General features: G+C 45.7%; 43 protein-coding genes (1 of these 43 running past the window's edge). 23 read left to right on the top strand and 20 right to left on the bottom strand.

Going from position 1 to position 57,671, the window contains the following annotated elements; translation table 11 throughout:
- From QUA24_RS09930 to QUA24_RS09915, 4 genes are all read right to left on the bottom strand, one after another.
- Window positions 1-381, bottom strand: the beginning of a protein-coding gene (locus QUA24_RS09930; RefSeq protein ID WP_333229245.1) for a glycosyltransferase family 2 protein. The gene continues 630 nt to the left of window position 1, outside the view; only the first 381 of its 1,011 coding nucleotides appear in the window; it begins with the start codon at window positions 379-381; the stop codon falls past the left edge of the window.
- Between the two features lie 214 nt (window positions 382-595).
- Complete coding sequence (locus QUA24_RS09925) at window positions 596-1,642, bottom strand: glycosyltransferase (protein ID WP_333229243.1); 1,047 nt, start codon at window positions 1,640-1,642, stop codon at window positions 596-598.
- Between the two features lie 86 nt (window positions 1,643-1,728).
- A complete protein-coding gene (locus QUA24_RS09920) occupies window positions 1,729-1,950 on the bottom strand; it encodes a hypothetical protein (RefSeq protein WP_333209832.1) in 222 nt (73 codons plus the stop codon).
- 174 nt (window positions 1,951-2,124) lie between these two features.
- Window positions 2,125-3,042: a histone deacetylase gene (locus QUA24_RS09915; protein ID WP_333229241.1), complete on the bottom strand. Its 918-nt coding sequence runs from the start codon at window positions 3,040-3,042 to the stop codon at window positions 2,125-2,127.
- 77 nt (window positions 3,043-3,119) lie between these two features.
- On the opposite strand from QUA24_RS09915, the gene QUA24_RS09910 reads away from it, so the two are divergent.
- From QUA24_RS09910 to QUA24_RS09895, 4 genes are all read left to right on the top strand, one after another.
- Window positions 3,120-3,629 carry a hypothetical protein gene (locus QUA24_RS09910; RefSeq protein ID WP_333229239.1) on the top strand — a complete coding sequence of 170 codons (510 nt, stop codon included), beginning with the start codon at window positions 3,120-3,122 and terminating at the stop codon, window positions 3,627-3,629.
- 673 nt (window positions 3,630-4,302) lie between these two features.
- The gene (locus QUA24_RS09905) at window positions 4,303-9,003 is read left to right on the top strand and encodes a response regulator (protein WP_333229237.1); all 4,701 of its coding nucleotides are present in this window, start codon (window positions 4,303-4,305) and stop codon (window positions 9,001-9,003) included.
- A complete protein-coding gene (locus QUA24_RS09900; protein ID WP_333229235.1) occupies window positions 8,969-10,996 on the top strand; it encodes an adenylate/guanylate cyclase domain-containing protein in 2,028 nt (675 codons plus the stop codon). The genes QUA24_RS09905 and QUA24_RS09900 overlap by 35 nt, the downstream gene beginning before the upstream one ends.
- Window positions 10,997-11,267: 271 nt before the next feature.
- On the top strand, window positions 11,268-12,158 hold the full coding sequence (locus QUA24_RS09895) for an alpha/beta fold hydrolase (RefSeq protein WP_333229233.1): 891 nt from the start codon (window positions 11,268-11,270) through the stop codon (window positions 12,156-12,158).
- 562 nt (window positions 12,159-12,720) lie between these two features.
- On the opposite strand, the gene QUA24_RS09890 is transcribed toward QUA24_RS09895, so the two are convergent.
- Window positions 12,721-13,602, bottom strand: coding sequence for a Cof-type HAD-IIB family hydrolase (locus QUA24_RS09890; RefSeq protein ID WP_333229231.1), 882 nt, complete (start codon window positions 13,600-13,602; stop codon window positions 12,721-12,723).
- Window positions 13,603-13,975: 373 nt separating this feature from the next.
- Between QUA24_RS09890 and QUA24_RS09885 the strand changes: the two genes are divergently transcribed.
- From QUA24_RS09885 to QUA24_RS09865, 5 genes are all read left to right on the top strand, one after another.
- Window positions 13,976-19,504, top strand: coding sequence for an ATP-binding sensor histidine kinase (locus tag QUA24_RS09885; protein ID WP_333229229.1), 5,529 nt, complete (start codon window positions 13,976-13,978; stop codon window positions 19,502-19,504).
- Window positions 19,505-19,552: 48 nt separating this feature from the next.
- Window positions 19,553-20,965: an adenylate/guanylate cyclase domain-containing protein gene (locus QUA24_RS09880; RefSeq protein ID WP_333229227.1), complete on the top strand. Its 1,413-nt coding sequence runs from the start codon at window positions 19,553-19,555 to the stop codon at window positions 20,963-20,965.
- Window positions 20,966-21,047: 82 nt separating this feature from the next.
- A complete protein-coding gene (locus tag QUA24_RS09875) occupies window positions 21,048-22,268 on the top strand; it encodes a heparan-alpha-glucosaminide N-acetyltransferase domain-containing protein (RefSeq protein WP_333229225.1) in 1,221 nt (406 codons plus the stop codon).
- Between the two features lie 338 nt (window positions 22,269-22,606).
- Window positions 22,607-23,449: a hypothetical protein gene (locus QUA24_RS09870; RefSeq protein WP_333229223.1), complete on the top strand. Its 843-nt coding sequence runs from the start codon at window positions 22,607-22,609 to the stop codon at window positions 23,447-23,449.
- Complete coding sequence (locus tag QUA24_RS09865; RefSeq protein ID WP_333229221.1) at window positions 23,439-23,663, top strand: DUF433 domain-containing protein; 225 nt, start codon at window positions 23,439-23,441, stop codon at window positions 23,661-23,663. The genes QUA24_RS09870 and QUA24_RS09865 overlap by 11 nt, the downstream gene beginning before the upstream one ends.
- Window positions 23,664-23,665: 2 nt before the next feature.
- Here the strand turns inward: QUA24_RS09865 and QUA24_RS09860 are convergent, their stop codons facing one another.
- A complete protein-coding gene (locus tag QUA24_RS09860) occupies window positions 23,666-23,860 on the bottom strand; it encodes a hypothetical protein (RefSeq protein WP_333229219.1) in 195 nt (64 codons plus the stop codon).
- A gap of 71 nt (window positions 23,861-23,931) precedes the next feature.
- On the opposite strand from QUA24_RS09860, the gene clpP reads away from it, so the two are divergent.
- Entirely contained in the window at window positions 23,932-24,540 is a 609-nt protein-coding gene (clpP, locus tag QUA24_RS09855; protein WP_006635758.1) for an ATP-dependent Clp endopeptidase proteolytic subunit ClpP, read from the top strand.
- A 212-nt stretch (window positions 24,541-24,752) separates the two neighbouring features.
- Here the strand turns inward: clpP and QUA24_RS09850 are convergent, their stop codons facing one another.
- Window positions 24,753-25,769, bottom strand: coding sequence for a hypothetical protein (locus QUA24_RS09850; RefSeq protein ID WP_333229217.1), 1,017 nt, complete (start codon window positions 25,767-25,769; stop codon window positions 24,753-24,755).
- Between the two features lie 876 nt (window positions 25,770-26,645).
- On the opposite strand from QUA24_RS09850, the gene QUA24_RS09845 reads away from it, so the two are divergent.
- The 5 genes from QUA24_RS09845 (at window position 26,646) to QUA24_RS09825 (ending at window position 32,558) form a co-directional block, all read left to right on the top strand.
- The gene (locus QUA24_RS09845; protein WP_333229215.1) at window positions 26,646-29,012 is read left to right on the top strand and encodes a ribonuclease R family protein; all 2,367 of its coding nucleotides are present in this window, start codon (window positions 26,646-26,648) and stop codon (window positions 29,010-29,012) included.
- Between the two features lie 409 nt (window positions 29,013-29,421).
- Window positions 29,422-30,045 (top strand): flavin prenyltransferase UbiX, encoded by a 624-nt coding sequence (locus QUA24_RS09840; RefSeq protein WP_333167368.1) that lies wholly within the window; start codon window positions 29,422-29,424, stop codon window positions 30,043-30,045.
- Between the two features lie 101 nt (window positions 30,046-30,146).
- On the top strand, window positions 30,147-31,031 hold the full coding sequence (locus QUA24_RS09835) for a LapA family protein (RefSeq protein WP_333229213.1): 885 nt from the start codon (window positions 30,147-30,149) through the stop codon (window positions 31,029-31,031).
- 22 nt (window positions 31,032-31,053) lie between these two features.
- Window positions 31,054-31,605 carry a shikimate kinase gene (locus QUA24_RS09830; protein WP_333229211.1) on the top strand — a complete coding sequence of 184 codons (552 nt, stop codon included), beginning with the start codon at window positions 31,054-31,056 and terminating at the stop codon, window positions 31,603-31,605.
- 719 nt (window positions 31,606-32,324) lie between these two features.
- Window positions 32,325-32,558 carry a hypothetical protein gene (locus QUA24_RS09825; RefSeq protein WP_333229209.1) on the top strand — a complete coding sequence of 78 codons (234 nt, stop codon included), beginning with the start codon at window positions 32,325-32,327 and terminating at the stop codon, window positions 32,556-32,558.
- Here QUA24_RS09825 and QUA24_RS09820 read toward each other — a convergent pair.
- Both QUA24_RS09820 and QUA24_RS09815 read right to left on the bottom strand, forming a co-directional pair.
- Complete coding sequence (locus QUA24_RS09820) at window positions 32,555-32,998, bottom strand: hypothetical protein (RefSeq protein WP_333229207.1); 444 nt, start codon at window positions 32,996-32,998, stop codon at window positions 32,555-32,557. The genes QUA24_RS09825 and QUA24_RS09820 overlap by 4 nt on opposite strands.
- A 63-nt stretch (window positions 32,999-33,061) precedes the next feature.
- Window positions 33,062-33,466, bottom strand: coding sequence for an NIL domain-containing protein (locus QUA24_RS09815; RefSeq protein WP_006635751.1), 405 nt, complete (start codon window positions 33,464-33,466; stop codon window positions 33,062-33,064).
- Between the two features lie 178 nt (window positions 33,467-33,644).
- Here QUA24_RS09815 and QUA24_RS09810 point away from each other — a divergent pair, with 178 nt between their 5' ends.
- The 3 genes from QUA24_RS09810 (at window position 33,645) to QUA24_RS09800 (ending at window position 39,528) form a co-directional block, all read left to right on the top strand.
- Window positions 33,645-34,247, top strand: a complete 603-nt coding sequence (locus tag QUA24_RS09810; RefSeq protein WP_333229205.1) for a thioredoxin family protein — start codon at window positions 33,645-33,647, stop codon at window positions 34,245-34,247.
- A gap of 465 nt (window positions 34,248-34,712) precedes the next feature.
- Window positions 34,713-37,937 carry an efflux RND transporter permease subunit gene (locus QUA24_RS09805; RefSeq protein WP_333229203.1) on the top strand — a complete coding sequence of 1,075 codons (3,225 nt, stop codon included), beginning with the start codon at window positions 34,713-34,715 and terminating at the stop codon, window positions 37,935-37,937.
- 493 nt (window positions 37,938-38,430) lie between these two features.
- Entirely contained in the window at window positions 38,431-39,528 is a 1,098-nt protein-coding gene (locus tag QUA24_RS09800) for an RtcB family protein (RefSeq protein ID WP_445242594.1), read from the top strand.
- A gap of 120 nt (window positions 39,529-39,648) precedes the next feature.
- Here the strand turns inward: QUA24_RS09800 and QUA24_RS09795 are convergent, their stop codons facing one another.
- Together QUA24_RS09795 and QUA24_RS09790 are read right to left on the bottom strand one after the other, a co-directional pair.
- Window positions 39,649-40,014 (bottom strand): DUF4278 domain-containing protein, encoded by a 366-nt coding sequence (locus tag QUA24_RS09795; RefSeq protein WP_333229199.1) that lies wholly within the window; start codon window positions 40,012-40,014, stop codon window positions 39,649-39,651.
- A 242-nt stretch (window positions 40,015-40,256) separates the two neighbouring features.
- A complete protein-coding gene (locus tag QUA24_RS09790; protein ID WP_333209786.1) occupies window positions 40,257-40,601 on the bottom strand; it encodes a BON domain-containing protein in 345 nt (114 codons plus the stop codon).
- Window positions 40,602-40,782: 181 nt separating this feature from the next.
- On the opposite strand from QUA24_RS09790, the gene QUA24_RS09785 reads away from it, so the two are divergent.
- Window positions 40,783-40,983 (top strand): chemotaxis protein CheW, encoded by a 201-nt coding sequence (locus tag QUA24_RS09785; protein ID WP_333209784.1) that lies wholly within the window; start codon window positions 40,783-40,785, stop codon window positions 40,981-40,983.
- Here QUA24_RS09785 and QUA24_RS09780 read toward each other — a convergent pair.
- The 9 genes from QUA24_RS09780 to purC form a co-directional block, all read right to left on the bottom strand.
- Window positions 40,980-42,242: a DNA cytosine methyltransferase gene (locus tag QUA24_RS09780; protein WP_333229197.1), complete on the bottom strand. Its 1,263-nt coding sequence runs from the start codon at window positions 42,240-42,242 to the stop codon at window positions 40,980-40,982. The genes QUA24_RS09785 and QUA24_RS09780 overlap by 4 nt on opposite strands.
- A 136-nt stretch (window positions 42,243-42,378) precedes the next feature.
- The gene (gene lpxB, locus QUA24_RS09775; protein ID WP_333209781.1) at window positions 42,379-43,551 is read right to left on the bottom strand and encodes a lipid-A-disaccharide synthase; all 1,173 of its coding nucleotides are present in this window, start codon (window positions 43,549-43,551) and stop codon (window positions 42,379-42,381) included.
- Window positions 43,552-43,560: 9 nt separating this feature from the next.
- Window positions 43,561-44,163, bottom strand: a complete 603-nt coding sequence (locus QUA24_RS09770; protein ID WP_333209780.1) for a Uma2 family endonuclease — start codon at window positions 44,161-44,163, stop codon at window positions 43,561-43,563.
- 41 nt (window positions 44,164-44,204) lie between these two features.
- A complete protein-coding gene (lpxA, locus tag QUA24_RS09765) occupies window positions 44,205-44,999 on the bottom strand; it encodes an acyl-ACP--UDP-N-acetylglucosamine O-acyltransferase (protein WP_333229195.1) in 795 nt (264 codons plus the stop codon).
- Window positions 45,000-45,113: 114 nt separating this feature from the next.
- Complete coding sequence (fabZ, locus tag QUA24_RS09760) at window positions 45,114-45,635, bottom strand: 3-hydroxyacyl-ACP dehydratase FabZ (protein WP_333163518.1); 522 nt, start codon at window positions 45,633-45,635, stop codon at window positions 45,114-45,116.
- Window positions 45,636-45,721: 86 nt separating this feature from the next.
- The gene (gene lpxC / locus QUA24_RS09755; protein ID WP_333229193.1) at window positions 45,722-46,576 is read right to left on the bottom strand and encodes a UDP-3-O-acyl-N-acetylglucosamine deacetylase; all 855 of its coding nucleotides are present in this window, start codon (window positions 46,574-46,576) and stop codon (window positions 45,722-45,724) included.
- Window positions 46,577-46,622: 46 nt separating this feature from the next.
- The gene (locus QUA24_RS09750) at window positions 46,623-46,919 is read right to left on the bottom strand and encodes a hypothetical protein (RefSeq protein ID WP_333229191.1); all 297 of its coding nucleotides are present in this window, start codon (window positions 46,917-46,919) and stop codon (window positions 46,623-46,625) included.
- A gap of 200 nt (window positions 46,920-47,119) precedes the next feature.
- A complete protein-coding gene (locus tag QUA24_RS09745) occupies window positions 47,120-49,501 on the bottom strand; it encodes a BamA/TamA family outer membrane protein (RefSeq protein WP_333229189.1) in 2,382 nt (793 codons plus the stop codon).
- Window positions 49,502-49,686: 185 nt separating this feature from the next.
- On the bottom strand, window positions 49,687-50,415 hold the full coding sequence (purC, locus tag QUA24_RS09740; RefSeq protein WP_333229187.1) for a phosphoribosylaminoimidazolesuccinocarboxamide synthase: 729 nt from the start codon (window positions 50,413-50,415) through the stop codon (window positions 49,687-49,689).
- A 400-nt stretch (window positions 50,416-50,815) separates the two neighbouring features.
- Here purC and QUA24_RS09735 point away from each other — a divergent pair, with 400 nt between their 5' ends.
- The 4 genes from QUA24_RS09735 (at window position 50,816) to QUA24_RS09720 (ending at window position 57,605) form a co-directional block, all read left to right on the top strand.
- Window positions 50,816-51,247: a response regulator gene (locus QUA24_RS09735; protein WP_015177949.1), complete on the top strand. Its 432-nt coding sequence runs from the start codon at window positions 50,816-50,818 to the stop codon at window positions 51,245-51,247.
- A 119-nt stretch (window positions 51,248-51,366) separates the two neighbouring features.
- Window positions 51,367-54,783, top strand: coding sequence for a response regulator (locus QUA24_RS09730; RefSeq protein ID WP_333229185.1), 3,417 nt, complete (start codon window positions 51,367-51,369; stop codon window positions 54,781-54,783).
- 207 nt (window positions 54,784-54,990) lie between these two features.
- Window positions 54,991-57,303 carry a DNA phosphorothioation-associated putative methyltransferase gene (locus QUA24_RS09725; protein WP_333229183.1) on the top strand — a complete coding sequence of 771 codons (2,313 nt, stop codon included), beginning with the start codon at window positions 54,991-54,993 and terminating at the stop codon, window positions 57,301-57,303.
- A gap of 53 nt (window positions 57,304-57,356) precedes the next feature.
- Complete coding sequence (locus QUA24_RS09720) at window positions 57,357-57,605, top strand: transglutaminase family protein (RefSeq protein WP_333229181.1); 249 nt, start codon at window positions 57,357-57,359, stop codon at window positions 57,603-57,605.
- Window positions 57,606-57,671: the final 66 nt, after the last annotated feature.

Here is a 57,671-nt window from a genome sequence, read left to right as displayed (position 1 = left end):
TTCCATGAAATCGACGAGGGCTTTTAAGGCACCGGGGCGAACTATGGTGTCTGGGTTGAGCAGCAGGAAGTAAGGAGGAGGATTGGTGGATTGGAGGGCGGGACGGATCAGGGCGTTGTTGCCGAAGGCAAATCCGCCGTTGCGGTTTAGGGGAAGGAAGGATGCCCATTCATTCCAGCCTTCTGAGGCGATCGCACTACTAATTTCTTCGACGGAGCGATCGCCTGAAGCATTGTCGCCAACTACAACTCGCATACCGGGCAGCGATTGAACTTCGCTAACTAGAGAGCGCAAGCAGTCTATTGTCAAACTAGAGGTTCGGTAGTTAACAATGACAACCAGCAGTGGATAGGGGTGATTGGACTCGCTGGCCTTCGACATAAGTACCGTTGTTGGTTTAACAACTTTTTAGCTCAAGTTGTATCCATCTGGCAAGCTGGAGCGATCGCCCGGAGTGCAGGTATCGCCTAAGTACATGAGTGGGAAAATACACAAGTAGTCAAAAGCGAGGGTCACTCCGTGAAACGAAGCAATCCCAAAGGTTCTGGCAGCTTTACATTCGGTTACACAGCCCGGTTTATTTGCGCCTACCTACTTACTTTTTTGATTGCTCCAACATAATTGACAAAAGCTGCCACCGCTGCCGGTGTATTTCTTCGTGAGTCAGGCGGTGAGCATATTTCAGACCTGCCATGCCCATATTTTGAAGTAGGTTCAAGTTTTCTCCCGACTGTTTGAGCAAGTTTGCTAAATCAACTGGGTCATTGCAATTACCGATCAAGCCTGTGATAACGTTTTCGATACAGTCGCGGAGTCCGGCGGTGTTGTTTGCCAGTACCGATACGGCCTGGGAATAAGCATCGTATGCTATTCTGGGCTGTTCGTCTGAGGTACTGGGAACCACAACAGCATGATATTGTTGCAGCCGGCCGAAGAATTCTCTGCCGTAAGGAATAGTTCCCAAAATTTCTATCTGTACCGATTTTTGCATTGCCTTGCTGGCTGCTTGGCAGTTGCTTAACAGTTCGCCTTCACCTAGTATGTCCAGCTTGACGGGAATGTTTTCCTCCTCCAAGACTTTCATTGCTTCTAGGAGAACTAACAGGCCTTTCTCTGGAACCAATCTGCCCGCAAATAGAATTTTTAGTTGTTTGGGCGAGGCTGACAGTTTTTCCTGCCATATTTTAGTCGCCTCTGCTTCCGAAATGATATTTTCTTCATCTATCCACGAAGCGTGAATTATGTGACTTTTGTTGTGTCGTTTTTTTAATAAACTTTGCTGATATTCTCCCTGTGTAAAGATTGTCAAGTCGGCGCTGTTTATGCACCAGCGATTCAATGTTTCGTATATGTAAGCTTGAATTTTGGCTTTAATGCTGGCAGGGGTTCCCGGCAGCAGCAGCCACGGTGCGGACTCAACTATGAGCAGGTATGGTTTCCGCTGTATCAGGACTATTGGCGTCACTAACCATGCCATCGGAATCGGCCAGCCTGCTACGGCACTATGTACGATATCTGAAGATGCGATCGCGCCCCAAAGCTGGGCAACCGTTGCCGGCAGCAGCAATATTGCTTTGGCAAAGCTATTTGGGGAGGGAAGGTCAATAAATTTAGCATCAGCAAATGATGTTTCCGAATCCACCTTTATTGTATTTTCGGGGGGGTTCTCGCACGCACGGAGATGCTAGCGTGAAGTTTTTCAAATACTTGAAGTGTTGGGTTATGTCTTTAGCCCACACACATTAAATCGAGATACCTGCTGCCTTTGAAATCGCAGAACAATGGGATGTTGAGGACTAGCAGGTAGCGCTTGTCTATGGGCATCAAAGTTGGTTCTTTGTCTCCATCTTCTGTGATATTTAACGAGTTGGAGTTCATAAAATACACTACAATTAAATGCGATATATCTATTTTAATACCACTTTCAGCTAATCCGCATTTAAATTGCATAGTAAAATAAATTTTTCCCCTTTTGGGGAGTAGGGTTGGGCCCGAAAGCCCGCCCTCAAAATACAAATTAAATGCACAACAGCTTAGCCAGTTTTTAGTATTAATTGACACCCTAAACACGGAATCATATCGCCAAACAATACTGAAGTCAATTTTAAATCTCGCCCCTCTGGATCAAAGTCGATACTGCCTATAGGCTTGACTGGCAGCTCGGTGCAGCAGCGAATGCCGATAAACTAACCCCTTAGCGTCATCGCAATAGCCCCCGCCAATCACGCAGGCAACGGGATAGCCACCAGCCAAACACGCCATCAAAACTTGCATTTCCCGGCGAAATAAGCCCGTATCAGTTAAAGCTAATTTTCCCAGTTTGTCACCGTGATGAGGGTCTACTCCAGCATCGTACAAAACTAAATCTGGCTTGACATTTGACAGCAAATCTGGTAGGAATTTATCCAAGGTTTGTAAATATTCGTCGTCCTCCATACCTACAGGCAAAGGTACATCTAAATCGCCCTTTTGTTTGATGCCGGGAAAATTGACTTCGCAGTGCATCGAGAAAGTAAAAACGCTACTGTCATCTTGGAAAATTACAGCGGTTCCGTCTCCTTGGTGGACATCTAAATCGACAATTAAAACTTTGCGAACTAAACCATTTTTTTGTAAGACGCGAGAGGCGATCGCCAAATCATTAAAAATACAAAAACCAGACCCAAAAGCAGGGAAGGCGTGATGAGTTCCGCCCGCAGTATTGCAAGCCAAACCGTAGTCTAAAGCGAGCTTGGCAGTTAGTACAGTTCCTGCAACCGCAGTGTAAGTGCGATTAGCAAGAGCCCGACTCCAAGGCAGACCAATTCGCCGAGTCGCTTTGTTATCGAGCGTCCCGTTGCAGTAAGCTTGAACATAGGAGTGGTCGTGGACTAATTCAATCCATTCTTGAGGGGGAAGTTCGGGAGCGTGAAATTGCGATTTATCTGCTACCCCGTCCGCGAGCAGCATCTCGTAAAGCATCCGAAACTTTGCCATCGGGAAGCGGTGAGCCGATGGCAGAGGTGCAACGTAATCTTCGTGGTAAATAATTGGTAAGTCCATTAAAATTATTGTATAACGAATGAATCTCCAATTGAACACCTGCAATCTCAAATTAAAATTCGCTGGAGAACCTGTATATGCAACAACTAAAAACAGTCTGGCAGTCCGGCAGCACCGACCCCGAAAATGTTGACAATCTCGATAATATTAGTCAGTGGTGGGCAAACCTGAACGGGAAAGAAATTAGCTGGGTAGAGCGACTGATTCCGCAAATCGGCGGTCTGAGCGAAATTCACTGGCATCCCCAGCGTTTTGACGAAACATTTGTGATAGTCAATCCTGAAATTCGGGAGGAAACTCTATATTGGTACATACCCGATTCTCCTGTCCAACGTAACAACACTGTTGACAAATTAGAACTTGACAACTTGCAACAGCAATTGTACATCTATCCTCAGTTGGAAGCGGAACTGGTAATTCGCGTAGGAATTCCCGAAGTTAAATATCAAACACTTGAATTAAACAATCCCGAAATCGCCTTGGGCGAAGATAATCTGCTGCTGCTGTGGGAATCCGACCAAGAACTAGAAATTAAAATTTACTTAAGCAATGAAAATATTGCTAAGCTTAAGGAATTGCTGGCATAGAAAAGACAGAGAAAATAGTTTATATGGTAGGCTGTGGGGGCCAATGGATGGATCGCATCTATACTCTTATTTACCTATAAATATCTTAAGACTGATGAGCGGGTGGGTCAAAACCGAGGTTTTTCAGAGCCATACTTTGTTGCAGCGACAAGAGTAAAAAAAACGGTTTCTTCGCCTCGTGGTATGTCCAGGTGTGTATCTCGGCTAAAACCCTTTGAATGTGGCAGCAGAATGTCCAGAAACTTGCGTTATCCTCCTGGGAGTTTTAATCCTAAAGTCAAGCAAAAAACAGTCATGGGCGCATCAACCGGGTTATACCAAAATACTTTGTCGCAGCCATTGAACAAAGTTAAAACACCCGGTTGCTTTGGTCTGGAGTGCCTAAGCAATTATGGTTTTTTGGCAGACTTAATTTGTACAGCAAATAAGGCGATTTTTGGGAACAATAAAATGTGGTTAAGTAAGGTTAGTTTGAGTGGCAAACTTAAGACAAGCAACCAATAAGTTTAAAAAATAGAAGGTGCGTTAGTTGATGGCTACTATCTAAAGTTAATCCTCTATTTGCTGAGTTTGAAAAGGTTTAATAAATAATTAGGATCGGAAGGAATCGCTAAATTTATTAAATCATCAATCTGCTGCTATTACTAAAAAAATCACCATAACCCGACAAAAAATGATATTTGACAAAGAAAGTATTCACATTTTAATTATTGATGATCAGCCCCACAATCTGCGGTTTATATCAAACATATTGACGAAAGAAGGGTATAAAGTTCAGCGGGCGATTTCGGGAGAAATGGCGGTCAATGCTAATTTAACCGTTCTCCCAGACTTGATTTTGCTAGATATTGCTATGCCAAAAATGAACGGATATGAAGTATGTGCTCGACTTAAATCCAACGAAAAAACGAGAGAAATTCCGGTTATCTTTTTGAGTGTTTTTGAGGAAATTTTTCACAAAGTTAAAGCTTTTGAAGTCGGCGGTGTTGACTACATTACTAAGCCTTTTCAAGTGGAAGAAGTTTTAGTGCGGATCGAGAGTCAATTGACTATACAACAGCTATCAAAACAATTAAAACAGCAGAATGCCCAACTGCAACAAGAGGTAGAATTCCGCAAGCGAACAGAACAATCACTCCGGGAAAGCAAAGCGCGGTTGCAGAAATTGGCGGTCAATATACCGGGAGTTCTTTATCAATTTATCAAGAAGCCCGATGGAAGTTTTAAGTTTGAATATATTAGTTATGCTTGTCGGGAGATTTACGAATTAGAAAGTGAAGAAATATTAAAAAATCCCGACTTTTGCTTCGATCAAAATCATCCAGATGACCAAGAATATCTGGTGAAACAAATTGCTACTAGCGCCCAAACTTTAGAACCTTTTGCCTGTGAATGGCGGATTGTTACACCGTCGGGCAAACTCAAATGGCTGGAATCTAATTCTCGGCCAGAAATGCGCGATAATGGCGATATTGTTTGGTATGGCGTACTTTTTGATATCAGCGAGCGCAAGCACGCAGAAATAGAAATGGCTGGAGCTAAAGCTGCTTTAGAACGGCAAGTGCAGCGAGAATTGCTGATCGCAAAAATAACTCAAGAAATTCGCTCCAGCTTGCAGCCAGAACAAATATTTCAAATAGCTGCTACTCAAATCGGTCTGGCATTCTGCGTCAATCGGTGTTTGATTCATACTTACGTTACTAGCCCTCAAGTTGATATTCCTCTGGCGGCAGAGTATCTCGAACCCGATTGCGAATCTATTCGGAACGTACCTGTTCCAATTTGGGGCAATCCTCACGTCATACAAATGATGATACAAGATCTGGCGATCGCCTCCAACAATGTTTATTCAGACCCTCTGTTGCAAGCTGTTCAACCGATTTGCCAGAAGGTTGGGTTAAAATCGATGCTGGCAATTCGCACTTCTTACCAAGGCAGGGCAAACGGTGCTATCTGTTTGCACCAGTGCGATCGCTACCGGGAATGGACTTCCGAGGAAATCGACTTATTAGAAGCTGTGGCGGCTCAAGTAGGACTCGCTATCGCTCAAACTAAACTGATCGAACGAGAAAAAAACCGAATTCAGCAGCTCGATCGGCAAAATAAAGTGCTGCAAGCAGAAATTCGCACCCGTGTCCGCGCCGAGCAAGCTCTGCAAGAATCGGAAACAGAATTGCGGGCGATTTTTGCCGCGATGACTGACACAGTTTTAGTGAGAAATGCAGAAGGGCGCTGCATCAAAATTGCCCCGACAGCATCAACAAATTTGGTGAAACCTCCCAGCGAAATGATTAACAAAACCGCTCACGAAGTCTTGCCTAAACCTGTAGCAGATTTAGTGTTAAAGGCCATCCAACAAGCTCTAAAAACTAAGCAAAGCATTAATGTTGAATATAGCTTTAAAGTCGGAGAGCGCGACGTTTGCCTCGACGCTAAAGTTTCGCCGCTGACTGCAGATTCAGTGATTATCGTGGCGCGAGATATTAGCGTTCGCAAACAAACAGAATCCGCACTCAGAGAGAGCCAACACTTCATTCAAGCGATCGCCGATTCCAATCCCAACCTATTGTACGTTTACGATGTAATTGAACAGCGGAATGTTTATACCAACCGACAAATTTCGACGCTGCTCGGCTACACTGCCCAAGAAATACAAGATATGGGTACAGCAATGATGCCAATTCTGATCCACTCCGACGATTTGCCAAACTTTTTTGAAAGCATCCAAAAAGTAGATAAAGCCAAAGACGGTGATGTCATTGAATGTCAATACCGAATGAAACACAAAAACGGTGAATGGCGGTGGATGCACAGTTGGGATACAGTATTTCTCAGAACAGTCGATGATAAACCCAAACAAATTCTCGGAACTGCTAATGACATAACAGACCGCAAATTAGCCCAAGAAAAACTGCTAGCATCCCAGCAAAGAATCTCATTTTTATTGCAGCAAACGCCGATCGCAATTATCGAGTTAAACCTCAATTTAGAAATTATCACTTGGAATCCCGCAGCCGTGGCTATTTTTGGCTACAGTGAGCAAGAAGCGATTGGTCGAGTCGCCTCCGATTTGATCGTACCTGAAAGCTACCACCCGCAATTATCTGAGATTTTCAATCATGACTTGAATGCCAAATCCAGCGGCACTACCGAAAATCTGACCAAAGACGGCAGAATTATCATCTGCGAGTGGTACAATACTCAGCTAATTGACGATAACGGTACAGCGATCGGCATTGCTTTAATGGCTGTAGATATTACCGAACGCAAGCAAGCAGAAACCGAACTGCAAGAAAGTGCTTTACGACAAAGAGCGATCGCCCGCATCATTGAAAGAATGCGGCAGACTTTAGATATCCGAGAAATTTTTCACGCCACAACCCGAGAATTGCGCCAAACCATGAAGTGCGATCGAGTCGCTATTTACCGTTTCAATCCAGACTGGAGTGGCGAATTTGTAGCCGAATCCCTTGACCGTAAGTGGGTTTCTTTCATCCAAGCACAGGATACCGATTCTAACCTTACTGAAGGTGCTTTAGACAGCGAACTTTGCCTCGTCCAAAAATTAGATAGTATCTCACCAGAAGTCCACGATACTTATTTGCAACAAACCCAAGGCGGAGCCTACAGCCGAGGTAAAACTTACCTTTGTGTCCCAGATATTTACAAGCAAGGTTTCGATAATTGTTACATCCACTTGCTAGAAAAATTTCAAGCTAAATCCTACATTATTGTACCAATTTTCTCTGGTAAAAAGCTCTGGGGATTACTAGCATCCTATCAAAATTCTGCTCCCCGCCAGTGGAGTGAAGCTGAAATCAACGTTGCAGTTGATGTAGGTACTCAGCTAGGAGTAGCATTACAGCAAGCGGAATTGCTCGCCCGCACTCAAAGACAGTCCATGGAACTGATTAAATCCAAAGAAAACGCCGAAGTTGCCAACCGCGCCAAAAGCCAATTTCTAGCTTCCATGAGCCACGAACTCCGCACACCTCTCAACGCCATTCTCGGTTTTTCCCAAGTCATGGCCCGCAACAGTTCTATCACGGAAGAACAAAAAGAATACATAGAAATCATTAACCGCAGTGGCGAACATTTGCTAGAGCTCATTAATGATGTTTTGTCAATGTCCAAAATAGAAGCAGGTCAAATTACTATCAATCCCAGCCGCTTCAATCTCTACAACCTTCTCAACAGTCTCAAAGAAATGCTGCAACTAAAAGCCAACTCAAAAGGCTTGCACCTAATCTTTGAAAATGCCGAGGATTTGCCGCTGTACATTCAAACAGACGAAGCTAAATTGCGGCAAGTTTTAATTAACCTGGTCGGCAATGCGATTAAATTTACTCAGCAGGGAACCGTTACTTTGCGCGTCAGCAGGAAATCTGAAAAAGACGCCATAGAAGAAGAAAAATCCCAATTGTGTTTTGAAATTGCAGACACGGGACCCGGCATTTCTCCCTCAGAAATTTCCACATTATTTAAGCCATTTGTACAAACCGAAACTGGTCGAAAATCCATGCAGGGAACTGGTCTGGGGTTGCCGATTAGCCAACAGTTTGTCCGAATTATGGGAGGTGATATTGCTGTTGCGAGTAAACTCGACCAAGGCACAATTTTTAGCTTTAATATCTGCGTTAACCTAGTAACAGAAAGTGATGAACAAGAAAAACCGCCGATTAAACAAGTTATTGCTTTAGAAGCCGGACAAGATACTTATCGGATACTAATAGTTGAAGATGTAGCGGAAAATCGACAACTGCTGCTTAAGCTGCTGGTACCCCTGGGATTTGAAGTCCGCGAAGCAACTAACGGTCAAGAAGCAATTGCTTTGCATTCAACTTGGAAGCCACACATGATCTTAATGGATATGCTGATGCCCGTGATGGATGGGTATGAAGCGACAAGACAGATTAAGAAAACTCTACAAGGTAAAGAAACAATAATTATTGCTTTGACTGCCAGTGCTTTTGATGAGCAGCGACAAATAATTTTATCTGCTGGTTGTAACGATTTGATATGTAAACCATTTCGGGAAGAGGTACTCTTTGAAAAGATAGCGGATCATCTCAACCTGCGTTATATTTATGAGAAAGAAAACTTATCTACTTCTTTTTCAACACCGACGCTGCTTAAAAGTTTGACCACCGAGGATTTGAGCGTAATGCCCACAGACTGGGTGGTCGAGTTGCACCAAGCAGCACTTTGTGTTGACGACAACCGCATCCTCGAACTGATCGAGGAAATTCCCGAAACTGAGGCAAATCTCGCTAACGCTTTAACAGATTTAGTCGATAATTTTCGGATAGATATCATTATCGATTTAACTCAATTATATTATGATGAACGACCATCCCTTACCAGCGACTCCTAAAGACATTCTAATAGTTGACGATATGCCGGATAATTTGCGACTTTTATCCACTATGCTGACATCTCACGGGTATCATGTCAGGAAGGCTATTAACGGACACTTGGCTTTGCAAGGGGCACAAATATCTCCTCCCGATCTAATTTTACTAGATATTAATATGCCGCAAATGAACGGCTATGAAGTTTGTGAGCAGTTAAAGTTAAGCGAAAGAACTAAAGATATTCCGGTAATTTTTATTAGTGCGCTAGATGACGTGCTGGAAAAAGTTAAAGCTTTTCAAGTAGGAGGAGTGGATTATATTACTAAACCGTTTCAAGTAGAAGAAGTCTTAGCCCGCGTCCAAAACCAACTTTCTCTTCGTTCGTTGCAATCCAAACTGCAACTGCAAGCTAGGGAACTGCACGATCGCAATTCTAGATTGCAGGAAGAAATTGCAGAACGGCAGCGGGCTGAAGAATCAATCCGGTTTTTGCTGGAAACTACGCGGGCGATCGGCGAAGCTGTAGACTTTCACTCAGCTTTAGAAGTAATTTTGCACCAAGTTGGGGAAACAATCGGATGGGATGTAGGAGAAGCTTGGATTCCCCATGCAGAAGGAACTGTGCTGCAATCTGCCCGCGGCTGGTATGCGAGCAACCCCAGCATGGAATCGTTCCGCACCCAAAGCCAACAACTGACATTTGCCCGGAATATAGGGCTGCCGGGACGAGTTTGGGCATCCAAGCAACCGGAATGGGTAGAAGATATTTCCAAGGGCTACCCGCATTTTTTCCGAAGTCAGATAGCACTAGAGCTCGGATTCAAAGCGGGTTTTGGCGTGCCGATTTTGGTAGGCGATGAAGTATTGGCAGTGCTAGTTTTCTTTAAAATTTCTTCTGGTGGGAAAGACGCACGATTTATAGACGTTTTTAATGCGGTAGGCACTCAATTAGGTTCTTTGATTCAGCGCAAACAAGCAGAAGAATTGCTGCGTATCGCTCAAGAAAAATATCACAGCATTGTACAAAATGCGATGGAAGGAATTTTTCAAAGCACGCCTTCAGGAGGCTATCTCAGCGCTAATCCAGCTTTGGCAAAATTGTACGGTTACGACTCGCCAGAAGAACTGATGTCCGAGATTAAAAATATTGCTCAGCAACTTTACATTGACCCAGAACGCCGCCTAGAATTTGTGGCTGCTATGGATAATGAAAATGCCGTTTCTGGATTTGAATCTATGGTATGTCGCAAAGACGGGCGCCGGATTTGGGTGTCAGAAAATGTTCGGGCTGTTCGAGATTCAACAGGTGAGCTGCTCTACTATGAGGGTACTGTTTCTGACATTACCGAGCGCAAATTAGCGCAAGAAGCGCTAAAAGTTCAACAAGAACAAAGCGAGAAGTTGCTGTTAAATATTTTACCCAAACCAATCGCAGAACGCTTGAAGGCAGAGCAAAGCACGATCGCCGACAGTTTTGCCCAAGTAAGTGTTTTATTTGCTGATATTGTTGGCTTTACTGAGTTATCAGCTAGAATGTCTCCCACCGAGTTGGTCAAGCGCTTGAACGTAATTTTTTCGCACTTCGACCAGTTAGCTGAAAAGTACGGTGTGGAGAAAATTAAGACTATTGGCGATGCTTACATGGTAGTCGGGGGATTGCCTACACCGAGACAGGATCACGCCGAGGCGATCGCCCAAATGGCCCTGGGAATGCAGGCAAAAATAGCAAAGTTGTGCGCTGAGACAGGGGAAAAACTGGCAATTCGCGTTGGCATCAATTCCGGGCCGGTGGTTGCGGGAGTAATTGGTGTGAGCAAGTTTACTTATGATTTGTGGGGAGATACGGTGAATGTAGCGGCGAGGATGGAAGCTACGGGTTTTGCCGGCAGAATTCAAGTTACTGATGTTACTTATGAGCTTTTGAAAGATAAATATTTGTTTGAGAGGCGAGGCGTCATTCCGGTAAAAGGTAAGGGGGATATGATGACTTATTGGTTGCTAGGAAAAAAGTAAAAATTGGGAATTGGGAATTGGGAATGGGGAATGGGGCATGGGGCATGGGGCATGGGGCATTGGGCATTGGGCATTGGGCATTGGGCATTGGGCATTACAACAAATAACCAATAACAAATAACCAATAACCAATAACACATAACCAATAACACATAACCAATAACACATAACCAATAACACATAACCAATAATTCATGACTACTGACTACTGACTACTGACTACTGACTACTGCTATGATGAAAGTAGTTAACGAAACTTTACATAATAGCCGTGACTGCACAACAATTAGTATCTGCAACAAGTTTTGAAAAGCTAATTTGGACTTGGAAAGGTCACAAAATCCAATATACCGTCCAAGGAACAGGCCGCCCTCTGATCTTGATTCACGGATTTGGGGCTTCGATCGGACATTGGAGGCAAAATATCCCCGTACTCGCGGCCGGCGGCTATCGTGTATTTGCGCTGGACTTGCTGGGATTTGGTGCTTCCGCCAAGCCAGCCCTAGATTACACTCTGGAATTGTGGGAAGAATTGCTGACTGATTTCTGGGCGGATCTGGTACTAGAACCGGCGGTATTTGTCGGGAATTCGATCGGCGCTTTGCTGAGTTTGATGGTAGTCGCCAACCATCCAGAAATATCAGCCGGCGGTGTCTTAATCAACTGTGCTGGCGGGCTCAACCATCGGCCAGACGAACTGAATTTCCCGCTGCGAGTAGTGATGGGGACTTTTACTAAATTAGTTCGATCGCCCCTGATCGGCCCCTTTGTATTCAACAACATCCGCCAAAAACACCGCATCCGCAACACCCTGCGCCAAGTCTACGGGAACCGCGAAGCCATCACTGACGAACTCGTAGAACTCCTGCACGCCCCCTCCTGCGAGCCCGGAGCTCAACAAGTGTTCGCCTCGATTCTCACAGCCCCTCCAGGCCCTCAACCCTCAGAATTGCTGCCCAAAGTCGATCGTCCGTTATTGGTACTTTGGGGCGCAGATGACCCCTGGACGCCCATCGCCGGCAGCCAGATTTATCAACAATTGGCCGGCAACGATAAACCAGTGAAATTTGTTTCAATTCCCAACACAGGCCACTGTCCCCACGACGAGCGGCCGAGTGAAGTCAACGCTCTGATTTTGGACTGGCTGCTGGAATTGAAGTAAAATTTTTCTGCTCAACCCAACCCTGGGGCGATCGAGTCAAACCCTTGCAGTGCAGGAGTTTTGCCTTGCTCCACCGCACCGACACCCCGGCAGCAGCCGACTCAAAAAACAATTTTTGTAAAAAGTATTGACACAATTTACTGAGTCAGCTATATTGATGGACGTGTGAGGAGCGAACCAGAAGAAGCACCGAGACGAAACACGGCCAGTCGTCGGTGCTTTTTCTGTTGCAAGGCATTTTTAAGAGTTTTAAATTATCTATAATTTACATCCAGAATATCTGTAAGCCCGCCCCGCTTTCTTCCATTCTTCCTTCTCGTTCTTAGCGTCTTCGCGGTTCGTTAAATAAATATTCTGATGTTGCAAAAAAAGTAATTGACTCCACTTGATCGGGAAAAATCTGAAAATGTGGATCTTTTTAGATCATCAAAATTTGATTGCATAGAAGTCAAAACTAGACAGTTATATAATAATAAATTGTCGCTGGGTCGGGGCGGGTTGATATACATTTTTTTCAAATGTCGCCGCTAAACCCGCCCCTGCGGTATTTGTGCTACAAATATCAACGATCGCCCAAAACAAATTGTTCGATCGCAGCCACCACCCCATCTTCCTCCACATCCGGCGCCACCCAATCAGCAGCAGCCTTCACGCCATCAGGAGCATTGCCCATCGCCACGCCCACACCCGCATAGGCAATCATTTCCACATCATTAAAATTGTCGCCGATCGCCATCACATTCGCCGCCTGTAAACCCAAAAGTTCCTCCGCTAAATACTGCACCGCATCTCCCTTATTCGCCGAAGGATGCGTAGCTTCAAAAAAAGTAGCAACCGATTGAGTCAAATAAAGCTCCGCAGGCGTGTAGCGCTGCCGCATACTGCTGAGCAAGCCGTCGAGTACCCCTGGATTCTCGCACAAAGCCAAAACTTTCGTCGGTTCCCCCGGAATATCTCGCCGCAAATCTTTAATCACAATTGGTTCAATGCCCGATCGTTCGGCATAAATTCGGGTAGCTGCGGTAATTTCCGGCACGTAAAGTTGGTCGTCAATGTAGAAATGGATCGAAAGCAGCGATCGCAAATGCGCTTCTTCAAAATGATCTAACAGTTGCAGAGCAGTTTGTTTCGACAGCGGCAAGTGTCGCAGCCGTTTTTGAGTAGCGTGATCTTGAATCCATGCGCCCTGGTAGCAAATCAGTGGCAATGTTGACCCGATGTCGCGGTGAAAACGCAAAGCTGAGCGGTACATCCTGCCCGTAGCGACGGCTACTTTCACTCCCCGCGACTCGGCAGCCAAAATTGCCTGCTTGACGGGTTCTCGGATGGTATTTGACAAACCTGCGATCGTGCCGTCTATATCCACTACCAGCAATTGAATGTCTGCGGTGCCAAAAGCGCGATCGGTCGCATTAGCTGGATTTGAGGCAGTTATATTCTGCATGATTTTTTTAGATTTTAGCTGTTGATTTGCACGCACCCGTTTATTTTGGCACTGGCGGGATAGCAAAGTGCGACTTCTAATTTTTTGAAGACTAAAATATAGATAACTAAATAACGGACAAAAAAAGTATCTAGGAGGACTCTTGAGGGATGGATTTAGCTAAGCTATAGAATAGTAGCCAGTTTACTGCCGTAAAAACCGCACTCGACAGACGATGTGTATTTCCACTCACTTAATAATACTTGTGGTCAAAAAGAATGCAACTCTCAGCGCACGATCCAAACCCTTATATCATCAATCATTCCCAATCTAAAATCTCAAATCTAAAATCTAAAATTGTATAACCGCATCTTTGAAATTACCCCCAACTATCATGATTTCTATTCCGGGATACCGCATTGACGGAGAACTTTATACAAACTCTCACACAGTTATTTATCGAGGTCAGCAGATTGAGGAACAAAAACCCGTTATCCTCAAAACTCTCACGCCGCCATATCCTAGCCCAGCGCAAATATCTCAACTGCTACACGAATCTGAAATTCTTAAAAATTTGAATTTCCCCGGAATAGTCAAGCTTTATAAAATAGAAACATACAATCACTTTCCGGTTTTAGTTTTAGAAGATTTTGGTGGTATTTCCCTTAAAGACTTTCTCAGCAATAACCAGCTAGAATTACAACAATTTCTGCATATTGCCATCAAACTAGCAGAAACTATTGGGCAACTCCACGAACACCACATCATCCATAAGGATATTAAACCCAGCAATATTATTGTCAATATCGAGACAGGAGATGTCAAGATTGCTGATTTTGCGATCGCCTCGCTGCTACCGGGCGAAAACCCCGCCCCCAGCCATCCCCATTTACTCGAAGGCACTCTCGCCTATATGTCTCCTGAACAAACGGGACGCATGAATCGGGTGATCGATTACCGCACCGATTTTTACTCTTTAGGCGTCACATTTTATGAAATGCTTTGTGGCGAATTGCCTTTTCAGGCGATCGATCCCATGGAATTAGTACACGGTCATATTGCCAAAACGCCAGTCTCTCCTTGGGAAAACAGAAAGCAAAAAGTAGAAAGTAGAAGTATCAAAAGCAGAATCAATCAAGTAGGAACAAAAGAGATTCCTCAAGTCGTTTCCGATATCGTCATAAAACTCTTAGCAAAAACAGCCGAAGACAGGTATCAAAGTGCTTTCGGACTTTTGTACGACTTGGAAAATTGTCTCGTTCAACTGCAAACTACCGGCGAAATTTCCCACATAACCCTCGGCGAGCAAGATCAGTCAAATCACCTGCAAATTTCCCAAAAATTTTACGGGCGAGAAGCAGAAATTAATATGCTTCTCAGTATCTTCCAGCGGATGAGGCGGGGCAATACAGAAATCGTGCTGATTTCGGGTTCAGCAGGTGTGGGCAAATCGTCGTTAGTATATGAAGTTTACAAGCCGATTCGGCTGGAAAACGGGTATTTTATTGACAGCAAATTTGAGCAATTTAAGCGCGATATTCCCTACGCTTTTTTGCTCCAAGCTTTTCAAGAGTTGTTGCGGCAAATTTTCACAGAAAATACTGCCGAAATCCATGTTTGGAAACAAAAAATTTTAAAAGCACTCGGCGGCAACTGCCAAGTAATTATTGAAGCTATTCCAGAATTAGAACTGATTGTTGGGCCGCAGCCCCCCGTCCCAGATTTAGGAGCAAATGAATCTCAAAATCGCTTTAATTTAGTATTTCAAAACTTCATCCGCGTTTTTGCTCAAAAAGAACACCCGCTAGTAATTTTCCTGGACGACTTGCAGTGGGTCGATTCCGCCTCTCTCAAGTTAATAGAACTGCTAGCAACTGACCTAGGCACTCAATATTTATTAATAATTGGAGCTTATAGAGAGCAGGAAGTAGATGCAAATCATCCCCTAATGCTGACCGCCGAAGCCATTAAAAAAGCAGGTGGCACTGTAAGGGCGATCGCCCTTTCGCCTTTAGATATAAGCAGTGTCAACCAATTCGTTGCCGATACTTTGAACTGCGCCCCAGAAAAATCCCTAAGTTTAGCAGAATTGCTTTGGCGAAAAACCGCTGGCAATCCATTCTTTTTAACTCAATTAATAAAATTTATTTACTCAAAAAGTTTGATTAAGTTTAAACTTTTACCCTCCAATAATGTGATCGATCTAGCTGAACCTAACCTGTCGGGATTAGCGCAACCAATATCAGAGCAAATTGTGAAAAAATGCCATATCACAGGCGAATGGCAGTGGGATATCGAACAAATACAAGAAATTGGAATAACTGACAATGTTGTAGAATTAATGATAGATAACATTCAGAAACTTTCAGAGAATACCCAGGAACTGCTTAAATTAGCCGCTTGTATCGGGAACAAATTTGATTTAAAAACTCTCTCGAAAATCGCCGAAAAACCTCTGGCGATCGCAGCAACAGACCTCGGTGAGGCACTTAAGTCCGGTCTGATTTTGCTCGTGAATAACGCCTACAAAATTCCGATCGCACTAGCAGCAAGTACAGAAGTAACAGACACAATATCTAGAGATTTTAGCGAGAAAATTTCCCTACCAGTATCTGATGTTCCTAGCGCAACTTACAAATTTTTGCACGAGCGAGTGCAGCAGGCAGCGTATGCTTTAATATCCGATTATCAAAAACAAGAAATCCATCTAAAGATAGGCAACTTTTTACTCGAAAATGCACCGCCAGAGCAATTAGAAGAGCATATTTTTGATACTGTAAACCAACTAAATTTTGCCAAAGGAATCATCAGCAGTCAATTAGAAAAATTTCAATTATGCCAGTTAAATTTAATTGCAGGCCGCAAAGCAAAAGCAAGTGCAGCTTACGAACTTGCCCTCAAATATTTAACCGCAGGTATTGAACTGCTTTCTCTCGAAAGTTGGCAAACTGACTACGACTTAACTCTGGCACTCTACGAGTCAGCAGCAGAAGCTGCTTACCTGAATACCGACTTTGAACCAATGGAAAAATGGGCGATAATTGTCCTGCAACACGCAACAAATGAACTAGACAAAATCAAAGTGTTTGAAATCAGAATCATAGCTTGTGCGATGCAAACCAAACTCCAAGAATCGGTAAAAATTGGTCGGGAAGCACTAAAAATGTTAGGAATCAACTTTCCCGAATCGCCGATTCCCCTCCACATTCAGCAAGCAATGGCTAAAACTGCCGCTTATTTAACCGAAAAACAAATAGAAGATTTAATTGACTTGCCGATTATGACAAATCCGCACAAATTAGCAACTATGCGCGTGCTTTCCAGTATGTTCTCAGCTACATTTATAGTTGAACCTGTGCTGCTGCCCCTGATTGTGTGCGAGCAAGTTAATTTATCTATTAATTACGGAAACTCTACTTTTTCTGCCTTCGGTTATGCTAATTACGGAGCAATTTTAAAAGGAATAGTTAGAGATATTGAGTCGGGCGATCGCTTCGGTCAATTAGCTTTAAATTTGAGCGAGAGATTAAGTGCGTTAGAATTCAAAAGCAAAACGCTTAATTTAGTAGCATTTATTTTGATGAACGGCAAGCATCACGTTAAAGACTCATTGCTACTATTAGAGGACGCCTATCAAAGTGCGCTAGAAAATGGGGATTTAGAATGTGTCGGATATTCAGCCGTAAATATTTGTCAGTCTTTGTATTTCATCGGTCAAGAATTGCCACAACTGGAACGGAGAATGGTAAGTTACAACCATTTGCTGTTTCAACTCAAGCAAGAAACTGTATTAACTTGGAATCAAATATATCGGCAAACTATTTTGCAATTGATGGGAAAATTGGAAAATCCACACCTTGTATTAGGTGAAGCATACAGCGAAGAAAAATTGTTGTCGCTGCTGTTGAAAGCTAACGATAGGGTGGGACTACAGCACTTTTATTTGCAAAAATTAATACTAGCGTATTTATTTGGAGATACCGCTACAGCGCTAGAAAATGCAGCGCAAGCCGAAGTATATTTAGACGGAGTTGCAGGCTTTATTAATGTTTCTGAATACCAGTTTTACGATTCTCTAGCTCGCCTAGCAGCCTATCCATCTGCAACAGATGAGGAACAAGAAGAGCATATTTTTTACGCTGTCAGTAACCGAAAGAAATTGCAACAAAAAGCGCTTTATGCGCCCATGAATCTTCAGCATAAATGCGACTTACTCACGGCAGAAAAAGCGCGCGTTTTGGGTAATGTGGTGAGAGCAATGGAATATTACGATCGCGCAATTGAAGGAGCCGAAGAAAACGGATACATACAAGTACAAGCACTAGCAGCAGAATTGGCAGGAGCATTTTATCTATCGATAGGACGAGAAAAAAATTCTAAAACTTACTTGACAGAAGCGCGTTATTGCTATCAGCGCTGGGGAGCAACAGCTAAAGCAGCGCATTTAGAATCCAAATACTCGCACTTGCTAACTTCAGGCTCGATTTCAACTAATATTGAAACTCACAAATCTACCAGCAGCGCTTCCACTACGAACGACAGTGCAGGCGTGCTAGACTTGACCACAGCAGTTAAAGCATCGCAAACCTTAGCCGGCGAAATAGTTCTCGACAAACTGCTGGCAAAAATGATGAAAATTGTTATTGAAAATGCTGGGGGGCAAAGAGGATTTTTAATACTAGAAAAAGAGGGTCAATGGGTGATTGAAGCATCAGGCTCTGTAGATGTCGATCGCGTTACTGTCATGCAATCAATTTCGATAGATTTTGTACCCGACGATCGAGAAGTAACTTTGCTGGCAGTTGCAGTTGTGAATTACGTCGCCCGCACCCACGAAAGTATAGTTTTAAACGATGCCACCCGCGAAGGACAATTTACTCGTACACCCTATATAATGGCAGCTCAACCTAAATCAATTCTTTGTACTCCCTTAATTAATCAAAACCAACTCACTGGCATTCTATATTTAGAAAACAATCTGACTACAGGCGCTTTTACACAAGACAGGTTAGAAATATTAAAACTGCTGTCTTCTCAAATTTCTATCTCCATTGAAAATGCCCAACTTTACGCCAACTTGCACGAATTCAATCAGAATCTCGAAAATTTAGTACAGCAGCGTACCTCCGAGCTCTCCCAAACTTTAGAAGACTTAAAATCGGCTCAAAATAAACTGGTAGAATCGGAAAAAATGGCTGCCCTTGGAGGGTTGGTTGCAGGTGTTGCCCACGAAATCAATACTCCCATCGGCATCGGTATCACCGCCGCCTCGTTGCTTGCTGAAAAAGCCACAAAGTTTTTTGAGGTTTACACTAACGGCCAAATAAAACGTTCCGAGTTAGAAAAGTTTCTGGATACCGCCGTGCAAAGCAGTAATATGATCTTATCTAACCTCACGCGGGCAGCAGACTTGATTCACAGTTTTAAAGAAGTAGCTGTAGATCAGTCGAGCGAGTTAAAACGCACGTTTAATATTAAAGACTATCTAGAGGAAATTTTGACATCCTTAACAGTTAAACTAAAAAAAACTAAGCACAAAATAGAGATTAAGTGTGATGAAAATATTGTCGTGGACAGTTACCCCGGCGTAGTGTGTCAAATTGTGACAAATCTGGTGTTGAATTCCCTACTTCACGCCTACGATGGAGAAGAGGAAGGAGTTCTGGCTTTTGATTTCAAACTAGAGGGCGATCGGCTAATATTTGAATATGCCGATAACGGCAAAGGAATTGACCCAGAAAATCTCAGTAAAATTTTTGAACCGTTTTTTACCACCAAAAGAGGTCAGGGAGGCACGGGATTGGGACTGCACATTATTTATAACCTTGTTACTCAAAAACTAAAAGGCACAATTAGCTGCACAAGTCAAGTAAGTAAAGGCACAAGATTTATGATTGAATTTCCCGCTAAAATGAGCAGTTAGTTATTAGACCGCCAACATGAATATAAGTTTTATATAGGAGAACGATATATGTCAGAAGCTAGTAAAAACCTGTTGGCTGGGGGCGATGACGAATTAATCGCGGCGGGGGACGATGAATTAATATTTGCTGAGGAAGACGAGGCGGAACAACAACCGCTAGAAGAAAGTTGGAAAATATTAATCGTAGATGATGAAATAGAAATTCACAATATTACTAAACTCGCGTTAAACGATTTTAAATTTGAAGGGAAAAGCATAACATTTATCAGCGCTTACTCAGGGAAAGAAGCTAAAGAAATCATTCAAAATAATTACGACATTGCATTGATTTTACTCGATGTAGTTATGGAAACAGAAGAAGCAGGCTTGGAAGTAGTTAAATACATCCGCGATATTTTAAATAATCAAGTAGTGCGGATTATTTTACGGACTGGACAGCCCGGGCAAATACCAGAAGATGTAGTAATTGTCAGCTACGATATCAATGATTACAAAACCAAAACAGAACTTACTAATAAAAAATTATTTACCACAGTAGTCACCGCCCTGAGAGCATTTAGATCACTCAATCAAATCGAATCTAGCAAAAGTGAACTCGAAAAAATAGCCGCTGCATCTGCCCGTTTTGTTCCCCGTGAATTTTTGAAATTTCTCAAAAGAGAAAGCATCGTTGATGCCAGACTAGGAGACGCTGTACAAGCAGAAATGACGATTATGTTTGCCGACATTCGCTCATTTACAAGTCTTTCAGAAAGTATGTCTCCTCGAGAAAATTTTGAATTTCTTAACTCTTACTTAAGCCGAGTTGGCCCGGTTATCCGCCAGTACAACGGTTTTATAGATAAATACATTGGTGACGGGATTATGGCTTTGTTTCCTAACAGGGCTGAAGATGCTGTGCAAGCAGCAATTGAGATGCAGCAGCAAGTGAAAATTTATAACAGACACAGGCAAAACAGTGGCTATCAACCTATTTCGATAGGGATTGGTTTGCATACGGGGACTTTAATGTTAGGTACGATTGGCGAAGCGGAACGAATGGAAAGTACGGTGATTTCTGATGCCGTTAATTTAGCTTCCCGCGTGGAAGGATTGACAAAGCTTTATGGAGTTGCTATTGTAGCTAGTGTCCAAACCCTTTGCCGAATAGACGATCCTCAACATTACAAGTGCCGGTTTCTCGATCGCGTTCAAGTCAAAGGAAAACAAACACCTGTTGCTGTATTTGAAATTTACGATGGCGACTCGCCGACAATGATCGAACTAAAAGCACAAACTCAAACTTATTTTGAACAGGGAATTTTTTTTCACTACCAGCAGCAATTCGCGCAAGCAAGGCAAATGTTTCTGCGTGTTTTGCAAATCAACAAGTATGATAAGGCAGCATCTTTTTATGCAGAACGCTGCGATATGTTGATGAAGAATGCAGTCATTATGACTCTGGAAGGTATTGAAATTTAGTTAATGGGTAATGGGTAATTGGTAATTGTAATTAGTAGTTTGTGTTTCTTCCCTTTTCCTTCTTCCTTCTGCCTTCTTCCCCATGCGCTTCAAATCCCTTGATGTTTTTCGCGGAATTGCGATCGCCTCGATGATTCTAGTCAACAACCCCGGTAGTTGGGAACAAGTGTATCCACCGCTAGAGCACGCAGAATGGCACGGCTGCACCCCGACAGACTTAGTATTTCCGTTTTTCTTGTTCATCGTTGGCTGCGCGGTGTCTTTCTCGCTGCCTAAATATTTTCAAAATTATCCAAAAACCGGAATAGAAACCTCAAAAATTACACAAAAAAAGGAAAAATCTGAATCCGGCAAAAGCCATCTTCCTTCTTCCTCCTTCCTTCTTCCTTCTTCAAATATTTACTGGCGAATTGCGCGCCGCGCCGGGATTCTATTTATATTAGGATTGCTGCTAAATACATCTTCGATCACCCTTGACGTACTTCTCAACAGCGCCCCGGTCGAAAACTTCGGTAAAGTCCGCATCATGGGAGTATTGCAGCGCATCGGCTTAGCTTATTTCATCAGTGCGATCGCGATTCTCAACCTCTCTTCCCGCAATCAAAAACTGCTCGCTGTTGCCGTGCTTTTGGGCTATTGGGGCGCATTAACCGTATTTGCTGTAGGGGGGTACACTGCCGGCGAACTCACGCCAGAAGGAAATTTAGGAGGATATGTCGATCGGCTAATTCTCGGTAGCCAACACCTTTACAAAGGCGGCCCCTTCGACCCCGAAGGATTGTTGAGTACCTTACCCGCAGTAGTCACAGTCCTCACAGGCTACTTTACCGGAGAATGGCTGCGAGTACAGCAAATCAAAACCCGCACCAGTATCAACTTAGCAATCGGCGGCCTCAGTTGCGTGGTAATCGGCCACTTGTGGGGATTTTTCTTTCCGATCAACAAACAACTTTGGACAAGTTCTTATGTAGTTTTTACTGCTGGTTGGGCCTTGCTATTGCTAGCAGTTTGCTACGAAACAATTGAAGTGCGAGGTTGGAAATGGGGGAGGCCGTTTGAAATCATGGGAGTGAATGCAATTTTCCTGTTTGTTGCTTCCGGTATAGTTGCCAGAATTCTGTTAAAAACTCATATCGGTACTGGTGAAAATGCTCCAACAACTTACACTTGGATTTATGAAAACTGGTTTGTGCCGTGGGCGGGACCGCTGAATGGTTCTCTAGCATTTGCCGTGACAGCGGTATTATTTTGGTGGTTAATTTTGTATGGAATGTACCGCCGTGGTTGGGCGATTAAAATTTGAGTAGTCAGCAATAAGTAAGCCTGCCTAAAAAAATAAAATAACCCGATACCCCAGATACCAGACTTCTTCAAGAAGTCTGGTATCTAAGAGCTAGTCGGTCTTGACATCCAAAGCCTTTGGCTGTTAACGTTTGAACAAAGTGTTTCAATGTTGGAAGGGAGAGACCAATGAACGACTTCTTAGATAGCTTGATATGTAGGCAGACATTTGATACGCAAGCTCTGATGAAGTCTCACCAACCAAAATTTTACCACCCTAATAAGAAGCTCGTTTATGACATTTGTTGTCCACCTGGATGCACTCATCGGGGTCAATTAGTGTTTTCTCGATGGTATACAATGCCACTTCCCGAATATTTTTCTCCTCTCGAACATCAGACCGATCTTTCTGAGCGAAAGGGATATTTTGAGTACGAGCCATCCCAAGATAGCACTCAGATGGAGTGGTATCTCAATTTCGCTCATCACGATATTTTTTGTGCTTATGGTGGTTCGCTATTTGCCCAAGATGAAATGCAGGTAGCCGAACATCCATCACTCAGTTCACTGCGAGAAGCTTTACTAAACTCTAACATTAAGCCATTGACAGTTGAGAGCGAACAACCTACACCGATTCTGATTCGTGGGGTGGAACGGAGGTGTGCAATTTCTACCGATCGCAATCCAGAACAAGGGCGACCTTTTGGTCTTTACGGCAACAACTTTGGACGAGCTACATCAGATGCGATCGGACAAGCGACAAAACCTTTAAACCCGCCTACAATCACAAACATCATTGCGATTGAAGCTCCTTCCTATGGCGAGGGTTCTTATAGTATTGCACAAATTGAATACATCCTTAAAACAGCCTTTACTGCATTTTCAGCAGCACGAATTGAGTCACCACAGTTAGAGTCGGCTCAAACACCCAATTTGATTATTCATACAGGCTTCTGGGGATGTGGAGCTTACGGTGGTAATCGTGTATTGATGGCTCTTTTGCAACTGTTGTCGGCTCGTCTCAGTCAAGTGAATTGTCTAGTCTTTCATACGAGTGATGCTATGGGAAGCGAAAATCTGGCAACGGCTCAACAAATAGTTGATCGCGATTTAGTACCTGATAATTCACCCGTTAAAGTTTCAGCTTTGATAGAAAAGATTCATGCGATGGAATTCCAGTGGGGATTTAGCGATGGAAACTAACAGATCGTTCGAGCAAAGTGATACCTGGAGTGAAGAAGATTGTCTTGATGCCACAACCTTTTCTTTGCAATACGCAGCTACTATCGTTCATAGCGACCCCGACATTTTAGGGGGAACTCCTGTCTTTATCGGTACTCGCGTCCCGATGAAAATTCTGCTTGATTGTCTCGAACTTCGTGATTCGCCCTGCGGAGTTCCTCGACTATTTTCCTAGTGTCAGCCGCGATCGAGCGATTTCAGTTCTCCCAATGATACGATCGCCACATAACAACGTTTATTGATGTCCGCTTCCTCAACATTGATCGCCTGCAGGATCGGATTTCCGATCGCACCCCCGCCACAAATTCCCCCAATGACCGCCCCAACCCCTTCCAAGTAAAGGATTTTGCCGATTTCTCGATCGCACGCCACCGATCGCTAACTATAACTGAGCCCTAATCGCTAAAATTAAAAAAAGATACGTAATAGGCAGGCAGGCGTCAATGATCCCAACAGTTATAGAACAATCCGGTCGCGGCGAACGCGCCTTTGACATTTACTCGCGACTCCTGCGCGATCGTATCGTCTTCTTGGGCCAACAGGTTGACTCAGACTTGGCTAACCTGATCGTTGCCCAATTGCTATTTTTAGACGCCGAAGACCCGGAGAAAGATATTTACCTCTATATCAACTCCCCAGGGGGTTCGGTAACAGCAGGTATGGGCATCTTTGACACGATGAACCACATCCGCCCCGACATTTGCACTATTTGTCTCGGTTTGGCAGCCAGCATGGGCGCTTTTCTGTTGAGTGCCGGCGCTAAAGGCAAGCGGATGAGTTTGCCTCACTCCCGGATTATGATCCACCAACCTCTAGGCGGAGCTCAAGGACAAGCAACCGATATTGAAATTCAGGCCAAAGAGATTTTGTACCACAAACGTCGCCTGAACGAACATCTTGCCAACCATACCGGTCAGCCGCTTTCCCGCATTGAAGAAGATACCGAACGGGATTTCTTCATGTCGGCTGAAGAAGCAAAGGACTACGGATTAGTCGATCAAGTGATCGATCGCCGTCCTTCCGCCAGCCGCCCGATCGCCGCTGTGGTCTAAATAAAAAGTTAAAAATCAAAAATGAGGAAATATTCTTCATTTTTGATTTTTAATTTTTAACAGTCATATAGCAGTTTTCAGTGGAGTGAATTACAGATGCTGGGGCCCATGATACGGCATCATAGTTAAATCCTTACTGTTTTTCATACAATTGAAAACTGCTATATGTAGCTATTTTTTTTTAAAATCACACCTAGAAACCTACAGAATTACTAAGGCAAAGATTCGAGATATTGCAGGAAGTCGAGCAATTCTACTTGATTTAAGAAATGGCGCGCTTCTTTGCCATAACCTTGTTTGAGATAATCTTTTCCTTGGTTGGGAGTCCAGTTCAACCGCTTGATTTCCTCAGTAGTTCTGCTGTAGATTTCCAGATATTCTAGGAAATCTACCAACTGTTCAGTAGAAAGCTCTCTCTGAGACGACTTGCCGTAATTGTGTTCGAGACAGTCGCTTTCCTGTTTTTTCTTCCATTGCAGGCGTTTGAGGATGGCATCTATTTGGGCGATCGTATCAGAATTATCCTCGATCGCATCGCTCGGAATTCCTACTGCGATCGGTTGCAATTCTCTGACTTCGGCCGCACCCTGTAGCAGTTCACTTTGGCTAGCCGTCGGCACCTCCAGTTCCTGAAGTGGTTCGCCGTAGCTAGAAGAAAGCCAAGCGTCCGAGTCTAACTGCTTTGGTACAAACCCCGTAGCCTCGACGCGATCGACCGTTGGCGGCAGCGGTTCCGGTACAGGTGCGATCGGCTCTTCATTTAATTTAGCTTCAGTCTTGACAAAATTGCTTTGATGTGTTTCCGGCCATTTGTCAGCAACAGGCATTTCTAGAACCGGAAGAGGAACACTTGTCGGCCCAACAGGAACCGGAAAAGCCGCAGGAGGGGGAGGGGGAACAGCAGCAACCGGGGCAACAGCAGGAGGAGGGGGAACAGCAGCAACCGGGGCAACAGCAGGAGGAGGGGGAACAACAGCAACCGGAGCAACCGGAGCCGGATCAACACTTGCGATCGCACGATCGGGCCCAGCAACTCCAAGGACAGCGATCGCTCGCAACCGGGCGCGGTCTTCAGCATCCTCAACAGACTCAGCAGCCGACATAGCCGTAGCCAGAGTTTTGCCGTCAACCTGAACCAGACAGCGAACAACAAACTTACCGTGATGAACAGTCAGCAACTCACAAATTAACTGTCCAGCGGGATAAAGGGCGCGAAATTCAGCAAACATAATTTTTTGACCCCGAAACCAGAAGGGGCTTATGACTTAAGTGTAGTACAGCCCTGAGAAAACAATTTTCTGAAAGCACCTATTCAACATACAATAAATTAAAGGTGAGTCATCCGCGCAACCTTAAACGCCACTAAACCCCATGCCACATCCAGCGGTTTAAGCTAACAAGCATCGGGCGTCATTTCTACCTATAGGAGATGACACAGCAACTAAGCAAAAGTAGTAAAAGTCTCCGGTTTGCGTACCTGCACTTTCTACAGCACAGATTGCTCCCGGCCCGCTCGTTGCACCTCCGTCCGCAAGGACAGATCGCGTGCAAAAAACAGGGGCATCGCAGCGGCGAGCTACTAGCAATTTTGCCTTGATCCGGTAAGTTCTTTGCTAAAGCAAGAGGCAAGAGGCACTTCAAAAGGAAGAAGGAACAACGCAGAAGGAAACAAGGCAGAAGCGAGAAATGCACATTTTCTCCCTCTCCATCCCTCCATCGGCTCATCCTCGACTCAAGCCGTTGCTTTCAGTATCGAGCCATCTTTTAAGAACCGACAGAGGCTTTCTAATTCGCGAAGTGCTCGGTGCTGCTGACCTAAAAGCAAACAAACCAACGCTAAAAAATTGTATTGGGGAATAGCGTGCGGGACAGTTTTCTGCACCGTCAGCAGTCAGTTCAATACAGACAGCAGACAATTAGCACGAAGCCGGTGTCGGGAGAGAATCTCAAAAAAAACTCGCGATGAAACAAGGTGGCTGTGCTCGCGTCTCCACCTATCAACCCGCGCATTTGTTGGGAAGCAGGCACTGCGAGGGCCCGAGGGGGTGCGGCTGATTTCGCCAAAATTTAGACTAATTGCTGGAAACAAGAGGATCGATCGCTACATGGAATTTTCTATCGCTGCACTGCTGGCAAATTTTACAGAAGACAAATTAGTGGCTCCAAAAGCATTGGAGAAAAAACTCGACTGCAACGACGCCACCAGTCAACTCAAACTTCAAATCGCATTAGAAGCTCTAGAGAAAATTGGCATATTAGTCAAAGACAAAGGCCGCTATCGCCGAGTAGCTGAAGACGACGTAGTAGAAGCAAAACTGCGCTGTTCGAGCAAAGGATTTTGCTTTGCAATTCAAGACGCCGAAGGCTCAGAAGACGTTTATGTGCGGGAAAGTCACCTCTCGACAGCTTGGAATGGCGATCGAGTCTTAGTCAAAATCATCAAAGAAGGTAGCCGCCGCCGATCGCCCGAAGGCGAAGTCATGCTCATCCTCGAACGCGCCAACCCCTCGGTACTGGCGCGAGTCAAGCAAACCGCCACCCCCACTGGCCGCGTCAGCTACAGAGCAATCCCCCTGGACGATCGCCTGTTGTTTGAACTAGACTTGCTCGCAAACGGCACAAATCTCCAAGAGGCGATCGACCATCTAGTACACGTCGAAGTCAAACGCTACCCCCTCGGCACCCATCGGCCAGTCGGCAAAGTAGTACAGGTACTCGGTTCCGACGCCGAAGCCGCTGACGACCTCGACATCGTATGCTGCAAACACGACTTACCGCGATCGTTCCCCGCCGCCGTCATCAAAGCAGCGGAAAATTTGCCCAGCAAAGTCAAAAAAACCGACATCAAAAAACGCCTAGATTTGCGTAACATTCTGACTGTTAGCTTCAGCAAAAACGAACCGGCAACAACCAACAGCGAAAACAATGCTCCTCAAGCCCAGGAGGAAAATCTCTCCGAAGGAGGAGGCGAAAAGGAGTTTGACCCGACATCCTTCCTCTCCGATCCGCCAGTGGAACGCGCTTTGTCGATCGAAACCCTGAAGCCCGGCCGCTGGCAAATAGGAATCCACATCAGCGACGCCGCCGAGTACGTGCAGCCAGAAACCCCGATCGACCGCGAAGCCCGCAAGCGAGGCACCGCCGCCCATCTGGGAGAAAAAATCATCGCCGTACTGCCAGAAACCCTCAACGAGCGCTGCTCCCTGCTGCCAGACAGCGAACGGCTGGCCTTCAGCATACTGCTCACCCTCGACCAATCAGGAGAACTCCTAGAATACGAAATTCAAACCAGCGTCATTCAAATTGACTACCACCTTACCTACGAGCAAGCTCAAGCAATTCTCGAACCAGGCGATGCCGAAGAGCACCCTTTATCCTCCGCCCTCCGTCCTTTCCTCGATCAACTCGGTGCCGCCTCACAGGCAGCCAGACAGACAAGGCTCAAACGGGGAGCTTTTGAACTAAATTTGCCCGATGCTAACTCTCACTTCGACGACGAAGGCGAATTAGGAGCTTTTGCAGTCGCTCCCCCCCCCCAGTCGGCTGTCTCCGAGTTGGTCGTACTCGCCAACCAAGCTGTCGCCACCCACCTGCAAGCCTTGGGAGTCCCAGCAATTTACCGCGTCCAGCCGATGCCCGACCCGGCAGACATTCAAGAGTTCATCAAACTCTCCAACAACCTCGGAGGCGAACTGTATCTCGAAACCGAAGAAGAAGTTTTGCCCTTGGACTTTCAGCGATTTACCCAGCAGTTTGCGGGCCTGAAGTCCGAAAGAGTTCTCACCTACCTGCTTGAAGACACCATGAAGCCTGCTGTTTACAGCACAACTCCCAAGCCACACTTCGGTTTGGGGCTGTCAGAGGGTTACACGCGCTGCACTTCGCCGCTTTCGCGCTATGCCGATTTGCTGGTACTGCGGGTGTTGCAAGCGGTGTTCGAGCAAGGCCGCAGCAGCCGCACAACACGGGCTAAGGAAAAAGTTGACTTGCACCATTCTTCCTGTCACGGTCAAATTACTTGGAATGTTCTCCCCCCAGATTTGCACCACGAATTTGAGACAGAGTTTGCATCGGCCGTGGTACACCTGACGGAACGCGAAAGGGTTGCTGAGGATGCTGAAAGCGATTTGCAGGGATTGAAGAAAACGGGATTGATGAAAGAACGCACCGGCCAAACTTTCCAGGGTTTGATTACAGGTGTGCAGTCTTACGGTTTCTTTGTGGAAATAGAGGTGCGGCCGCCGGAGAGCGATATTCTGCGAGTTGAAGGACTGGTGCACGTTTCTTCGCTGAAGGATGACTGGTACGAATATCGATCGCGCCAGCAAACTCTGGTGGGTCGCAAAAACCGCAATCAATACCGTTTGGGCGATCGGGTGGAAGTCCAAGTCAAGAGTGTGGATTACTACCGCCAGCAAATTGATTTAGTTGCAGTTGGCGGCGGCAGTCAAGCTTTTGATGATGATGAATAATTTGTTGACTGTTGACTGTTGACTGTTGACTGTTAACTTTTCTAAATACTTAGTTGTCATTGTCTGGGAACTAAGTATTTAGAAGTGGGCGACAAACTATACTCACCACTCATCAAAAAAAAATCAATGACTCATATTAAATCCGATAGCATTGTCGGGCGTCAAATCCAGTAAAAACTCAACAATCACGGACGGTGTAACCGGAATTTATATAATTAATCTGTGTTAATCTGTGTTAATCTGCCTGTATCTGCGGTTAAAAAAAGAGAAGGTATTAACTTCAGATGACAAGGGATTGACGCTGATTTACGTAGAGGTAGAGAAGAGATATATCAATAATTCGATGCTAACCCATTTGATATAACAACTAATTACTAACAACAGTCAACCGTAAACTAACAAATAACTAATGACGAATAACTACCCCCTAATTGTAGGAGTTACCGGTGCATCGGGACTGATTTATGCGGTGCGAACTTTAAAATATTTGTTGGAGGCCGATCGCGCGATCGAACTGGTAGCATCGAAATCTACTTACATGGTTTGGCAAAGCGAACAGAACACCCGAATGCCCGCCGAACCGACGCTACAAGAGGAATTCTGGCGGGAACAAGCAGGAGTACCCACAATGGGTAAACTCCGATGCCATCCCTGGCAAGATGTCGGTGCTAATATTGCTAGTGGCTCCTTTCGTACCCAAGGGATGATGATTATTCCCTGTAGCATGAGTACACTAGGCAAGTTGGCGGCTGGCTTGAGTTCGGATTTGCTCGAAAGGGCGGCCGACGTTCAGCTCAAGGAAGGGCGAAAATTGGTACTCGTGCCTCGGGAAACGCCTTTTAGCTTGATTCACCTGCGGAATTTGACTACCTTGGCGGAAGCTGGAGCTAGAATTGTACCAGCGATTCCTGCTTGGTATCACAATCCGCAAACTATTGAAGATTTGGTAGACTTTGTGGTAGCTCGCGCTTTAGACCAGTTGGGGATTGATTGCGTTCCTCTCAAACGCTGGAAAGAAGAAGAAGGGAGTTAGTTGACAGTTGACAGTTGACAGTTTGTTATTTGTTATTGATGATTTGTTAGTTTTAATTAGCAATTACCAATTACCAATTACCAATTACCAATATTTTTAATATGCGACCTGTATTTTTGCTAGTAATTGTGGTGGGGCTAACTATTTTTGCCCTGCAAAATGTGGAGCCGGCCTTATCGCTGGTGTTTTTGGGAGTTCGATCGCCTGCTTTGCCTTTATCTATCTGGATTCTGCTGAGTATGGCGGTGGGAGCTATCACGTCTTTATTGATTTCTGGTTTGCTCGCTTTTTCAAATTATCTATCTCCAAGGCGAGACCGCACCAGCCGCGACAGTCGCAGCCGTCCCGATACTTTCCCAGAGGACATGAGAACGCCTTACACGCCGCCTCCCCCTCCTAGAAAGCTGGAAATTGACCCGGATCTGAATAGGGAAAACAGCCAAACTCAGGCTGCTGCTTCCTACCGAACTGAGGGCGGTACGCCGGCCGGTTACAGTTCCCGGACTTTCCTGCAAGAAACTCCGAACCCGGATGGGGCGAAGAATTACGCTCAACCGGGGACTTATGCAGCGGCAGACGATGAGGACGATTGGGTCTCAGATGGCTCAAAATCCGGCTCTCAAGGGGGCGATGACGATTGGGGGGACGATCGCGATTTTTCCGATCAACCGCAGGTAAATGATGTTCCAGCGGCAAATCCAAGGGCTTACGAAGCTCAGCAGGAACCGAAAAGCAAGTCTTGGGCTGGCTCAGTCTATTCTTACGGCTATCGAGATCCGAGCCAGTCTGGGGTGGGGCAAACTGAGGCTGTATACGATGCGGAGTATCGAGTGCTGATTCCTCCGGGAGGCGAGATTCCTAAACCCGCTGAGGAAGCACCAATAAATCCTCTGGCAGAAGCAGAGGATGATTGGGGATTGGATGAGGGTGATGAGTTTGATGACGAGGATAGCCCCAGTGGCGGCTCGATTAACCTGAAAAAATAGAAAAATATCGGAGGATTTGGCAGTGGATGGGTTGAGGGGAGTAAATATCTATCTTGTCGGGATGATGGGTGCGGGAAAAACAACGGTGGGGCGGATTTTGGCAAGAAAATTAAAATACCGTTTTTTTGATACTGATGAACTAATTGTTCGAGTTGCTAATCAGTCAATTGCTGAGATTTTCGATCGAGAAGGGGAAGAGGCTTTTCGGGAACTAGAAACTAAAGTCCTCGGTGAGTTGTCTGCGTATCAAAATTCGGTCGTGGCTACGGGCGGCGGCATTGTGACGCGATCGAGAAATTGGGGTTACTTGCACTATGGTGTAGTGGTTTGGCTGGATGTGCCTGTAGATCAACTGTACGATCGACTGCGTTCGGACACCGCTCGACCCCTACTGCAGGAGGGCGAGATCAAATCTAAGCTGCAAAGCCTTTTTAAAGAGCGAGAGCGTTTCTACACTCAAGCAGATGTCCGAGTCTATGCTGGTGTGGGTGAAAGGCCTGAAACAGTGGCGAATAGGGCGATCGAGGAAATCCAAAAAGTTATCAAACCAGAAACCGGGCCTGATCTCAATTGATACATTCAGAAACCGAGTTTCTCAGACAATAACAGGTTTGTGAGGACTTTTGATACCAGTTCAAAAAAATAATGCAACCCTACGCAAACTCTAAACCACAAGCTTCATGACTCATTCCCAAAATCTAAAATCTAAAATCTAAAATCTAAAATGGTATGACTTGGGTGAAAATACTGGTTTTTGTCTGAGTGTGTCCGTTTAACCACCCCATATTTTGCAATCTACCGGGTTTGACTGGATGTGATGCGTAACTTTTATCAGTATGAGGATGTGGTGAGGCGGAGATTTTATACAAAAACTAATGGCAGACTCATCTGATTCGTTAAAGCCGGCTATTGAGTTATCCCTAAAAATAAAATGGCCCCACCGCTGAAGGGCTGTAGGGCGCAAGGACAGTTAAACGCTAATTTGATTGTCGGGAAATTTAGCATCAATGATACTCTGCTATGTGACGATTTTACGATCGTCCATTCACTCATCAACTCTCCCGTATCAAAAAATGTAACCTAGCACTGATCGAATTCAACCTGTCCTATTCTAAAAACAATACCTCATGCATTCTGACTAGCAGCTCCCGAAAGCTGCTTTTTTATTGCCATAAGTTTTTGACTGCGGGACTTCCGGGATCTTGGCAATAACATTTTGAGCACAAGTCGGCTACACTTCAATACAACCCTAGGGGTTTTCAGTTCCACTCCCGGTTTGTCGGTAATTAGTAATTGGTAATTAGTAATTGGGAATTAGTAACCCCCAACGGGGAATCGGCAATTGAGATGCTGTACCTCACCAGGGTTGAAAACTGCTATGATTACGGCGCGGAACGGGGAATTAATCCGGGTGGGGGATTGAAAAAAAATAAGCTGTATTTATTGATGGGCGATCTGATAGTTGTCGGTTACATATCAGTTGCGAGTTATAGAATTTGGTTGGGTGAATTTCCCGTTCTCAATTAAGAGAATACGAGCCTGCCTGTTTTTAACCAAAACTCGATCGCTCCACCCAGCCCCACGCCTGTTAAAGAAATGGTAGCTAATACCGCAAAAGCCCGCCAATTCTTCCAACCAGACATTTGAATATCGAGTCTTGCCAAAGCTCCGGCTGAAATCAAGAGTAAACAAGTAGCAAAAAGGTGCATCCAGGCAAAAACTACCACTGCCACAAAAGCTCCTACAATAATAGAAAGAAAAGCACCAATATCACTCGAAAACCACCGAAAAATTAAGGCTTTTATGTCTCTCAGCGGGAACGACAAGGCGGTGGCCAACACTAGAATTGAAGCTATGGCTAGAAACCAAGTCAGGTGCGGGGGAACATCAAACTCCGATAATTTCCAGCCAAAAGTGAAATAAGTAACAAAAAGTAGAGTTAGGGAAACCCAAGAGTTTTTTTTCATCCAATGGCACAATTAGGAGAACCAGGGAAAAAAGATGATGCTTCCGATGAGTGTGTACAGTTTCTAGAGGTTAGTAGAAATAGCTTGCACCGGACAAGTAGGGATGCACTGCTCGCAAACGATACACCGCGATCGAGCAAAACTTAGTTTAAAGCTTTCTGGGTCAAGGGTCAAGGCTTCCGTCGGGCAAACTCCCGTACACAAACCGCAGTGAACGCAGATATCTTCGTCTATGAGTATTTCCCGACTGGCTAGGGAAACGCCGATATTTTGCGATCGCATCCAGTCGATCGCCGCTTCTAGTTGGTCGATGTCCCCTGATAACTCTAGCACCAGTTTGCCCACTTGATTCGGAGCTACCTGAGCACGGATAATGTTGGCTGCAACATTAAAATCCTTTGCCAGTCGATAGGTGACAGGCATTTGGATCGATCGTTGGGGAAACGTCAGTGTTACCCGTTTTTTCACCCTGCAAGTCCTCGGTAATTTACAAACAATCTTTGTTATCTTCTGTTTTAGCGCACTTAATCTAATTACTGCCCTTAGCACAAATTTTTATGAAATGGGTCTGATTACCTCAAAATGTGCTATAATCTGAATCTATTATTTAAAATAAAAACATAGAAATCAAAGCGCAATTTATTTTATGACCCATAATTCGCCCAAGCCAACGGTCGCCCCCGTCGCCAAAAATCCCGAAACAAAATTCGCCACGCGCATCAGAAACTTATTGATCGTGTTAACAGCGATCGCCCTTTCAATATCCATCTTCTTCGGGCTGCAAACCCAAACGCCGTCAAGCAGTCTCACCGACATGGCAAAAGCTTCAACGCCATTAGAAACAGCTTTGGTAAATGGGAAACCGACACTCATGGAATTTTATGCTAATTGGTGCGGTAGCTGTCAGGCAATGGCTAACGATTTGAGCGAAATTAAACAGAAATACGCCGAACCGCTAAATTTTGTGATGCTGAATGTAGACAATGACAAATGGCTGCCAGAAATCACCAAATATCGAGTAGACGGCATTCCGCACTTTGTCTACTTGAACGATAAAGGCAGCGCCGTTGCTGAAACGATGGGCGAAATGCCGCGCAGTATTATGGAAGCTAACTTAGAAGCTTTAATTGCAGGAAAACCTCTGCCACACGCCCAAGCTGGCGGTCAAGTTTCTAATTTTACTCCCCCCACAGGGCCTGTGAAAACAAGTAGCTCCGACCCCCGCGTCCACGGCTCTCAAGTACAGTAAAAGAAGCAAGTTCGGCAACGGATTCGCTCCACGAATGTAACGGATGTAACGGATGTCAGTTCGATGGAAGTCGGAAGAAGGAAGAAGCAAGAGAGAAAAGGGAAGAATACTTTAGGAACAGGCAAGATGCCTGTTCCACAAGAAAGTTTATTTGTTGTGGAACAGGCAAGATGCCTGTTCCTGATGGCGATAACTTATAGAGATTCAAAATTCCCTCGCAATTTCTGCCAATCTGTATTTTGGGCGATCAACTACCTCTAAAGGAATATTCAAAAAAACATTTTTGACAATTTATTAAAATTTATTATACTACTTGTCAGGTGCAGAGCGTAAATATTCTCTCACTGCCTATACAAAATAAAGCCTGAGCGAAAACAATTTGGTCGCCAGCCCCGCGATTCATTCCTTTGCAGGCTGGCTGACTGGGTAAACTTTTCAATTCAAAAATCTAAAATCTAAAATCAAATGACCCCCGACAAACCCGGATTCAGCATTAGCGCGACCGCCATCCGTCGCCATATTGGCACCCTCATGCTGACACTTGCTATTATAATCGTGGGCTTTTTCTACATCACCCAACTGCCCGTTGACTTGCTACCATCCATCACCTATCCCCGCATCGGCGTGCGCTTAAACGCCCCCGGAGTCTCCCCAGAAGTAGCAATAGACGAAGTTACCCGCCCCCTCGAACAAGGACTTTCCGCCACTGAAGGCGTCATGCAAGTTTTCTCGCGGACTCGCGAAGGACAAGTCAGCGTCGATTTATTCTTCAAACCCGGGGGCAACATCGACCAGGCCCTCAACGACGCCACCGCCGCTGTCAACCGCATCCGCAACCGACTTCCCGATACAGTTGAATCGCCCACTCTCTTCAAAGTTGACCCTTCCCAGCAGCCGATTTACGAATTTGCCCTCACTTCCAACTCCTTGCAAGGAGTTGATTTGCGCGTATTTGCCGACGAAGAATTATCCAGAGAATTAAACGTAATTCCAGGAATAGCAGCAGTTGACGTTGCCGGTGGCGTGCAAGAAGAAATTCAAGTAAATATTGACTTAAATCGCTTGCAATCTTTAGGCGTTAGTATTTCCGAGGTTTTATCCGCCCTCGAATCCCGCAACCTCGACACTTCCGGCGGGCGACTGCGGCAGGAAGCAGCCGAACCCTTAACCCGTACCGTCGGGCGATTTAAGAACGCCAAAGAAATTCAGGCAATTTCTTTTCAAGCATCGGGTTCCAATCCGCCAAAACGAGTGTTTTTGCGCGATTTTGCTCAGGTAATTGACGGTACAGAAGAAGAGCGAGTTAAAGTATTTCTAAATCAGAAAGCAGCCGTAAAAATTAGCATTCAAAAGCAGCCGGACGCCAATACAATCTCAGTTGTAGACGGCATCAAAAAGCGGCTAGAAGAATTAAAAGCATCCGGGGCAATTCCCGAAGGCACGACTATCGTCAATACCTTCGACGAGTCTAAGTTCATCCGCGATTCTATTAGCAACGTCCTATTTTCTGGTTTAACCGGGGCTGTTTTAGCGGGGGCAGCAGTTTTGCTGTTCCTCGCTTCCCTGCGCCAAACTTTGATTATTGTCCTGGCAATTCCCCTCGCAACTTTAATGGCGATTATTCTGATGGGAGTTTTTGGCCTATCTCTGAACGTTTTCAGTTTGGGCGGTTTGGCGCTGGGTGTGGGAATTGTGGTCGATAACTCGATCGTGATGCTGGAGAATATTGTCGAAGGAACCAGCAATAAAAAAAGTGCCAACGGTCAGCGCTTCAGTAACAAGCAGTTGATGCAGCAAGCAGAAAAAAGCAGCCAAGAATTAGAATCAGCTTTATTTGCTTCCACCATCACTAACTTAGTTGCCGTACTACCATTTTTGCTAATAGGCGGCTTAGTTTCCTTACTTTTCAACGAATTAATCCTCACGATCAGCTTTTCCGTCGCCGCCTCTCTGATTGTCGGATTGACAGTGGTACCGATGATGGCTTCTCGACTGCTAGCGCTGCGGGTATCCAGCGGTTTGAGCAACTTTTGGCCGCTGCGCGCATTCGATCGAGCTTTTACCAATGCTACCGCCGGTTACGGTAAATTTTTATCGGGCATAGTGCGGTGGCGGTTGATTATCATTGCAGTAGCGATTATTGGATTGGGCGGTGGCAGTTGGCTGATGGCTGGCAAAATCCCCCAGGAAATATTGCCGAGAATTAATACTGGTCAAGCGAGATTGTTCGCTTTGTTTCCTGCAGGCACAAATTTGGCAACCAACCAAAGAATCATGGCCGAAGCTGATAAAATTATCCTCAGCCAACCAGAAACTCAATACACTTTGACGACAGTGGGCGGGCTGTTGTTCGGCAACAATACGGTTGAGAATGTGCTGCGCGGCGGCTGCAATATTACACTGAAACCTGGCACCAATACATTAAATTTTGTGCAGCGAGTTACGCAAGAATTGAATAAAAAAATTGATTTGCCCAAAAATACTCGTTTGCGTCTGAATCCAGAAAATGTGCGGGGTTTGGTTTTAACTAATTCGCCTGTGCGCGGCGCTGAAATTGATGTCCTGCTTCAGGGCGAAAACGAACAAATATTGCAGCAAGCAGGCCGCGAGATATTGGCAACTTTGGATCAGAAGGTAAATTTAGCTACTTTTCGCCCGGATGCAGACCCGCAGCAGCCGGAAGTGCAGATTCGCCCCAACTGGGAACAAGCGGAAATCTATGGGTTGAATGCGAGGCAAATTGGAGAGGCGATTCAGACAGCAATTCAAGGTTCTGTTCCTACGCAATTGCAGCGGGGAAACCGTTTGGTTGATGTGCGGGTACAGTTCGATCGCGCTTCGGTTCAATCGATTTCCGCACTAAAATTTATCCCTTTAACTGCTAGGGATAACAGCATTATTCGCTTGAGCGATGTGGCGAATATTGAACTGGGAAAAGCGCCTGGGGAAATTCAAAGGCTTAACCAGCGCCAAGTTTTCATGATTGCTGGGAATATTAATAAGGGCGCGAGTTTGGGCGATGCTTTGAAACAAGTGGATGCAGTTTTGTCGGAAATCAAATTGCCACCAGGAGTGCGAGTGATACCTAGTTCGGCGGCGGAAACTAACCGGGAATTGCAAAGTTCGCTGATTGTTTTGGGTTCTTTGGCGGCGTTTTTGGTATTTGTGGTGATGGCGGTGCAGTACAATTCGCTTGTCGATCCGCTGGTGATTATGTTAACGGTGCCGCTGGCTTTGGCTGGGGGGATTTTTGGGCTGTATGCGACTAAAACTGCGATCGGCGCAACGGTGATTGTGGGGGCGATTTTGCTGGTGGGAATTGTGGTAAATAATGCGATTATTATGGTGGAGTTGGCGAACCAAATTCTGGAAGATGAAAAGGTCGATCGCACCACAGCAATTCTCAGGGCGGCACCTCAGCGATTGCGTCCGATTTTGATGACAACTATTACCACAGTTTTAGGTTTATTCCCCCTAGCTTTGGGCATTGGAGACGGTTCGGAATTCTTGCAACCTTTGGGTGTGGTGGTGTTTTCCGGTTTGTCGCTGGCGACGCTGCTGACGCTGTTTATTATTCCGTGTTTTTACATTTTGCTGCACGATTTCTTCGGGATGTTTGCAGGGAATAAGAAACCGCAGGCGGTGGCTATTCCCTTGCAGAAGGCGGGGAGAAAGACTACGAATTTGTAAAATCCTGATCTCTTGCACCATTTTTAAGAACAGGCAAGATGCCTGTGCCACAAAGAATGAGTTTTCTTGTGGGGTGGGCATCCTGCCCGCCCATAAAGGGCTGATTGAAAAGGGTGCAAGATTTGACTTTTAGCCGACTGTACAAAATATGAGCGATAACAGGCAGGATGCCTGTTCCACACAGCAACGGAAAGTGCGATCGATTTTAGTCCTCTTGGAGAGGACTTTTGCTATGAGGCAGGGGTTTTCAACCCCTGTCGGACTGCAGAGTTCACAAACAATACCGATACTGCATTTAATCTTCTGTTGAGACACCTAGAATTAGTCAGTAAGGTGTGTTTGACAGCAGAAACTTTTTTTACTACAGTAAATACTACATAACAAACTGGCCAAACCGACTTAAACAAAAATGCCCTACGAAAAATTAGACATATCAGCCCCAAAACCAGTATTATCTTGGGCGAATCACGCCCTAGGTGAAAAAGAAACTAAGATGACCGCAAACGTAGCATCCTTGCCCTTTGTATTCAAACACGTCGCACTAATGCCCGACGTACATTTAGGAAAAGGCGCTTTAGTCGGTTCAGTAATTGCCACAAAAGAAGCGATTATTCCGGCTGCTGTCGGAGTTGATATTGGTTGCGGGATGGCTGCCATTAAAATGCCATTCAAGGCTCACAAATTAGAAGGTAAACTCAAACAAATTCGCCTCGATATCGAAGCCGCCATTCCCGTGGGATTTGCGGAAAATAAAGAAGTAGAAAAAACAGTCACTAACTGGCAAAAATGGGGCGAATTTAAAGAACTTCATCAAGGCGTGCAGCACCAAGACAATAAAGCCTTAAAACAAATGGGTTCCCTCGGCGGCGGCAATCATTTTATTGAGGTTTGCGTTGATACTGAAAACTTTGTTTGGCTGATGCTGCATTCCGGTTCTCGCGGCATTGGAAATTTGCTCGCACAGCAGCATATCGAGACTGCTAAAGATTTAGCTAAACTGGCAGAAATTAATCTGGCTGACAAAGATTTGGCTTATTTTGTAGCGGGCACGCCGGAGTTTGCGGCTTACTGGCACGATTTGCAATGGGCGCAAGATTATGCTCGTTTTAATCGCGATGTAATGATGAATCGGTTTAAGCGAATTGTGGAAAAGCACGTCGCGGGAGGCAAATCTGTTAAGCCGTTATTAGAGGTGAATTGCCACCACAATTACGCGGAAAAAGAGGTGCATTTTGGCGAAGATGTGTATGTGACTCGCAAGGGTGCTGTACGCGCGGATGTAGAGGATTACGGGATTATTCCGGGTTCGATGGGGGCGAAATCTTTCATTGTTAAAGGGAAGGGAAATGCTGAAAGTTACTGTAGTTGCAGTCACGGTGCGGGGCGCTTGATGTCTCGCACTCAAGCGAAGAATGTATTCACTCTCGATGATTTGGTGCGGCAGACTGAGGGGGTTGAGTGCCGGAAAGATGAGCAATTTTTAGATGAAATTCCAGGGGCTTATAAGCCGATTGATGAGGTGATGAGTCAGCAGTCGGATTTGGTGGAAGTTGTGACGACTTTGAAGCAGGTGGTTTGTGTCAAGGGTTGACAGAAACTGGTTTATTTGTACTTCACTTACCTGGAAAGTGCTTTATGGGAAGAAGGGGGAAATTGAGCTTAACTCGATTTCCCCCCTCTTGACAAACGCTTTGTTTTCTGAAGCTTTTCTCTAACACACCATTTGTCTCGACTCAATTTCTAGCAAGCGCAGCAGTGTTTCATCGCCCTTGGCCTTGGCTGCTTCCTTTCTACGATCGAGAATATTGCAAATATTGGCTTGGTGGACTTGCGCCACTTCCACAACTGTTGGGTAATAATCCACCCTCGCTGAGGCGCTAGCTGCTGCGACATCGCCAGCTTGAGCATCTCGCTTTTTGGTATAGTTTGGGCCGCCGTATTTTCTGGGGTTGGGAATGTGTCTCGGATACCGATAGTTCCAGTTTTGCCCCCGGTATTTGCCCGCGACTTCGCCTTCCACCATATCAACTGTCGGAATGTCGTACTCGTAGTTTGAACCGCGATAAGTCAGTTTCATATTTTTTGATCCTTATATTTATGGAGATAAAAAGGGCAGTCAGGTCAGGGTTGGTTTTCTTTGCTAAAACTTTTTTAGTTTCTGTATTCAATTATACTGTTTTTTGAGATAAATCGGTTTTATTTACAATAATTAATATTTTGAGGGGGTGACGGCAACAAAAAACCCGCCGCAGCGGGTTTAATCGAGTTTTTGGCTAATTTGAGCAGCACCCGGAGCGAGACTGCTTCGGTTCCCAAGAACTAGCCGACTGTCACCTGATCGGTTTGCACGTTTGTGGCACCTTCTTCAGCAGAGGCGATCGCCACCAACTTGTCGAGAATTGCCTGACTAGGAACTTGACCTTTGAGAACAACGGTGCTGCTGAGCTGAGCTACATAAACAGTCTCGATATCAGCAACTTCTGCATCGGCGTCAAAAGCTAAAGCAACCCGCTTCGCTAAGCCGCTTTCGTCAAAATTTCCGTCTGGGCCGACTTTAGCAGGAGCGATGGATTGTGCTTGTGCTGCTTGCTGTACTACTTGTGCCATCGGTTCAGCCTGGGGTGCAGGCTTTTCGAGTCCGAACAGTCTTTTAAACCAACCCATAGTAGTTGAGTCTCCTGAAAATACACTTTTTACACAATAGCTCTAGAAGTCCAAAAGACTTGTAATTGTTGCAAAACTCAGTGAAATTTCTCACAATGTTTTCCGGCAGACTTTCACAATCTCAAATCTCCTCTGATATCCAGATGTTGATTTTGCTATTTTATGTATAGGACGCTACGCCTTGGATTGCAGCCCAGTAGTCGAAATAGTTCCCACTTTTACCTTGAAAAAACTTCACAGCGCCCCGGAATACATTCCCGGTTTGTTGAACTACCGGGGACATCTCGTGCGGGTAATCGAACTGTGTTCACTGATACAGGGGACGCTAAACCCGCGCTTAATGGGGGTAGCCCTGGATATACGCTGTCAATCTAATTCTTAACTTTTTAGATAATATTGTTCTGCTTCCGACCAATTGAGTTTAAGCAACGAATCATCTCCCCATGTCAGTTTGAGACTGGGCTTAAAGGCTGTCACCCCTAAAGCGCTAATAATTTGCGCTGCGACAGCTTTCGCCAATAGCGGTGGTACAGAATTTCCGACTTGGCGAAAACCGTGCCATTTGGTGACGTGAAATCTAAACCAGTCAGGATAGGAATGCAGTCGCGCAGCTTCTCTGACTGTAATGCACCGAGGGGCGATCGGGTGAATCGGTCTCGGCGAAGTATAAGCCCCCCTCGCCCTGTCGGTTCCGGCCCTGAGTGTGTTGCAAACTCCGTCAGGGTGAAGCTTGTAAAAACGGCTGATCGGCTCTTTTTCGCCGTGTTTGGCCGCCTGAAACCTTTCTATACATTCCTGAGAATGTTTAGTTCGCAAACTACCAGAGAGGATTTGTCGATCGTATTCGCGATCGTAGGAATAATCATCATCCAAACCCTCAATTCCGCGCATTATACTCCCATAAGTGCTGCACTTTCCATACTCCGCCATCACCCAATCTCGATGCAGCAACTCGCTGTACTTTTCCACTTCCGGCAAATCTCCAATCGCATCCCAAACTGTCGGGACAGTAGGTAAATTAATTTTTTTATAGCGTTTAGGAATTTTAATTTTTGGCAGTATCGTAGTTTGCTGAGGGTATTTTGGTAGCTCATAACCTTCTTTGCACCCAATCAAAAACAATCGTTTGCGAGCTTGCGGCACTCCATAGTTAACAGCGTTGAGAACTTGATAATTTTCTTCTACTTTATAGCCACGTTTCATAAAAGAGCTAATTAAAACATTCAGGAGTTCTTTGTGTTCTCCTGATGCAATTCCCGGCACATTTTCCATTACAAAAAACTTGGGTTTTAGCTCCAAAACTAAACGCTGAAAGTGAAAAATTAAAGAATTTCGTGGGTCGTCCACATCACGCTTGCCCATCATGGAGAATCCTTGACAGGGCGAACCGCTGATTACTACGTCTATCTCGCGCCGCCCGATCGCCGATTTTTTCCGAATTTCTGAGCCCGTAAGCGCTGTGACATCTTTGCACAGAATAGAACACAGCGGGAAATTAAACTCGTGTGTGGCGCAGTGAATAGGGTCAATTTCGACTGAGGCAAGTACATCAAATCCTGCTTGTTCAAAGCCCAGGGTCATGCCACCCGCGCCTGCAAATAAATCAACAGCGATCGGTCGCTTTTTCCGATTGCTTGGCATAACATTTCAATAAAAAAGTTACTTTAATAGAAATTAAGGAAATCAACCGCGTTTTTGGTAATAAATCGTGGGTTTGTCTACGAGCCAGCCACAAAGGAACCAGGTTTATACATAACCTTTCAATACCAAAATTGCTTTAAGAAGCTGTATTTAATTTGACATTTTTCATTATTTCCGCAGCAGCCCGATCGCACACACCCACATCTCCGAGATTTTCGCGCATTTCCCGATAACCCGCCAAAGTTTGCTGGCGTCGATCAGCATTTTGCAGCAATTCCAGTGCATGGTTCACTATATTTTCCGCAGTCGCCTCGTCTTGCAGCAACTCCGGGACGATCGGCTTCATTTGCACCAAATTGGGCGGAGACATAAAAGGAATCGAAAATTTCAGGACGTGGCGAGCAATAATCGCCGTAATCGGACTGACGCGGTAGGCGACAACTTGCGGAACGTCGAGCAAAGCTAGCTCCAGATTAACAGTACCAGATTTAGCGATCGCCAGATCGGCAGCAGCCAAGATTTCCAGAGTTTGATTTTCTAACAAAGTAGCCCGCAAACCGTAATTCTCGATCGCCTGTTCAATTTTGCTGCGGAAAGCTTTGTTAGCAAGCGGAATCCAAAAATGAACTTCCGGCAATTTAGCTTGAATAATTTGAGCTGCCTCAAATATAACCGGCATCAGGTACTTGAGTTCTTGGTGTCTGGAAGCGGGAATTAGGGCGATCGACACCTGTTCCGGCAAAATTCCCAAAGTTTTGCGGGCAACTTCCCGGCTGGGCGCAGATTGCATTCTATCCACCAAAGGATGACCGACCCAACTCACTTGGGCTCCTTTTTTTTGATAATAACTAGCTTCCTCTGGGAAAATTGCCAAAAGTTGGTCGCAAATACTGACAATCAGATCAGTATTGCGAGGAGAAATCGACCAAACCCATTCTTGAGGTGCGATGTACCAAACCACGGGCAAATCAGGCAAACAGCGACGGATATAGCTGCCAATACCGAGATTAGGAGTCAAATAATCAATCAATACAACAGCATCCGGGCGGAAGTTTTTGAGATATTGTTTAGCTTTTTGCTGAACTTTGATTGTGGGCCAAATGTACGGCACTGATTCTATAAGGCCCATAGAACCAATGCCCAAAGTATCGCCTAAAATAGTAGCACCCGCTTCCGCCATACGAGGGCCGCCCAATCCGGTTATTTCTAACTCCAAACCAGCGGCGACAGCGTAGCGTTTTAAGGCTGCAACTAACAAAGCTCCTTGCAAATCGCCCGAAACCTCACCAGTGCTGATAAAAATTTTCATATTTTGAATTTATACAGGTGAGATGTTTGCTAATAACTCGGTAACAGCATCATATTGATCGGGCATATTAGCACAGCGTAGCAGTAATTCTAAGTCCAGATCGGGAATGAATGTACTCCGGGCCATCTCCTGATAATTTTCACCTGTTAAGTAATAGATAGATAACTGACTATTTTGCCAAAACCAGACTTCCCGAACGCCCAATCTTTTGTAGAACTCTAGAGTATTTATCCCACCACTGGTAATTACCACTTCAATAGCAATATCTGGGACTATTTTTTGCGTTCCTACATCATAGGAATCATCCGGCTCTTTTCTACCGCCTAATTCTCTGTTACCCAGAGTCGGGGCGCCCTTGCCGTAAAATCGAATCCCATTTGCTCTCATATATGCCTCTAGCAGCATACAGAGAGTTTTCTTGATGATTTCGTGTTCGGGCGAGACAGTCATAATTTGCAGTAGTCGATCGAGATAGAAAAATTTCACACCTCTGAAATCTTTAAAAGCTGCTTCTATCGCTTCAAATTGCTCCCAACTAACATCTGAGAACCTGATGCAGCCATCTGGTTCTGTTTCAGGGGATGTAGATTTGACTGAAGTATATACATTCATAGGGCAACAGTCGCTTAGTTCATAGGTTTATTCTACCTGATTCACTTTTTGCCAGGAATCAAACCGCGCCGCCCTTTGGTTATAGACTGCTGCACAAATCTCTGCAGGTGCTGCAGGTGGGGGTTTTCTGGTAACAAATTCAACTGTTCCAAAGCTTGATTCAGAGTGTAGCCAGAATGGTAGAGAATACGAAAAGTTTTCTTCAAAACTAGCAAATCTTCTGGGGTAAAACCGGCGCGTTCGAGGCCTATTTTGTTGATTGCTCGCACTCTCGAAGGATTTCCCTCGACTAGCATATAAGGAGGTACATCTCGATCGATCCTGCTCAAGCCGCCCACCATAGACAAGCGGCCGATTTGGACAAACTGGTGAACCCCCAAAACACCGCTCAAGCGGGCTTGAGACTCGATTTTAACGTGTCCGGCTAAGGCTACAGCATTGGCGATAATTACTCGATCGGCGATCGCGCAATTGTGTCCCACATGAACATAAGCCATCAATAGATTATGATTGCCAATAGTCGTGCTTTCTCCGGCTCCAGTAGCGCGGTTAATTGTCACGTATTCCCGAATGAGATTGTTGTCGCCAATTTTCACCCTAGTCAGAGAACCCTCGTATTTCAAATCTTGAGGTTCCAAACCAATCGCCGCACCGGGGAAAATTTGATTGCGAGCGCCTATTTCTGTTAGCCCGTCGATAATTGCATGAGCGCCAATCTTAGTCTCCGGCCCGATTTTCACTCTTTCCCCAATTACAGCATAAGCTCCCACTTCTACAGTCGGGTGAAGTTCAGCGCGGGGATGAATCACAGCAGTTGGGTGAATCAAAGTAAGCATTTTTCAGTTGTCAGTTGTCAGTTGGCTGTTGTCCGTTGTCTGTTGACTGTTGGCTGTTGTCTGTTGGCTGTTCTTAGTTATAAATTACCAATTACCCGTTACCAATTCCCCAATTTAATCTACCATCGAAAACGTCAATTCCCCTTCACAAACTTTTTGTCCGTCTACTTCAGCCAGAGCCTGCATTTTTGCAAAGCGGCGGCGTTTTACCCACAGCAATTCTACAGTCATCAGCAACTGATCGCCCGGTACAACCTGACGACGGAACTTGACTTGATCAATTCCGGTAAACATCCACAATCCTTGCTTGATGTCAGGCAACTGAGCCAGAACAATACCGCCAACTTGAGCCATCGCTTCGACAATTAATACTCCAGGCATAATCGGCCGTCCGGGGAAATGCCCTTGAAAATGCGGTTCGTTAAAAGTCACATTTTTAATTCCTACAGCCTTCTCGGACGGCACGTAATCAACAATCTTGTCAACCAGTGCAAAAGGATAGCGATGAGGCAATAATTTCTGAACTTCTTCGAGAGTAAAAGTAGATTTAACCGCTGGAGAATCTTCACCGTTTTTGGTGGAGACGGATTCAGAATTAGCAGTATTGAGGGTGTTAACTTCAGTCAGCGTAGACATTTCTTGAAGAATTTTGAGTGTGGTATTGCAGAAGGCAGAAGTCAGAAGGAAGATGCAATCTTAACAGAATATCACCTTGTTTTTTCCTAACTTTTATCTAGGGTAGCTAGAGCTTCCGATTTCAGGGCTTGGGCGAGTTGGACGTGCAGGTTGTGACTGGCTTTGTAAGCCAAGTAGTGAGCTTTTGGCCAAGTTCCGAGCAGACTGAGGTCGCCTACTAAGTCTAGGATTTTATGGCGCACTGGTTCGTTGGCAAATCTCAAAGGCGGGTTGAGCCAGCCGGATCGATCGCAAACTAGGGCGTTCTCTAGGGTACCACCTTTGATCAAACCTGCTTGTCGCAATTGGTCAACTTGGCGAGCAAGTCCAAAAGTGCGGGCTGGGGCGATCGCGCTAGCAAAACTTTCTGCTTCTGGCGACCAACTGTACCATTGATTGCCGATCGCCTGTTCCTCAAAATCAATTCCGTAACTAAACCGAGTTTCCGCTGACGGTAAAGCCGCTGCAAAAGCATCCCCGTGACGCACCCAAATTGGCTGTTCTAGGACGAAGGAAGAAGTGGGGTCTTGCTTCGATTCTTGAGGAACTAAGCCGGTATGGGCGATCGCCTCTACCCAAACCAGAGCCGAACCGTCCAGCAGCGGCACTTCCGGCCCATCTACCTCTATTCGAGCATTATCCGCTCCCATCCCCGCCAAAGCCGCTAATAAATGCTCTACAGTGCGAATTTGAGCATCGATATCTGCCAGTTCAGTTGAAAGTGCAGTCTGGCAAACCGCCTCAATTTTTGCAGGAATTCTCGGAGCACCAGGCAAGTCAATTCTGACAAAATAGCGGCCTTCCCCAACCTCCGCAGGCAAAACTCGGACGCGAGTTTGTTCGCCGCTGTGCAAACCGATTCCCGACAGTTCAAATTCAGATTTTATGGTGTGAATAGTCATTTGGAAAAAGGAAAAAGGAAGAAGGAAGTTAACCGTAGTTAACTCCTTAACCACATCCTAAGATGTGCTTAATGCCCTCGACTACAGCCACCACCGCTGCGATATCTAAAATTGCCTGGAAGGGCAATATTATCGACTCGAAGCTAGCTCCAATTGCAAGACCTGCTAGAACCTTTGCTGCTACGATTGAAATAGCTGGCAAGTTAGCTGTAGCAGCAAAGGCTAAAAGTCCCCCTATTAGAGCAATAATTGCGATTAACTCCGGCTGTCCGACAGTACGACAAGAGCTACTTTCTGCTATTTGAGTAAGTTGCAATAACAGCATCGGAAAAAATGGAGTCATATTGGGCTGGTGGTAAGGTTCTCTACGATTGTAACAGCCGCAACAGCGTCACAGTAGTTAACCCGTAGGGTGCGCCGGGCCGCGCACCTTAGACATGATTCGTAGGGTGCGCCGAGGCGCAGCTTACTAATTAGCAATTAGCAATTAGCAATTACTCCTAACTAATAACTAATGACTGCTGACTAATGACTCTTCGTTAATTAGAATCGCTCACCAATCCCAAAGTGAATTTGATTGTCGCCCGTGTCGTTGATACCGTAATCGATCCGGATCGGCCCTAAAGGAGATTGAATCCGCACGCCGAGGCCGTAACCGTAACCGCTACCGGGCTTTTCGCGGATACCTGCCGGGTCGCCTGGGACATCTTTGCCCGTACCCAAGTCAGTGCCAGCATCCAAAAATAGCGCTCCGCCGAGAAACGAAATAATCGGGAAACGGTACTCAACGCTGGCTTCTAGGAAGCTGCGGCCGGCTCCCATGTCGCCTTCGTCGTATCCGCGCACCGAGTTGGCGCCGCCCAAGGCAAAGGCTTCGTAGGGAGGCAAATCTCCGAATACGGTGCCACCTCTAAAACTGAATGCGAGGGTTTGAGGGCCGGGGGTAAAGTTAGTGTACTTGACTGGTAGGTACAAGCTGTAGCTGGCCCGCAGGCGGTTTAACAGGATGCTGCCGGAACCTACAGGAATCGATTGTTCCATGCCAAATCTGAGCAGGGAACCGCTAGTGGGGCGGAGGGGGTCGTTGCGCCGATCGCGCACAACACCTGCTTGCAAAGTTGTCAAGTCATCCGAGCCCGAATCGCTAAAACTCAACAGGTTGCCAAGTTCGTCCTCGGACTCGCGCCTGCCTTTGCGATCGGTAATTGAGACTCGCTGGTACTGCAAGCCGACTGAAGCTGTCCACTCAGAATCGGCAAAAGGATTGCGCGACAGGGGACGGGTGAAATTGATACCGGCCCCGGTGCGATTGATGCGGGGTCGATCGTCGTTGGGCAATCTAACTTCCCGTTCGCCGCCGTCAAAAATCACGCTGATCGATCGTCTTCTAAACGCATTAATCGTATAAGAAGTCCGGTAAGGATCGCCCGCAATCCAGGGATCTGTAAAACTCAGGTCAAACAGATTTTGGCGTTCCCCGATTTGCACCTCCGCGCCCAACTTTTGGTTCCTACCTCTGAAGTTTTGCTGCTGGTAACTCAGCGTACCGAACAAGCCCGTCGCGGAACTCAAACCCGCACCCGCCGCCAGAGAACCGGTATTTTTCTCAATGACGTTGACAATTACCCTTGCCTTGCGGGGGTCAGTCGTTCCCGGTTCCAAGGCAAGTCGCACGTCTTCAAAAATTCCCAAACCAAACACCCGTCTCAAATCCCTTTCCGCCTTGGTACGGTTAAAGATGTCTCCGGGCTTGAGTTCTACTTCGCGGGTGATGACAAACTGACGGGTATTGCCTCCGATGGGCTGACCCGTGGGATCTGTTGCCTCTCCCTCCTTGTTCAGGAAGCGGACATCAACGGATTCGATCTGGCCTTCTGCCACTACCAGGGTGACAGTGCCGTCGTCTGCTACTTGCGGGGCATCAGTAATTTGGCCCAAAACATAGCCATTGTCTTGATACCACGCATTAATTTTTTTCACTCCCTCTTCAAAGCGGCGGAGGTTGAGAATTTTGCCGTATTGATCGCGGAAGCTTTCGTCAATTACGCTTTGGGGCAGCACTTGCTGACCGGTGATTGTCACTCCCCGCAGCACCGGATTTGGCTGCACAATAAAAGTCACCCGGACCCCCAACGGGGTGTCTTCCGGTACTGCCCGCACGTTTCTGAAAAAGCCTGTGGCAAAAATGGCGTTGATGTCTTGTTGCAGTTGGCTGCGGTTGGTCGTGCGTCCTGGTTGGGTGCTGATGACTCGGTAAATTTCGGTTTCCAAGTCTTCCGTCGCCCCGGTGACTGTCACTTCTGCAACTAGCACTTGCGGTTCTGCCGCCCCGGCGGGTGCGGGGGCTTGTCTCGGCTGCGGTGCTGGGCCAGGGGGCAATGAGGGAACGGTGTTAGCGGGTAGTCCCGTCGGGGCCGGTCTGGGGGTAACTTGGGCATTTTGAGCGATCGCCCCGGATTCATCTGGTTTCCCTAGCTCTGCTGCGATCCAGGCGGGCATTACCGCCGCTTCCGATGGGGGGAGCGAGCTTTCCTGTTGCGCCTCTGGCAGGGCGTTTTGGCTGCTAGAGGCGGGGGAAGGGTTGGATGCTAGCTCGGGTTTGAGTTCAAGGATCGGAGGCGAAACCGGGGAGGGCGGGTCTGTGACTTGGTTTGGGGGTTCCCGGTCGTTCCCTCCTCTGGCAGGGGCCTCCGCTATTTTTAGGGCTTCCCCTTTGCTGGTTTTAGCGGCTTTGCGGTTTTGAGGAGGGTTTGGGGTTAATTCTGGAAGGGGGCGATCGGGTAATTCGATCGACGGGGCTGGCCGGGCGGCAGCCAAAGCTTCCTCTGCTGATTCAGAGTAGGATGTTTGGCCGGAAGCAGAATTTGATAACCCGAATGTTGCTGAGGCAGTAAAAACTGCCACCAATACAGCAGATAAACGCATTTTTGTTCACTTTTTTGGGCAATCCACACACCACATTAGTCATTATTCATTAGTCATTAGTCATTAGTTATATAAGTCGGTGGAATTTCGCGCTGACCGCTAATTGATGACTGTTGACCGCTGATTGCTGACATCGAAAGCAGAAGGGTGACAAACTGTGCAATTCTAGCGCATTACCAAGGCCTCTAGACTTTCTGAGCGAGAACCCGTTGGAGAACTTGCTGGTAAGCGGTTTCCACCGATCCCAAGTCCCGCCGGAATCGGTCTTTGTCCATAACACGGGCGTCGGGGTCGGTTTCTGCGTTGTCCCAGAGGCGGCAGGTGTCGGGACTGATTTCGTCTGCGAGAATCAGATTTTGATGTTGGTCGATACCGAATTCTAGTTTGAAGTCTACCAGGGTGATGCCACACTGGCTGAAAAATTCTTTGAGTATTTCGTTAATTTCGCGGGCGGCGATTTCTAGTTGGTCTACTTGTTCGGGGGTGGCTAGCTGCATTAGCAGCAGCCTGTCGCGAGTCAGTAGCGGATCTCCCAAATCGTCGTTTTTGTAATAAAACTCGACCAGTGGCGGATTGACTATTGTGCCTAGGGCGAGGCCGGTTTGCTTGCACAGACTGCCGGCGGCAATGTTTCTGACTACGACTTCCAATGGCAAGATTTGGACGCGACAGACTCGCATTTCGTTGGGGGCCGGCGTGTCGATGAAGTGGGTGGGAATGCCTTTGGCTTCTAGCATCCGAAACAGGTGGGCGGATACGGCGCAGTTGATTTCGCCTTTGCCGACGATGCTGCCGCGTTTCTGGGCGTTAAAGGCTGTGGCGTCGTCTTTGAAGTGGGTCAGCAAAATTTCGCTGTCTTCGGTGGAGTAGAGGATTTTGGCTTTGCCTTCGTAGAGTTTGCGATCGGCTGACATGGCGATTGATAATAAGGTAGATGAGTTTTAGATTTTACCGTAGCTCGATCGGGTGTTATTGGCGAGTTTTTGGATCTCCGCTGCACCGCTCATGCTCTGACCAAGAATTTCTTGATGCTACAAGCTCCCGGATTTATCCGTGGAATCAATCCCAAATCTCAAATCTCAAATCCTCAAGCCCCCGCATTTATCCGTCGGGTCAATCCAAAATCTCAAATCTCAAATCTAAAATCGAATGACGGGCAAGTACGCCTGCAGGTAGATACTGTCATCGACCCCGGCATAAATGATTCTTCACAAAGGACAATAGATATTAAACCTCCTGGGTTCGCGATCCGTGCTGACAAAACCTCGCAAACGAGACGGGCGCTTAAAAAAACATCTAGAAAATGGCTGATTTATGCAAGACAAAAAAATTCATATTCTCTTGGTAGAAGATGATGAGGTTGATGTGATGAACGTCCGACGAGCTTTCAAAAAAAATAACATCGTCAACCCCCTCTACATTGCTGCCAATGGATTAGAAGCTCTAGCTATATTACGTGGAGAAGGAAAAATAGATCCTCCCATGCCTAAAGCGCGCCGGTTGATTTTGCTGGACTTGAATATGCCGAGAATGAGCGGGATCGAGTTTTTGCAAGAATTGCGACTAGATGAATGTTTGAGGTCGATTCCGGTAATCGTCCTCACAACTTCTAATGAAGATAGAGATAAAGTAAAAGCTTATAATTTGAATGTAGCGGGCTATATTCTTAAACCTGTTACTTTTTCTAACTTTGTGGAAGTGATGGCTACCCTAAACAAATACTGGATGCTGAGTGAAATTCCCTAAAATAGGGAAATTTGAATATTTTTTTTTCAATGGGAATTTATGATTTTTCAGCGATGCAGTTGTTTGAATTCCTTTTTCTCGACAGCAGCTTTTTCGGAGTAATCCACAATTCGGTTTTTATGGACAAAATTCTCACGATTCTGATAGTTGATGACGATGCAGTAGATCGAATGGCGATCAAACGCTCGCTCAAGTCCGCTGGTGTTTCGGCAGAAGTTACTGAGGCAGAAGACTGCGCGGATGCCCTGGTCCAACTCTCGGTCAGCAAAAATTCTACGCAGGCTACCACGAAACTCTCCCAACAAAATAAATCTCAACCTTTAAGCGAGCTTGAGGAGACAGAACAGGGGCTGCTATTAAATCAAATATTTGAGTGCAAATTTGACTGCGTATTCCTCGACTACGGATTGCCGGACGGAGACGGACTGAGTTTGGTAAAACATCTACGAGAAGCTGGACTGAAAGTTCCCTTAATTGTACTCACAGGTCAAGGCGACGAACAAATTGCTGTGGAATTGATGAAGGCAGGAGCTTCAGATTATATCGCTAAAAATAAGCTTTCTCCCGATAGTTTATCCCGCAGCTTATCCAATGCAATGCGCGTTTACCGTGCCGAATATCAGGCGTTTCATACCAGTCAAAAGCTCAAGGAAAGTGAAGAACGATACAGGTTAGTTTTAGAGGGAGTAAACGACGGAATTTGGGATTGGGATTTAAGTAAAAATGAGGTTTATTGGAACGATCGCCTTTTGGAAATTATCGGTTTGTCGCGCAAGCAATTTGGCAGGACTATGGAAGCTCTATATAACCGCCTGCACCCGGATGACAAGGAGGGAATTGTCGCGGCGATCGCCGCTCACTTGGAACAAGAAATAGACTACAATGTAGAATTTAGGCTGCTGCACTCGAACGGTGTTTACCGCTACTGCACTTCTCAGGGAAAAGCTCAGCGCAATTCTCAAGGAAAACCGCTGCGAATGGCCGGCATGATTAGCGATATTACTGAGCGGAAACAGGCGGAAGATGCTCTGGAAAGGGAACGGCAGCAACTGAGACAAATTATTACTTGCGTGCCTGTAGCAATGGCGATGTTAGATACACAAATGCGCTATATGGCTACCTCTAAAAAATGGGTTAGTCAATTTAATTTGGGCTTGCCGTCCCTAAATAATCTCAGCCATTACGAATTGTTTCCAGATACGCCGAATCGCTGGAAAGTAATGTACCAAGAAGTGCTCCAAGGCAAGGTAGTTTCTGTGAGCGAAGATGCTTGGGAACGAGCAGACGGCTCTGTTATCTACCTGCGCTGGGCCGCTCACCCTTGGTACAATCCAGACGGTAAAGTAGGGGGAATTGTGATGGTTGCCGACAAGATTAATGAGTTGGTGGAAGCGCGGGAAACTGCCTTAGAAGCTAGCCGGGTGAAGTCGCAATTCTTGGCGAACATGAGTCACGAAATTCGCACTCCTATGAATGGGGTTTTGGCAATGGCTCAATTGCTGCTGCGCGCTCCTCTGGAACAGAAACAGCGGGACTGTGCTCAGACGATTTACCGCAGTGCTGAACATTTGCTAAATGTTATTAACGATATTCTCGATTTCTCTAAGATTGAAGCGGGAGAAATGCGGCTGGAAAAGGCTAATTTTGATTTGGATAGTTGCGTTGACTCTGTGATAGAAATTATAGCGCATTTGGCAGAAGAGAAAGGTATTGAATTGAATATTTTAGTTGACAGCTCAGTGCCGAGAAAGTTGGTGGGTGACTCGGGCAGATTGAAGCAAGTTTTGCTGAATTTGACGGGTAATGCCATAAAGTTTACGGATCGCGGTCAAGTTTTAGTTCACGTAACGGTGAAACAAGGCAACCGACTGGCAGAGGGTAGACAAGGGGCAAGATTGCTATTTTCCGTCCGAGATACTGGCATTGGAATTTCGGCAGAAGGGCAAACAAAGTTGTTCCAATCTTTTTCTCAGGTAGACGATTCTCCTACTAGGCCTTACGGCGGGACGGGTTTAGGTTTGGCTATTTGTAAGCAGTTAGTGGAGATGATGGGAGGGGAGATTGGAGTTCGCAGTTTGCTAGGCAGCGGTGCTACTTTTTGGTTTACTGTACCTTTGGAAAAACAGTTGCCGGTTGAGCCTCACGATCCCGAACTTGCGGGCAAGAAGTTATTAGTAATCTCTGGAAGCGCTTTGAGGAGGGCAGCGGTGCGATCGCTCGCTCAAAGTTGGGGTGCGCGCTGCGACGAGGCAGAAACTGCTGCTGAGGCTTGGAGTTGGTTGAAAAATACCCAGGGCGGGATTTCTCAGAATTCGGGAGAGGGGCGAAAAAGCTGGGATGTGGTGCTGGTGGACTTGCAAATGCCGGAGTTCGATGCGGAGGAATTTGCTAGGAAAGTGCGATCGACCTCGACAGTTGGCTCGTTAATCGCCATGACTGCTTTGCGGGAACAGCCGAAGGCTGAATCGCTTTGCAGTCGAGGTTTTAACGGATATTTGATCGAGCCGGTGCGACCAAGCCGCCTGCTTGAGGCTTTGCAGGCGCCGGTGAAGGGAACGGGAGATTTTGGGAGAGTGGAGGCTGCTAATACTTACAAGTTGCCACCAGTTAATTCTCAATATGTTACTCCCAATTCGCTGTCATCGCTAAGGATTTTGGTGGCGGAAGACCACCCAATCAATCAACAAGTTCTTGTGGAACAGTTGGCAGTTTTAGGCTATCAAGCTGACTGCGTGGTTAACGGTCAAGAAGCGCTGGATTTGCTGGCAAAAAAAAGCTATGATTTAGTGCTGATGGACTGTCAAATGCCGATACTTGATGGTTATAAAACGGCGCAAAAGTTGAGGCAAATTGAAGGAAGAGATCGGCATACTTTTGTGATGGCTTTAACGGCTCATGCTATGCCGGGGGAACGAGAAAAGTGTCTGGCAGCAGGGATGGATGATTATCTCAGTAAACCTGTAGATTTAGATGCTTTGGCGGCGGCTCTGAAAAAGTATGAAGCCCTAAATGTTCAGGGTGACAATAAGTATGGAGTTAAAAGTATAAATTCGGCAAATAAATCTCAATTAGCAACAAATTATACAGAAGTTATGGAAAAAGCGCAGGTTGTGGCTCTGCCGACACCAAGGGCGATCGCACCTCAAACTTGGGAACATATAGACTACGACGGACTGTTCGACAAGAGCAGATTGGAGCAACTCGGACGAGTTAATATTAAATTGCCAGAGCGACTTTTGCAAGCTTTTGTGGCAGGCGCGCAAGCTGATGTAGCTGCTGCCAAAATAGCCGTAGAAGCTAAAGATTGGCAAGCTGTGGAATATCAAGCCCACCGTCTCAAAGGAACTTCTGCTAATGTGGGAGTTGCTCTGATGTCGGATTTGGCCGCACAATTGGAGCATCAAGCGCGAAGCTTTCAATCTGAATCACCAGATGTAGAATTGTTAAATATTGAGAGGGTTGAGAACATATTAGTAAGTTTGTTGAGTCATTTAGCCAGGGTTCAAAAATTTGTGGAAACACGAATGTTTGGTTAATATATTACTCGATTATAGTTGCTCGTAGTCGGCAATTAAAATCGCCATTACAAAAACGAAGTTTCTCTCTAAGAGACTAAGAAATAGAGCGGTAAGATACGGAGTGTGAATCCTAAAAAGAAAAAATCTAGGAAAATCTTCTTTCTTTCTTCACTCCGTGTTATCTGCGTTCTCTGCAGTTAATTAAAAATAATAATTAATTTAGCTATGAATTACGATCCTAGTACAAACACTATTTTAAATAGCAATTCATTAAAAAATGATGAAAAAATGCTAACGCCTTTGAGGGTTTTTACTCGGGAAGTTTTATTGTATGAAAATGAGGCTATCTCTGAGCAAGATTCTGTAAATGTTGTGCCGTACCTGCAAGATGAAAACAATAATTTATGTGTTGACAATCTCCTAGCAAAAGTGGCTCGCTGCTGTCGCGAAAGCAAGGTGGGAAAAAAATTACCGACGGCTTTTTACGTTCACGTTTCGGCTTTGCAGACACTCCACCCTGTCCTCGGTATCTACGAAAATTGTGCCAGACACACTCTCGAAAATACTGATGAAGCAACTTTAGTGAAATTTTTGCTCCATCAACCTAAAATATCTTATCTTTTTTATCCTGATTTCGATACAGATGCTCATCCTGCTTTGCAAACCAGCATCCAAATTAATCTAGCAACAGGGGAAGTTAAATATTTCGATTACAGCAACAGCGAAAATCCTCCTGTTTTGCACCGTAAGGAAACTTTTGTAGCTGCAGATTATCCCAATTACGAAAAGTTTGCAAGGCTGACTCGCTGCGAGGAAAAGTGGGGGCTGCTTGACAACACTAGCGTGATCGGCACTCGCGAGGGTTGGCTCAAATATTTGGGATATTGCGGTGTAGACATCCAAGATCATACTGTTGTCGAGCGTTTGAAACAGGAGAATAGTGAGCTATCAATTCCTAAGATCGAGCGACACAAAGCTGCAATGGTACGCAACTCGCTTTCTAAACCTCTGCGTCTGGTTTTAGAAGCTGATTTAGTGAGGGACGGGGCGACTTTTTTTGATTACGGTTGCGGTTACGGTGGGGATGTTAAATATATTGCACAAGAGGGTTATGCTATTTCTGGTTGGGACCCATACTATCAGCCGGATACTCCGCGAATTTGTGCTGATATTGTGAATATTGGTTATGTGATTAATGTGATTGAATCTTTGGCGGAACGCCGAGAAGCGTTGCTGAATGCTTGGGAATTAACTAAGAATTTATTAGTTGTGGCGGCTCAGGTTTTGATTGATGATAGCGATCGAGGTCAAATTGCTTATGGGGATGGGGTGATTACTTCTCGGAATACTTTTCAGAAGTATTACGAACAAGAAGAGTTGAAGGTTTATATTGACCAAGTTTTGAATGTTGATGCGATTCCCGTGGCTTTGGGGATTTATTTTGTGTTTCGGGATGCTGCGGAGGGTGAAGGTTTTCGCGCTTCTCGGTTTCGATCGCACTTATCGACTCCCAGGGTGCGATCGCAAGTTAAGCATTTTGAAGATTATGCGGAAATGTTGGCTCCTTTGATGGCTTTTGTGAGCGATCGAGGCCGGCTTCCGGTTAAAGGCGAACTAGCGGAAGAATCGGCGATTAAGGGGGAATTTCACAGTTTTAATCGCGCTTGGAGGGTGATTTTGCAAGCAACGGATGCGGATGATTGGGAGAGAATCGCCGACAAGCGCCGCCAGGATTTGCTAGTATATCTCGCTCTCAATGGTTTGGGAGAGCGGCCTTCAATGCGCCGACTCCCGGCTCAAATCCGCAACGACATCAAAGGTTTGTTTGACAATTATCAAAAAGCTTGCACTTTGGCAGATTTAATGTTATACAGTTTGGGCAAACCTGATATTGTTGCCGATTGCTGTGAAGATAGTGCGATCGGCTACAAACAGCCCGGTACTCTTTCAGTTCACGTCTCTGCATTAGAAGAACTCGACCCTTTGCTGCGGCTCTACGAAGGCTGCGCCAACCGCACAATTGGCAGACTTGACGGCGCTACAATCATCAAATTTCACGCTCGCAAACCTCAGATTTCCTATTTATTTTATCCAGATTTTGACACTAACCCGCATCCAGCCCTCCACACGGCTATGCACATACATTTGCGCGATCTTTCTGTCAGCTATCAAGACTATTCTGATGTCTACAATCCGCGAATTTTAGTTAGGAAAGAAGCTTTTGTTACTGCTAGTTATCCGCATTACGAAAAGTTTGCGAAACTCAGCCGCCAAGAAGAAAAGTTAGGGATTCTCGATCGTGGCGCAGTTAAAAAGCATCGGGAATGGGTGAAGTGTTTGGAGGAAAATTGCGTTAAAATTAAGGGTCATAAGTTGTTTTGGCGATCGAACGCTGATCCAGAAAAGTTGAAAATCCTGCAAAAAGCTGCGTCGGAACGTCACCAGAAAAAGATTGAGTTTAATGCAGGAAACATTGAACAAACCGCAGAGGGCACAGAGGGTGCAGAGGATGGAAAGGTTAGTGGCGAACATAGTTGAAATTTGGTGGTAAGGTGTTTACAATTGAGGCTGTAGCGTTCCTAGCGGTTGACATGGAAGAATACTTGAAAGTGAGTGAAGTTATTGATTGGCAGCATCCTCAAATTAGGGAAGGTGCTAAACAAATCGCATCGGGATATGAGACACCAACGGCGATAGCTAAGGCTTGCTTTGAGTGGGTACGAGATGAAATTCGTCACAGTTATGACTATCAAATGAGTCCTGTGACCTGTAGAGCTTCAGATCTACTTCAGCACAAAACAGGGTATTGCTATGCGAAAAGTCACTTGTTAAGTAGCTAGACAAAATTAATTACATAGTTTTCTCCAAATTCTTTCAGGATTTTTTCCACAGAGGTAACAAAAGTA

This window comes from Microcoleus sp. Pol12B5 (assembly GCF_036701335.1).
In the GTDB taxonomy this organism is placed as follows: domain Bacteria; phylum Cyanobacteriota; class Cyanobacteriia; order Cyanobacteriales; family Microcoleaceae; genus Microcoleus.
The sequence above is the reverse complement of the archived record's forward strand: the minus strand, read 5'-3'. Positions and strand labels throughout refer to the sequence as shown.

What these genes read in the sequence shown, in the direction of transcription:
- QUA24_RS09920 (WP_333209832.1), bottom strand. Translation starts at nt 1,950, where the DNA reads ATGCAATTTAAATGCGGATTAGCTGAAAGTGGTATTAAAATAGATATA.
- QUA24_RS09915 (WP_333229241.1), bottom strand. Translation starts at nt 3,042, where the DNA reads ATGGACTTACCAATTATTTACCACGAAGATTACGTTGCACCTCTGCCA.
- QUA24_RS09910 (WP_333229239.1), top strand. Translation starts at nt 3,120, where the DNA reads ATGCAACAACTAAAAACAGTCTGGCAGTCCGGCAGCACCGACCCCGAA.
- QUA24_RS09905 (WP_333229237.1), top strand. Translation starts at nt 4,303, where the DNA reads ATGATATTTGACAAAGAAAGTATTCACATTTTAATTATTGATGATCAG.
- QUA24_RS09900 (WP_333229235.1), top strand. Translation starts at nt 8,969, where the DNA reads ATGATGAACGACCATCCCTTACCAGCGACTCCTAAAGACATTCTAATA.
- QUA24_RS09890 (WP_333229231.1), bottom strand. Translation starts at nt 13,602, where the DNA reads ATGCAGAATATAACTGCCTCAAATCCAGCTAATGCGACCGATCGCGCT.
- QUA24_RS09885 (WP_333229229.1), top strand. Translation starts at nt 13,976, where the DNA reads ATGATTTCTATTCCGGGATACCGCATTGACGGAGAACTTTATACAAAC.
- QUA24_RS09880 (WP_333229227.1), top strand. Translation starts at nt 19,553, where the DNA reads ATGTCAGAAGCTAGTAAAAACCTGTTGGCTGGGGGCGATGACGAATTA.
- QUA24_RS09875 (WP_333229225.1), top strand. Translation starts at nt 21,048, where the DNA reads ATGCGCTTCAAATCCCTTGATGTTTTTCGCGGAATTGCGATCGCCTCG.
- QUA24_RS09870 (WP_333229223.1), top strand. Translation starts at nt 22,607, where the DNA reads ATGCCACTTCCCGAATATTTTTCTCCTCTCGAACATCAGACCGATCTT.
- QUA24_RS09865 (WP_333229221.1), top strand. Translation starts at nt 23,439, where the DNA reads ATGGAAACTAACAGATCGTTCGAGCAAAGTGATACCTGGAGTGAAGAA.
- clpP (WP_006635758.1), top strand. Translation starts at nt 23,932, where the DNA reads ATGATCCCAACAGTTATAGAACAATCCGGTCGCGGCGAACGCGCCTTT.
- QUA24_RS09850 (WP_333229217.1), bottom strand. Translation starts at nt 25,769, where the DNA reads ATGTTTGCTGAATTTCGCGCCCTTTATCCCGCTGGACAGTTAATTTGT.
- QUA24_RS09845 (WP_333229215.1), top strand. Translation starts at nt 26,646, where the DNA reads ATGGAATTTTCTATCGCTGCACTGCTGGCAAATTTTACAGAAGACAAA.
- QUA24_RS09840 (WP_333167368.1), top strand. Translation starts at nt 29,422, where the DNA reads ATGACGAATAACTACCCCCTAATTGTAGGAGTTACCGGTGCATCGGGA.
- QUA24_RS09835 (WP_333229213.1), top strand. Translation starts at nt 30,147, where the DNA reads ATGCGACCTGTATTTTTGCTAGTAATTGTGGTGGGGCTAACTATTTTT.
- QUA24_RS09820 (WP_333229207.1), bottom strand. Translation starts at nt 32,998, where the DNA reads ATGAAAAAAAACTCTTGGGTTTCCCTAACTCTACTTTTTGTTACTTAT.
- QUA24_RS09810 (WP_333229205.1), top strand. Translation starts at nt 33,645, where the DNA reads ATGACCCATAATTCGCCCAAGCCAACGGTCGCCCCCGTCGCCAAAAAT.
- QUA24_RS09805 (WP_333229203.1), top strand. Translation starts at nt 34,713, where the DNA reads ATGACCCCCGACAAACCCGGATTCAGCATTAGCGCGACCGCCATCCGT.
- QUA24_RS09800 (WP_445242594.1), top strand. Translation starts at nt 38,431, where the DNA reads ATGACCGCAAACGTAGCATCCTTGCCCTTTGTATTCAAACACGTCGCA.
- QUA24_RS09795 (WP_333229199.1), bottom strand. Translation starts at nt 40,014, where the DNA reads ATGAAACTGACTTATCGCGGTTCAAACTACGAGTACGACATTCCGACA.
- QUA24_RS09790 (WP_333209786.1), bottom strand. Translation starts at nt 40,601, where the DNA reads ATGGGTTGGTTTAAAAGACTGTTCGGACTCGAAAAGCCTGCACCCCAG.
- QUA24_RS09780 (WP_333229197.1), bottom strand. Translation starts at nt 42,242, where the DNA reads ATGCCAAGCAATCGGAAAAAGCGACCGATCGCTGTTGATTTATTTGCA.
- lpxB (WP_333209781.1), bottom strand. Translation starts at nt 43,551, where the DNA reads ATGAAAATTTTTATCAGCACTGGTGAGGTTTCGGGCGATTTGCAAGGA.
- QUA24_RS09770 (WP_333209780.1), bottom strand. Translation starts at nt 44,163, where the DNA reads ATGAATGTATATACTTCAGTCAAATCTACATCCCCTGAAACAGAACCA.
- lpxA (WP_333229195.1), bottom strand. Translation starts at nt 44,999, where the DNA reads ATGCTTACTTTGATTCACCCAACTGCTGTGATTCATCCCCGCGCTGAA.
- fabZ (WP_333163518.1), bottom strand. Translation starts at nt 45,635, where the DNA reads ATGTCTACGCTGACTGAAGTTAACACCCTCAATACTGCTAATTCTGAA.
- lpxC (WP_333229193.1), bottom strand. Translation starts at nt 46,576, where the DNA reads ATGACTATTCACACCATAAAATCTGAATTTGAACTGTCGGGAATCGGT.
- QUA24_RS09750 (WP_333229191.1), bottom strand. Translation starts at nt 46,919, where the DNA reads ATGACTCCATTTTTTCCGATGCTGTTATTGCAACTTACTCAAATAGCA.
- QUA24_RS09745 (WP_333229189.1), bottom strand. Translation starts at nt 49,501, where the DNA reads ATGCGTTTATCTGCTGTATTGGTGGCAGTTTTTACTGCCTCAGCAACA.
- purC (WP_333229187.1), bottom strand. Translation starts at nt 50,415, where the DNA reads ATGTCAGCCGATCGCAAACTCTACGAAGGCAAAGCCAAAATCCTCTAC.
- QUA24_RS09735 (WP_015177949.1), top strand. Translation starts at nt 50,816, where the DNA reads ATGCAAGACAAAAAAATTCATATTCTCTTGGTAGAAGATGATGAGGTT.
- QUA24_RS09730 (WP_333229185.1), top strand. Translation starts at nt 51,367, where the DNA reads ATGGACAAAATTCTCACGATTCTGATAGTTGATGACGATGCAGTAGAT.
- QUA24_RS09725 (WP_333229183.1), top strand. Translation starts at nt 54,991, where the DNA reads ATGAATTACGATCCTAGTACAAACACTATTTTAAATAGCAATTCATTA.
- QUA24_RS09720 (WP_333229181.1), top strand. Translation starts at nt 57,357, where the DNA reads ATGGAAGAATACTTGAAAGTGAGTGAAGTTATTGATTGGCAGCATCCT.